Here is a 57,671-nt window from a genome sequence, read left to right on the forward strand (position 1 = left end):
ATTGCAGTTTACGCAAGCATCATGTTGATTTCCCTATTTGGTTACTAATTTTAGTAATGATTGAGCCAGCCCATTTTGAGCTGGCTTTTTTTATGTCTGCTATTTGGCGCATGCAGTATTATTTTATCAATTTTAAATTTATTTTGAACTAAAGTACCTTGGGGGCGTCTACTATTATGCTTGTTGTTGAATTGCAGTCAACGCAGGCATCATGTTGATTCCCTAGTTTTAGTTACTTATTTTAGTAATATTAGGCCAGCTCACCTTGAGCTGGCTTTTTTTATATTTCATTCTTTTTACTTATCCCTTTAATAAACAATTGCTGTAATAGTACGTAATGTTTATTTTGCCTTTTTGTTTCTAAAATACTGTTATCTGGCCGCAATTGTTTACGGATTAATCCATGAATACATTGAATGTTAATTTTTTGTTTTATTTTGGTTTGGTTGTGTCTATTATGGAGAATTGATTGTAATATCAATAGTTAGACACATACCTCATCATTCGATAAAAGGTAGTGATAATGGCTTATTTAATTAATAAACATACAAGCGAATATTGTTTTTTATATGCGCATCATAGTTTTGGGCGCTTTCAATATTCTGTAGATACACTTGTCAACGATCTGAGTGTGTCGAAAATACACACTATTATTGAGTGGTTGAATGGTAAGTGGTATATCCGTGACTTAAGCCTGAATGGTACTTGGTTAAATCATAAGCGTTTGGTGAAGGATGACTCTGAAGAACTAAGTATTGGCGATAAAATTTATTTTGCCGGTAATTCAGAGGTTACTTATGTGGTTAAAGATCTCAGTGCTCCTACAGACCAATTAATCAAATTAGATGACGAGCAAAGTCAAACAGCCGAGACAATTAAGCTTAATCATTACCACCTATTGCCTGAGCAGCAACCTGATAGCGTGGTTGTTTTTGAGCAAAGTAGCGGCCAATGGTTGTTAGAATCATTACACGATGATGAGTTTACGATACGAGAAGTCTTAGAAGATCATAGTATTATTACCTTAGGTGGTGAACAATGGATGTTTCTTTCTAGTCATCTGGAAGTTGCAACCCAGATGAGCTCCGTACCACAATTGTATATTAGTGATTTAGACTTTATTTTTAACCTAAGTTTGGATGAAGAAACATCAGAATTAAAAGTTCAACATCACAATAATAATAAAGATTTTGATTTGCATGTTCGCTGCCATCACTACTTAACCTTAAATTTAGCGCGCTATAGAGCTTTAGATGCTAAAAAAGGAGTATTACCAGCTAACCAAGGTTGGGTAAATACGGAGCAATTAGTGAAAGATTTAGGTGTCGACATGCGCTATTTAAATATACAGATACATCGTGCTCGCAAGCAGTTTTCAGAAGTTTTAGTAAATGTTCATGATGCTGAAAATATCATCGAAAGACAATTGCGAAAAGTACGGTTTGCTGGCGCATCCTTTATGATTTATAAAGGGTGTGAATTAGAGAGTACCTCGGATGTCGTTAGAGCATGAAACAGTATTAAAATTTAATAAAGTCATCACTAACTATAAATTAATTAAACTACTTAACCAAGGAGGTATGGGAAGTGTGTATCTTGCAGAGGATACACGTTTAAAGCGCTATGTTGCGATTAAATTATTAAAGCCTACTGAGCACTCAATAGAACATAGCGACCCCTTGGTTGAAGCGCAGCTGCTTGCTCGTTTAAATCACCCTAATATTGTACAAATACATGATGTAATTTTATATGAGCAGCAAATTTGTATTGTAATGGAGTACTTAAAAGGCAAAACATTACAGCAGTTTCAACATCAGCACGTCACCACACTCTCCGAAAAGCTTAATTTATTAGCACAACTGTGTGCTGGTCTAACCCATGCCCATAGTCAAGATGTTATGCATTGTGATTTAAAGCCTAGCAATATTTTAATTGATAAAAATGAATTAAAAATCACTGATTTTGGTATTGCAACATTACAAAATAAGCCGCTTAGTGAGCAACGTGATGAATCCAGTTGTGGCAGTGCTAGTGCGATGTCGCCTGAGCAGCTTAATAAACAGCCGTTAGATTTTCGCAGTGATTTATTTTCTTTTGGTATGCTGGCCTATATGTTTATTAGTGGCCGTCATCCATTTGGTGAAGGATCTGCGCAAACGATTGCTAATAATATTGCCAACGGTAAAGCGTGTAATGCACATGAGATCATTCCCAAGTTACCTAATGAATTATGTGATTTACTAAATCAATTATTACAACGAAAAAAAGACCGCCGCCCTGTTGATGCTCAAAGTGTAGAGCGTAAGTTACAAGCCGTTATTATAGCTATTAAACAGCAAGAAATTTTGGCGCAAGACACAGTTCCACTAGAGCAACTCGCATTACAAAAAAAATCGCCTAAAAAGGCTGTTTTTTTAGGGACTTTGCTTTGTATTGCCGTGGTTGCAACAGGCTTAATGTATAAGCTGCAAGTGCATAAACCAGCAGAGCACTATGTTGCATTTTTACCTCCGGTGGTAAAATCAGCCGCACTGTTATCCGCAGATACAAATATGCTCAAAGCCACAATTGATGATGCTATTAGGCAAAGTATTATTAATAGTAAGCAGTTAAATCTTATTTCGCAGGATGAGGTTGCGCTCATTTTACAAAGCGGCAATGCTAAACTTACTTTTACAGATAAGTTACATAAATTAAAGCAAGCAACGGGTGCACAAGAAGTGGTGACCGCTGAGCTTAATTGCATGCAACCGCAATGCTATTTAACGTTAGTTCGGCTCGAGGCGCCAAATTGGACGGTAAAAGCGCGTAAGCAATGGCCCATTGTAATTGATAGTTATAATCAGATGTACCATTTAAGCAGTCAGCAATTAACAGCGCTTTTCCCTGATTTTGATAGTAAATATATTGCAATGGCGCAGCTTAGTGACAAAGAACAAATAGAACATATTGAGCTTTATCAAAAAGTGCAGCAAGTTGGTGATTACACTGATCAATTATTTATGCGTATTAAAGAGGCTATAGAACAAACCCCGCAGTTATATGCCAACTATGAGTTATTACGTGAAGTCGCCCTGAGTTTATATCAGCAATCACAGCAAGCAGAGTATTTAAATATTGCCAGTAAATTACTTTTTAACTCACCAACTGCGTATCAAAACACCCCTGCATTTGCTACAAATGCAATGCTAATCGCGGTTGCTAGGCAAGATTGGTTAACTGCGAAGCAGTATTTAGCTAAAGCTGAACAAGTTGGAGCAAGTTCTACCGCTCTTTATGAACTTAAAGGTTTATTATATTTACAACAAGATCAGTTGCCTGAAGCACAGCAGGCGTTTGAACTTGCATTAAAAATACGAGCAAATCCAATAATAAAGCAAAATTTAGCGCAAGTATTATGGTGGCAAGGTCAAATTGAAGAGGCAAAGCAGCTGCTTAATGAAGTTATAAGCTTAAGTTCTCAAAACTATATGGCAAATCAATTACTGGCAGATATAGCCCTAACAGAAGGTGATTTAGCCATTGCTATAAAGCAATATAAACAGGCAATTGAGATTAAACCTGATAGCATAGATTTAAGTAACTTAAGTATTGCTTATTCGTTACAAGGAGAGTTTTCGCAAGCATTAATAGTTGCCCAACAGGCGGTTGATATAAACCCAGAGCATATCAGCTTTCGCCTTAACCTAGCTGATATTGAAAAGGTTTTAGGACTTAGTGAGTCATATCCAGCTAATTATTTAAAGGTAGTTGAGCTGGCGCAAGATCAACACACCCTTGATAGTTATTTAGAAGTCGCACAAGCATACAGCCAACTCGGCGAAGCTAAACTTGCCTTGCAAGCACTCAATAAAGCAATAAGTATTGCGTCAGATCATAATGAATATGTGTTCACTGCAGCGCTTGTATATAGTGTGATTGGTGAATATCAGTCAGCGTTAATGTATATAGAAAAGTCATTAATGATAGGCTATCACCCGATGTGGTTTAATTTACCCTGGTTTAAACCTTGGTGCCAAAAAGAAGAGTTTATTGCGTTAATGCAACAATATGACTCTTCTTTTCGTTGTGCTAGTGCTTTATATTAGTATGTAGCACCAGGCCTACGAACAACAATTTTAGGATCTTGTGACATATAAATTTTGCCAGAAGGCACATGTTTAGCTGTATACCTAAACGAAATAGGTAAATACTCAGTTTCTTTGCCTTCGGTTACTTCAACAACTTTTTCAAGATTGTCTTTATCTACACCGTTAAATTCATAGGTCGGCTCTACTTGAGCAATTCTTAAAACTAAAGTGTCGTCATCAGTGATCTCGGTAGATATATTATATTGGCAATTGCTATCTGCACCACAATATTCAACACCATTCCCATAAAATTCCCAATCGGCAGCCACTGACGGATCTAGGCTGATAATAAGTTCTACGTATTGTCTTTTTTCAGTGCTTATGAGATCGTTTTTTCCTGCATTATTAAACAAAACACTCAGCGACTCAGTCGGATTTGTTTCGTTATTAAAAAATGTTAACCAATTTTCTTGTGTATGAGGTAAAACAGTCAACGTTTTAACGGAAAAGTAGTTATCTGCTTTACATTGCACTTCAATATTTGGGGTTTTGATATCGTTCATTTTTTCAGTCCTTGTATTGTTGTATAAGTAAAACCACTTGTTGGTTTTTATTATTGTTCTGAGTGTAGAATAAAATTGTTTATATAACTAATTAAGATGGGTCTTTTGTAATGCTCTGTAATGATTTTTAGAGTCATAAAAAAGTAAAAAAACCTATCGTGGTATTTTTAGATTGGCTATCATGAAGTGTCTTTTGGTTAATTAAAGTTTATTTATGTATATACAGTTACTTACAAACATTGATTGGGTAAGTGTTGGGATTGGTTTTAGTGTTGGCGCGGTGCTTTTTAGTGTTATTTATGCAAGTCGTGGTAAGCGACTAACAGCAGAGCTAAGTGAGCAGCAGCAACAACTAGCTTTATTGCAAACACAGTCCAATGAAAAACAGCAGCAATATACTGCCTTGATAGATGAACACGATTTACTTAAACAAAGCCACCAAGAACAACGCGACGAAACTCAGCACTATAAAACCCGCTTCACTGAGCAAGAAAAGCAAAGCCAGCAATACAACCATTATTGGCGCAAGGCTGAAGCTGATTTAACAACACTTCGAAGCGAATACAATGCCCGTGATGTTGAGCTCAATAATATGCGCACTATGCTTGAGCAAAAGCAAAGCCATTTTGAGCAGCAGTTACAACATATTAAAGAAAGCAAAGAGCAACTTAAAAAAGAATTTGAAAACCTTGCTAATCAAATACTCGAAGAAAAATCGCAAAAATTTAAAGTCCTTAATCAAGAAAGTATTGAGCAGCTGTTAAAACCTGTCCAAGGTGAGTTAAAAGGCTTCAGGGATAAATTGGAATCAATTCATGTTGAAGATCTAAAACAACGTGAAGCTCTGAAAATAGAGTTATTACATCTACAAGCGAAAAGCCAAGCAATCACTGAGCAAGCAGACAGGCTCAGTAACGCATTACAAGGGCAAAAGAAAACCCAAGGTAATTGGGGCGAACTCATGCTTGAAAACGTGTTAGACAGCGCAGGACTGCGCGCTGGTACTGATTATAAACGCGAGGTATCGTTTAATACCGAAGAAGGCCGCCTGCGCCCTGACGTGGTGGTGTATTTGCCTCAAGGTCGGCATTTAGTGATTGACGCTAAAACTTCGCTAAACGCTTACACTCGCTACGTAAATGCAGATAATGAACTGGAGTCTCAACAAGCAATTAGAGAGCATGTTGAGGCTGTAAAAGCGCGTATTAATGAGCTGGCGAGTAAATCATATGATCGCTTACCAGGGCTTAACTCTCCTGAAGTGGTGGTGATGTTTGTGCCGATAGAATCAGCTTTTGTTGAAGCTCTTAAGTATCAAAGTGATATTTATCAACAAGCGATAGAAAAGAACATTCTGGTTGCCACCCCCACTACCCTCTTAACCAGCTTAAATATTGTGAAACAGTTATGGCGTTTTGAAGAGCAGACTAAATATTCAAAAGAGTTGTCTAATCGCGCGGAGCGTTTTTATAGCAAGCTCAACGGCTTTTTAACCAGCATGGAAGGTGTTGGTAAACAGTTAGATAAAGCCAAAGAAAGCTACGATAAAGCGTTTTCGCAGTTATATCGCGGTAAAGGCAACCTAATAAAACAAGCCTCAGAATTTAAAGAGCTTGGTGTATCAGTACAAAAAGAACTACCCGCCGAAACGTTAGAGCGGGCGCAATTAGAGCTAGACGAATAAGGAAATTGTATGCAGATCATACGTGGTAAAGAATTCACCGCAGCAAAGGCATGGGGAGCTAAAAATATTGCCAATATGAATGGCATCACTACCCGTTTACATTGGACTGATAAACCCTATAAATGGCATATTAATGATGGCGAAGAAGTCTTTGTGGTGCTTGATGGAGTCGTTGAAATGTTTTACAAACAAGATAGCGAGACGCACTCAACTGTACTGCAAAGTGGTGACATTTTTTATGCCTCAATAGGCACTGAGCACGTAGCCCACCCTATGGGTGAAGCGCGTATTTTAGTGATTGAAACGCAAGGTAGTGTTTAAGCTGCTAAAGTTTGATATTTAATTGCTGGGCTTTTTAGACCAGCTTGTATAACCTTTACGGCAGCTAGCCAGCTAGAATCGAATTGGATCAACAAATAATTATGAAAGATTTTATAAATAAAGGAATTGTTAAGCTAAAATCGACATCTAATAAAATGTTTGATGAATTCAATAAAGGCTATGTATTTGCAAAAGAAATGATTGATGGTCTGCCTATTTTTATGTCATTTGAACGATTTGGTACGCAAACCCCCACGTCATTTGATGAAAAGCATTATTTTGTAATTCCTTTTGCACTATCTGAACATCAATTCGCTTTACACACCATGCGTTATTTACCAAACGGCGTACCTGAGATTAATAACTTACCTAAGCGGCGTATTTTTCATTTTCCTAATGAGCATGCTGAGGCCGGACTTCGCCATTACATGCTAAATAGCGCTGATGCAATTATGCGTGATCAAGCTTTGGGGCAAACTAATTCATTACAGTCGCTTGCTAATGATATTGATGCCTTAGATAAAAAACTCACCTACGGAATGCTTTTGGTGGGCGGCTTAGCGGCTATTGCAAATCCATTGTTAGGAGCAAGTATTGCGGCCAAAGCTATGCTGCCAAGCATCACTGGCCTACTGAATAAATACGGTGTGCGTGCCTCTGCTAATAAACTGTCTCAATATCAACTTGAAAAAGAAATCAAAGTAGCTCAAAACAATATAATTGCAGAGTTTGAGGCCGCAAATACGCTACAGTTGATCAACCCTATTTTACAAGAGTTAGAGTTAACTCTTAGAACGACTGAAGCTGAGCACGATCCTATCAGTTCTTTTAATTTAGCTGATGGCTCGCTATCAGAGTTTAATGACGATAAATGGCGTGAGTTAACAGAAGTTGCGATCTGCCATGTTTATAAAGATGTCTATGATGATCCCTCATTACATAAACAAGCAAACTTAGATGCAAAAGACTTAAGGTGGTTAAAGTTAATGTTTGATGCAAATGACGTTAAGGTAAATAGTTTATGAACATTGGTATCTACATTTACGATGATGCAGAAGTGCTTGATTTTTCTGGCCCATTTGAAGTGTTTAGTACTGCAAAACGTTTGGCAAATAATAACTGGCAGGTATTTTTTGTGGCAGAGCATGCCGGGCCGGTAATTGCCCGTGCAGGTTTTAGTGTAAACCCCCATTACAGTTTTGCTGATCACCCTGCTATTGATTTGCTGATTGTTGTAGGTGGTGTGCATACCCATGAGCTTGAAAAACCAGCCGTAATAAACTGGATACGAGAAACCGCTGGTGCTGCTAGCAAAGTTGCCTCGGTGTGCACAGGCGCTTTTTTACTGGCCAAAGCGGGTTTACTTGATGGTTTAACGGTGACAACTCATTGGGAAGATCAGAGCGATCTTGCTGCCATGTTCCCAGCTCTAAATGTGATCGCAAATAAGCGTTGGGTGTCACAAGGTAAATTAACTACTTCTGGCGGTATTTCTGCGGGTATTGATATGAGCTTGCAATTAGTTACTGAGCTGGGGAGCTCTGAGCTTGCAGAGCTTACGGCAAAACAAATGCAGTACCAGTGGCACAAAAACATTTAACTGTTCGGTAACTGTTCACTGATAAAGTTATGCATATAATCTTTAAGACAAACCGCTTTTTTACTAAGTAAACGACCACTTGGCCAAATGGCATAAATTTCTCGCGGCAGGCTTTGCCATAGTGGCAATACTCTAACTAACTCTTTTGTTTGTAGCTCATTTATAATTTCAAAGCGCGGTAACAAACCGATACCTTGATGATCCGCAACTTGATATTTTACAAAGCCAGTATCGTTATAAATGCTTTTAAAGCGGCACATGTGTGTGTAAGTAGCACATGATTGCGTGTTCGTTAATAGCCATTTATTTCTAAGTGTTGTACCAATTAAACGGTGATGTTTTAAATCGTTCGGTTCAACAAGTTTTGCTGCATTTGTTAGGTACTCAGGTGATGCGACTAAGATAGAGTCGGCTTCTGCGAGCTTTTTTTGCTGTAATAACGAATCAGCTTGAGGGCCGATCCTGAGCGCTAAATCAGCTTGGTTTTTAATAATATCGTCAAGTTGATTACTTAAAATCAGCTCCAACTGAATATCAGGGTATTTCTTGCAAAACGACAACCACATCGGCTTTAAAAAACCATGACAGATATTCAGTGGCGCGAGCACTTTTAGCTTACCACTAAGTTGTTCTTTTTGTTGATTAAGTTGATAACGAGTTTGTTCAAATTGCTCAACTAAGTTGGCATAACTTTGATAGTACACCTGTCCTTGTTGTGTGAGTGTGCATTGGCGTGCAGAGCGATGCAGCAGTTTTTGCCCAAGGCAAGATTCAAGGCGCTGTAAACGCCGCGTAACTGTTGCCGCAGGCAGCGATAAATACTCCCCCGCTTGAGACAATCCTCCTTGTTGTACTATGTGCACAAACAGCACTATATCATCTAGCATGATTCCACTTTTGCAATTTAAGTTTGATTAAAGCTTTGTATTTAACGTTTTTGTAAGTCTATATCATAGTGACTTAGTTTTCAGCAAAGGGTGACATTATGTTTTCAGCGATTGATTGGTTAGCAGTGATCGTTATAGGGAGCGGTGCAACCGCGATACTTGATCTGTGGGCGTTGCTACTTAGTAAATTTGGTATTAGCTCTTTAAACTTTTGTATGGTGGGGCGCTGGCTATGCTTTATGCGCTATGGCAAGTGGCAACACCTAGCTATTAATAAAGCCGCTGTGCAACCGAACGAATGCGCAATTGGTTGGTTTAGTCATTACTTTATCGGGGTTATTTTTGCGCTGCTATTTTTATTACTGATGCCAGATAACTGGCTTGCAGCGCCAAGCTTAATGCCTGCGCTGTTGTTTGGGCTGCTTAGCGTTGTTATCCCGTTTTTTATTATGCAGCCTGCGCTTGGGCTTGGCATTGCTGCAGCTAAAACGGCAAAGCCAATGGCTGCAAGGCTCAAAAGTGCACTATCGCATGCAATATTTGGTATTGGCATGTATTTAACTGCGGTTGCGCTGTTACAGTTGAAGGGGGGGTAATGCAGGCTGAATATTGGTTAAAGCGCTGGCAAAGCAATGACATTGGTTTTCATGACGGTAAAGTAATCCCTAGTTTAGATCGTTATTTTACTAACTTAAATTTACCTGCTAGTAGCCGTGTGTTTATCCCTTTGTGTGGCAAAACAGTCGACATTCATTATTTGCTTAATAAAGGCATGTACGTTGTGGGTGTTGAACTCAGTGAGCTTGCTGTTCGGCAGTTATTTATTGAGTTAGCGCTCACGCCAAAAGTAACTAAGCACGGTTTACTTAGCGCGTATCAGGCCCAGGGGATCTGCATTTGGGTGGGGGATGTATTCGCTTTAACTGCAGATCATTTAGGTCATGTTGATGCTATTTATGATCGCGGCGCATTGGTGGCGCTGCCATACGCTATTCGTAATCAATATGCTCAGCACATAATTACCTTGAGTAATGCTGCACCACAGTTATTGATCACTTGTGTGTATGATCAATCTAAGCGCTGTGGCACACCTTATAGTGTTTCAGCGGCTGAGATACAGAGTAGTTATGCAAAGAAGTACAGCCTAAAAATACTCAGCTGCGAGAAGTTAAGCCAAGGTATTAAGGGCGTGACCCCTGCCAGTATCGCGGTTTGGTTGATGGTATCTAAACCTTAATAAATGCACTTTAGCTGTGCATTTTTGTGGCTAGTTAATTTGGATTTGTGCGTGCATTATAATAACCACATTGATTAATTAAGGGGTTATTATGCAACAAACAAATGTTTTCTTTTTATCTCATGGCGGCGGCCCATTACCGCTGCTTGGTGAGCCAAGCCATAAAGAGATGGTGACTTGTTTGCAATCAGTTGCCGCTAAAATTACTAAGCCTAGTGCTATTTTAATGATCAGCGCTCACTATGAAGCAAACCCTATTGCAATCACAGCCTCAGCAACACCTAAATTAATTTATGATTACTACGGCTTTCCCGAGCAGGCGTATCAGTTAGCTTACCCTTGTGCTGGTGAGCCAAAGCTTGCTGAACAACTGCAGCAGGCTTTAAAAAGCAATGGTATTGCTACCAACCTTGATACCCAACGAGGCTTTGATCACGGCATGTTTGTACCATTAAAAATTATGTTTCCTGAGGCAGATATTCCATGTGTACAAATTTCGCTAAATCCAACCCTTGATCCCGCAATGCACCTCAAAATTGGCCAAGTGTTGCAGCAAATAGAGTATGAAAATTTATTGATCATTGGCTCCGGCTTTACCTTTCATAACATGCAGGCTTTTTTTGCTAAACAAACAACGGCTATGCAAAAGCTCAACCAAAGCTTTGAGCAATGGTTAATTGATACTTTAGCAAGTCCTAAGCTTGCAGAGCCTGAGCGCACGCAACGTTTAACGAACTGGAAACTAGCGCCAGGGGCACAATTTTGTCACCCTCGAGAAGAGCATTTACTGCCTCTGCATGTATGTTATGGCGCGGCACAACGCCCGTGTGAAAACGTATACGAGTTAGAAATTTCAGGCAAAAAAGCCAGTATGTACCTGTGGCTGTAACTTTGCTTGCAGGCTTTTGGGTTTAACCTTATGCTTATTGCGACAAACGTTCAGATCTTATAAGTAATTTTTGCTAAAGTGTTGCTAATGCGACTTGTAAATAAATACACGCGCGCTAACCCCTTTTAGGATCACTACATGAAATTACTTAAAACCTCTGGGCTGGTTTTGTCGGTACTGGCTGGGCTGTCGCTATCAGGCTGTTCGGTAACACACAACGTCACGGCTACTACAACAATGACACAAATTAGCAATCCACTGTCGCTTGAACAAATCTATAAAGATAAATATTTCAAGGCACAGCGTAGCACTTACTTTAAATGGCTTGATGATGGCACCGGTTATACAGTACTTGAAGAGCGTGAAAGCGAAAAAGATAAAAAAGACGACGCTGAGAATGCCAAAGCTGATGACGAAAAAGAACACGGCGTAAAAGGTAACGACATTGTATTTTACAATGCCGATGGCACGGGCCGTAAAGTATTAGTTGAGTTTGAAAAGCTACTGCCAGAGGGCGCAGACGAGCCATTTGCAATCGAAAGCTATCAATGGTCAAAAGACGGTAAATGGCTGATGGTATTTACCAATAGTGAGCAAGTTTGGCGCTCTCGTAGTCGCGGGGATTTTTGGTTACTCAATCTTGAGACCAATCAATTACAGCAATTAGGTGGCGCAGATGTTGAACCAACTAAATTAATGTTTGCTAAGTTCTCACCAGATAGCTCAAAAGTGGCTTACGTGCGCGATAACAACATTTATATGCAAGCGGTTGGCAGCAACAAAGTAACAGCGCTTACAACCGATGGTAGCGCTAAAATCGTTAATGGTAACTTTGATTGGGTTTACGAAGAAGAATTCAGCATTGCTGATGGCTTTCGTTGGAGCCCAGATAACAAATCAATCGCCTATTGGCAGCTAGATACCAGCGGCGTTAAGTTTTTCACCATGATCAATAACACCGACGAGCTCTATCCTACCTTAAAAGAGTTTCCTTACCCAAAAGCCGGTGAAACTAACTCGGCAGTACGCGTGGGGGTTGTTAGCCTTGCTGATAAGAAAACCCGCTGGGCCAAACTTGAAGGCGATAATCGCGACCGCTATATTCCTCGTATTAGCTGGGCAGGCACCGGTAAGGAATTAATGATCCAAGACTTAAACCGCCCGCAAAACCACAACAAGGTTTGGCTGTTCGATTGGCAAAAACAGCAATTGACCAAAATTTTAGAAGATAAAGACGATGCTTTTATCGAGTGGTTTTACAAAGCCAACTGGTCAAAAGATGGTAAGTTCTTTATTTGGCACAGCGAGCGCGACGGCTGGCGTCACCTTTATCGTGTATCTCGCGATGGTAAAACCATTATCGATTTAACCCCAGGTGATTACGATATTGTTGATATGCTGGCGCTAAACGAAGATAAAAACGTGATGTATTTTACCGCTTCGCCAGACAATGCAGGTCAACGTTATTTATTTAGTACGTCTTTGGATGGTAGTAGTAAACCTGTACGCGTAACGCCTGCTGAATTTCAAGGTTCAAACAGCTATTACATGTCTAAAGATACCTCATGGGCAATGCACACTTACTCACAATTTGGCACGCCGCCAACTAAAGAGATCATTAAAGTAAGCGATCACAGTAATGTTAAAACCTTAGTTGAAAATAAAGAGCTGAAAGAAAAACTCGCAGAGCAAAGCTTACCAAATCACGAGTTCTTTAAAGTGAATGCGAGCGATGGCACTGAGCTTGATGGCTACATTATGTTCCCTAAAAACATGGATAACAGTAAAAAATACCCAATCGTTTTTTACGTGTATGGCGAACCGTGGGGCTCAACAGTGCAAGACCGCTTTGAAGGCGACAGCTACTTGTATAAATCACTATTAACGCAAAAAGGCTTTATTGTGGCATCGGTTGATAACCGTGGCACGCGAGCACCAAAAGGCCGTGATTGGCGTAAATCGATTTATAAAAAAATCGGCTCAATCACAGTACAAGACCAAGTTGATGCGCTAGATGCCATGGCAAAACGCTGGGATGTAATAGATACCGACCGTGTTGGTGTATGGGGTCACTCAGGCGGCGGCAGCTCAACCCTTAACTTATTGTTCCGCCATGGTGATAAATTTAAAGTCGGTATTGCCTCAGCGCCGGTGCCAGACATTCGCTTGTACGACACTATCTACCAAGAGCGTTATGCAGGTAATCCAAAGACCGATCCTGAGAGTTACGACAACACCTCGCCAATTACCTTTGCCAAAAACCTAACCGGTAAGCTATTGCTTATTCATGGTACAGGGGATGATAACGTTCATTACCAAGGCTCAGAGCGTTTAATTAACGAGCTTGTTAAGTACAACAAACAGTTTGAGTTTTTCTCATATCCAAATCGCTCACATAGCTTACGAGAAGGCAAAGGCACCACCTTGCACTATCACACCATGATGGCCGATTTTTTTGAAAAAAACTTATTGAATCAATAACCAATAAGTTAGCTTAAATACTAAAAAGCCACACACTAACAAATAGTGTGTGGCTTTTTAATCAAAACGTAACGGGGGTTTACAGCTAAGTTAAAATCTTTTGACCCGTAGAGAGTTAATTTGAAGCAGTGTTTGTGAGCCCTTTAACTTTTTAGATTTCATTTTTTAATGATTTTATTTTGCACTGGCTAAGTATTTCATCAACAGTATTTGCTATTTCATTAGTTGGCAAATACTGTTGATTAGAAACGTTTAGTGCATTTAATGAAAGAATGAACATCTCCTCGTCACTTGCTGCTGACCAAAAGCCTATTAATTTATCATGCTCATTAAACGTAGCTTTCCAAATTGATAGCTTTGCAGCACGTTGCTCCCAAATATGGTTTTTAGAATGTAATAAAGTCACCGTATGAAAAAGCTCCTCTTCCCACATTTTTTCATATCTTTTGTGTGAGTCTTCCACAATTTCAATTTTCGATGCTTCTTTCGCTGAGTTTTTAAATAAAATAGAGTCGTGCTCAGGCCTTATAACTCCCACTGTAACGGTTATTATTTTATGTTCATCTATAAGCTGAAAGTCATATTTGAGGTCATTATCATACTTTTTCTTATTAATTGTGACTGCTTGGCCCTCGATAGAGGATATTTCGCAAAACATAGTCGACTGGCTACGCCCATGAGCACTCAATGAAATGAGCAATAAAATTAAACAAAAAAAACTATATTTTGAAATATTGTGTATCACTAAACGATCCTTTTAAATACTTAGTATAAAGAGTTAGAGTTTACATCTGTCTTAATTATTATCTAAAAACTAGACGGAAAGAATAGCATTAGATAAAACCTACGAGCAACGAGGCAAACCATCTGAATTGATGTTTCACTCAGATCAAGGAAGCCAATACGGCGCAAAGAGGTTTCAGCAAAGGTTATGGCGTTACCGGATAAAAAAGCATGAGCCGCCGAGGGAATTGTTGGGACAATGCGCCGATGGAGCGCCTATTTAGAAGTTTAAAAACAGAATCGGTTCCCTCATTGGGTTATAGTAATTATCAAGACGCTGAAAAAGATCTTAGCTTCTTGATGAATTATTATAATTGGCGCAGGCCACATAGTCATAATCACATGGTGTAGCAGAAGAAAAACTTAATTCACGGTTTGGAATTAGTTGACCACAACAAACACTATCTTACCGCGCGTATTTTTAACCAAATCGTAACGGGGTTTACAGTGGGTGCTTAAAGCGCCGGTAGTGTTACTGTACTTTATTACCTGATATGGTGATTAAGCTGAGCGATAAAATCGCGTTTTAGTAACGATCTAAACAGGAGTAATAAATGGCAACCATTCTGGCGTTTGATGTATACGGTACGCTTATAAATACTCATGGTGTTGTTGTGTCGTTACTTTAAAGTATGATTGGCGATAACGCGCAAGCATTTTCGAATACCTGGCGTGAAAAACAACTCGAATACTTATTTAGACGTGGCTTGATGCAAAACTACTTGCCGTTTTCGGTTTGTACTGAGCATGTGCTTAATTATGCTTTTTTGCTGCACAATGCTCCCCAAAAACTTGGCAAGCTCAATTAAGAGTCGATATTGTCACGAGAGCATTATCATGCTGTTAGGAAGCCATAGTCGAATACATAATAGAGATACAGGGTAAATCATAATACCCTGTATCTTTGCGCGTTTATTCCGAAATTTTCAAATAGTACTCGCCCGCATCGTTTTCGTCGGCATATAAATTTTCTTCATATTCAAAGGTTAACGGATCGGCATCGACTACCTTATACTCTTCCCAATAAACATAGTTTGCATCTTTTGAGAAACGATCGGATATTACGGTGAAAGTGTTTGGATCCGCACCTTCAATGGCTATATGATAATAAAAAATCTCACCCCCTATACGAACAAATATTTTTTCATATTCATCAAGAATAACCACATCTTCAGGTTTAACACCGACCAGCTTATTATTTCTGCCATACACTTCGTTATTGTAAGCATAAAAATTATTTGTGATGTTTTTAACATCATCAGTAGGAACCAGAATCACCCGCGTTGGGCTTAAGTGAAGAGACTTCCATTTCCATAATTTCTCAAGCTCGCTAGCATCAGACCGGCTCACTTCTGCCACCGTTCTATTGTCAACAATATAACCGTTGTAATAAACATGCTTATTATCTTTGGCAACAGAATCATTTAATACTTTAAATGTAGATGGATCACTTTCAGGTATGGGTGTATTAAAGTAGTACGCTTGGCTTTTATCTTTTCTGTAGTAAGGCGTAATCACCGTAAAACCATCGGCCACCATATCCTCAACAACATCACCATGTGAATAAACATGCTGTTCATCTACTGCATATTCATCATTAATAATTTTAAAACGACTGGCTTCGTTACTAATTATTTTTCCTTGATAAATTACCTGTTCACCATGGCGAATATAACGTTCATTTGCATTTTTTATCGCTTCTGGCATTGCTTTACGTGAAAATTTCACATCAGTGTAATAATATAAATATTCTTTATCCATGGCATATGAGCCCAGCAAATAAGAGAACGAAGCGGCGTCTGCACCTTCTATCATTTGCCCATAACAAAAAACTTTGCCACCACTAATAAGATAACCAGATTCTTCTTTACTCGCATTAATACCCGATGTTACCAGCTGAATTGAACTAGGATCAGCACCCTCAACTCGTCTTCCGTTGTAATAAACACTATTACTATCTTTAGCGTAAGACTGACTAATTACATTGAACGTATCAGGGTCAGCTCCTTCTATTGGGGAGCCTCCAATTTGGAAAAAATTGCCATCTAAAACATAAACGACTTTACCGTCTCGCAAGTAATATTGATTGCTAATTTTACTATCATAAGCAGTCGCGTTATGCGTGCTTGGATTATTAACATATAAGCCAAAAATAAAAGCGATTAAGGCACCAACAAGTGGGATGACTAAAAATATAATTCCAATCCATATGAGTATTTTCATTTATCTATCCCATAGCTATTAATTATATCAGGGAGCAAAGTAACATATTTATAAGTGTTTGTTTACAGGACGACTGATGATTAACATTCGGTGAACTACGCAGTGTTCTATTTTTAATTTGTGACCATATTCACACTCTTTTATTTTCGGTTACAGCGACTGCAACAGGCTTTGATATTCATCAAGGATATAACTCCATTTTCATCAGGTGCTTGCCGTATTGTTGTAATGTCATAACGAGCTTACCCAAAAAAATAATAGTCCGACTCGATATCTTGCATTGTTCTATTTACTGGATTTTTGAATTTTATCATTATAATGGACATCATTAATCTTCAATAATGTTCATTATTTTATCGTAATCTACACTGACAGATTCAGGGGCTGGAGTGCCAATTACAAGAAAAGATAAGTAATCTGTGAAGAAGGTGTTAAACCTTGAAACTTCTTGCCCGTAAGTCTCAGCTAAAAACAGCCCAACCTTAGCAGAGCGTTCTCACAAAGTCTAAAGACAGTCACTTTATTTTACCTTAACAAATGTTGAGTGGTAGTGTTAAGGCAACTAATAGATAGTTCATAACTAAAAATAAGATTGTTAATATTATCAATAAGTTAAACTTTACTATGATAAGTAGATTAAATAGAAGCAGGTAAAAAGCAAGGCTTCATCCCGTCTTCATCTGGAATACACTTTGACAGTTCTACTTCTAGCCATTTTTGGAATTGCTCTTCTTTGACTCCTTGCTTTTGTGATTGTTGAAGTAGAACGTAATTATGGCCTGATTTGATAAAACCAAAAGGTGCTATGAGTCTTCCATGATTGAGATCATCAGCAACTAAAGGAAATGACCCGATTGCAACCCCCAAACCATCAGCAGCAGCCTGCAAACAAAAGTAAAAATGATCAAAAGATTGGTTATTGTTATTTAGCTGAATATTAAAGTTTGATGCACTTAGCCAGCTTTTCCATGCATGGATACGCGTCTTGCTATGGAGTAGGGTTATATTTGCTAGGTTATTTTTAAACCTTTCCCAATATTGGAAAGACATCACTGGCCCAACCCACTCTTCAACTAATTTATTTTTAACATGGTGAGTAGGAACATCAAAGTCGTCTCGTCGGATTGCCATTGATAGCCCTGACTCGCCTAAAAAAATAGGCCCCCCAGCTGTCGACAATCGTATATCAATATCTGAGATTTTATAGAAATTAGAGATCCGAGGCATTAGCCAGCGCATGGTGAGTGTTGGTTCACAAGAAACTTCGAGGTAATTATCCGCTGCTATCGTTAATTTCTTAACTCCTGTATCTAATGCTTCAAAAGCTTTATTTGTGTATTGCTTAAGTAATTTTCCTTTGGATGTAAGCCGCATATTTCTGCCTTCCTTGTAAAATAGACATTGAGACAGGTGAGTTTCTAATAATTTTACTTGTTTACTCACCGCTCCGTGAGTTATGTGTAACTTATCAGCAGCTTCACTGTAGCTAGAAGACTCTGCTGTAATATGGAAAACGTGAAAGGCTTTAAGGTGTCTCATCTGTGAAATTTACTCACACTAGCTATGTGTTTTTTTCGATTATAACCTGCTTATTATTCATTACAATGGATATCGATTATATGTAAATAGGAACAGGTATGGAAATCGTAAGTTTTGTAGTGTTAGCTTTATTAATCGTTATAAGTCCGGGAGCAGACTTTGTTTTGGTTTTTAAAAATAGTGTTATTGGAGGGCGTAAAGCTGGGGTTGTTACTGGCATAGGTATTGGGGTTGGTGTTTGTATTCACGTGACTTATTCAATAGTTGGAATAAGTTACTTATTTTCACAGAATGAAACTGCTTTCAATATACTAAAATACGCTGGTTCAGCATATTTAATTTATCTTGGTTTCACTGGATTATTTAGCTCTAAATTAATTATGGCTAAAGGTGAAGATAAAAAGCCTTTGGATAACAACTTTGTGAAATGTTTTTTGCAGGGTTTTCTTTGTAATACACTCAATCCTAAAACAGTATTGTTTTTTCTTAGTGTATTTAGTCAATTAATAACACAGGGAAGTGATAACAATTTATTCTTTTTACTGCTTTGTGGGTTGTATATAGTGTTGTTACACATAGCTTGGTTTTACTTAGTATCATTTTTTGTTACTTCGAGTAAAGCCATTGGTTTTTTTGAACGATTTGGCCGAAAAATCAATCAAGTTTGTGCCTTAGGGCTAATAGCATTTGGGTTAACGCTCATTGCATAACCATAACCATAACCATAACCATAACCATAACCATAAAGATACAAGTGAACTATTTTTATTTTTTATGGGATTCAACTTATATTGATATTAGAAATAGCAATAACTCTATTTTAATCGGTTTTATGCTTAATTCACTAAGTGCGTTGTAAATCATATGAGTTGATAGATTTATAGCATTTCAGATTTTATAGTTCAATTTATGTTGATATAACTAATTACTGAGATTTTTCACTAAATATACTCTAAAACATTCTCAAAGTTGAGTATTAAAATTGCTAAAAAGCCGCATACTAATAAATAGTATGTGGCTTTTTTAATCAAAATGTAACGGGGGTTTACAGCTGAGTTGCAAGATAAAAGGTTAAAGGGGAAAGGTTTTAGCTACGATAGGTTGGGTAAAGTGCAGCTAAACCCAATATTTTGTACCTAGTTGGCTTCAAGTTCTCCTGTGAAATTTCATACTACTTTCCATTTACAACTGGCTTTTTTATCTGGCTGGCATGTCGGACAACTTGCCTTTGATTTCTGTACGGCTACACATAATAAATGTGTCGGTCGGCTCATGGCTACGTAAGTTGTTTTTAGGCGCTGCTCTAATTGAGCATAAGATGTTTTTGGTCTTTTATAAGTATTGTTAGGGCAAAATAAATCATTACCTGATTTATGATCCCAAAAGTAAGACGATTCACTGGCACCATAGTTTTCATTTTCAACCAACAATGTCGCCATATGTGTTTCACCTTTTATGGAATGAATTGTGCCGACCTTTATCTCTATTCCGTCTTCAACTATTACATTATTTTTTTGTGTAAAGGCGTCAATTGAATTGATCTGGTTTTCATTTATGAAAGAAGTATTTTGCGGAATTTGATAGTTATATTGGGTTAATAAATTGATGAACTTTGTTTTTACATCAATTGGTAAAATGGTATCTGTTTCAATCTGTTGAATACAGTTAAAAATAAAAAGATTAAAGGCGGTTAAAAACTCAGGGTTGTTTTCTTTTAGTTCTGCCAACAATTTGCTTTTTGTATATTGATTATTCGGCATTAAATTCAGCATTGCCACAAGCGCGTTAACAAAAAGCTCATAATACACTTTTGTGCCAAATTGCTTTGTTTCTTCCGCAGGTCTTTTCTGAAAATATGAAATGAGATTGTCGAAATTGGTTTTTCGCTTAGTTGCTTCTTTAGAATAATTTGGAACGTAGGAATTAATGGTTAATTTGGTATCTTCTGCAGGCGCTTTTCCAACAGAACCTACTAAATTAAAGCGCGCAGAAGTGCTTCTCCAATCATTATCTAAAAGCTTGTGGTTGTGTATTTGTTTAACAAATAAACCAACCGCCTGTTCGGATTGATCAAACAATAAAATTGTTGGTTGAAGTGACTGTTTTTGTGTATTACCTGAAATGCTTGGTAACACTTGTTTGAAAGGATTAATACATGCAGCTATCTCATTACCAAACCTTTTACTGTCAGAAATAGCTAATCTTTCAAATCCCACTATATTGTCCCTCCATGCTGACTTTTCATCTGAAAACCCATTAAAAATGGCTTGGTCTGGATCACCAAAATATTGCTTGGTAACAGCTTCGTTAAATACTGAACTAATAATGTCCATTTGATGTAGTTGAGTGTCTTGCATCTCGTCTGCGAACAACAAACTAAATCGTTTTGATATAATGTTTTTAATTAAAATTGAGTGTTCTGTCAAATACCAATTTGCAAAATTAAAAGCATCGTCAAAGCTAAGAATCCCACGTCTCCAAATATCAAAACAAATAACTCTTATAGCTTGATATTTTTCGTTATTAACATCTTTTAAAAAGGTTTTTCCATTAGGGCGTCGGATTATATTATCTAACAAGGTAAACTCTAGGGAATTTAGCAGTTCAATAGCTTTCTCTGTCTTTTGTTTACCATTTAATTTTTTTGAAGCAGGATCCTGATTAGCTTGACCATACAAATAATTGCATAACGTTTTCTTATCACCCTTTCCAAAACCAATATTATAGAATGCATTTATTTTTAGTTTTTTAATAGTACCGTTATCAAATTTTATGAAAGTGGAATTAGCTGTCTCAGGGTGTAATCTAAAAGCAGGCAATGCTAAAAACTTATCAACAAAACTCTGAATTGTGCCGAAAAAATTAGGGTACTTAAATAAAAGATCTACTTTGTTGCCCAGTCTGTTTTTTATCTCATCAATGGCCACATTTGTATGGGTTAATACACAAATACCACTACCATCTTCAAATGGCATGCGCTGTGATAGCAATAAAAGTTTTACTAGTAGGACTGTGGTTTTACCACTACCCGGACAAGCGATAATATTAGCATCATTCCAACAATCTATTATTTTTCGCCGCTCACTGGTTTTATCTTCAAAAGTGTTTTCAGGTAAGCCAAGTTCTTTGCACGCTGACTGTATTTCTTCATCAGTAAAAGAGAATTTAATCATTTGCTTGTTCTTCCTCGTTAAATTTTCCACACGCATAGTCAATGGCGTCAATAATGTATTTTAAATAACTATCATGTTTTAAGATATCAACTAGGTTGTCTTTTTTTAACTCTAATATTTCAGAAAATATTTGCGCGGTAACGGCTTTTGATGGGCTTGCTGAATCAACAAACGGTTTGAATATGTGATAAGCAATATCTTCAGAGGTTTTAGCTTGAACATCTTCTATATATATCTCGTTGGGTATTTGAAACTTGCCATTTTCATAAAATAACTCATTAAAATAGCTTTCTGATGATTTGATTTTTTTAGCTATTTGAACCGCTAAAGCAAAATTATCTCGCAATTCTTCACTACAGGCTAAATCATATTCTAGCGTCCAGTTTTTATTGGTGAATACTTTAATATTTTGGCTGTCGAATTTACGTTTTAGGGTTTGCGATTTAGCGGCTCTAATGTCTTGGATATTGTTTGCATCGAGTTTTATTTTCCAATTTGCGATTTGAGTATTTAACCCTTTAGGCATAGTGGTTTGACCGATTGCGGATTTTACCGCTGCTTTTAAGTCATCTAAAGTTGTATAAATATTGTTATGAATACTTTCTAAACAATGAGAACTTTCATTAGTATCTGTTAAGACATTTTCTTTAATTTGATAATACTCAGGTTTATCTTTCTGTTCACTATCGAAATATTCAATTGCGGGAATATCTAAATCGGTGATCACTGATACGGGTAAATCTAATTCAGGTAAATTCTGTTCGTGTAAATTTTTTCTTTGAAATATTTTTGAGTAGCGTAAAAATGCGGTACTACCAACATTGACAATTGAAACCCCATATTTATGTAACGGTTTGCCAATTAATTCAGCAATAGTGGGTATTAAGATATTTTCGGCATCGCCTTCTACCATAATGACGCCACGTGCAAAAAACATATTTGCTTTGGTTGAATCTAAAAACCGTTGCAGAAATTTATAATCACCTATATCTAACTCGGTTTGCCCTTGCCACATTGGATATACATTTTGCCCTCGGCATAAAATTAGATTCTCTAGACTAATAGATGCACCAATTGTTGTGCTATGTGTGGTTAAAATAAATTGATTGCTATTTTTTCCGCTAATGTCTTTTAGAGCGCTAATTACTCGCAGCTGAGCTTGTGGATGTAAATGAGCTTCTAATTCTTCTATCAAACAAAGCTGTAAAGTATCAAAAGGGTCTGTTTCAAGGTGCAGTAACTCAGCCGCCATAAAAAGTTTATTGAGTGTACCCAATCCAGAGCTATTTTCTTCAAGTTCTAAGCCTAGAGTTTTTAGTATCTTGTGTAATTCAGGATCTGCAATTTTTACGGATGCTTCTCGTTTATCATCTATTTGGCGAAAATTCTTAATGTAGGAGTTAATACTTTCAATTATGCTTGAGGAATTGGTTGTTGTAGTTTTAACGCTGCTCAGAAACGTAGAAATTTCAGTGTTGGCATTTTCAATAATATTTTCCAATTCATGTTTTTCGTACTGGCCATCAACCCCTGTTACTTTTTTAAAACTATCGTGGCTCTGCAATATCTGTGCAAGACGCGAACGATAACCTGGCGTCATTTCGGCTTCTGCGTCTCGTAAAGGCTTTAAATACGTAACTTGCAACAAAGCTTTTGCATCACCATCCATCTGAGATTCTGCACCTAAAGGACCAGCTTTTATATCCCAAGTAATTCTATCGTTATCTAGTAATTTTGCTTTTAGAAATAACCTTAACTCAAATTCCTTTTCTTCACAGAAATAACCCCACTCAATAAATTTAGCAGCTTCTTGATCTTTAAAATCAGAAAAAATCGCGGTAATGGTAAATATTTCAGCTCTTTTAGGTTGCGGGTCACCATCTGTAACTTTAGTTGGTTTATAAAAATCTCTTGGCTCAAATCGAATGTTTTCAAAACTTTTTGTATTTAATATATAACGAATCGCATCAACTATAGTGGTTTTGCCGGAATCATTTTCACCAACAAGTACATTTAAGCCTTTTTGAAAGTTGACTTTTAAGCTTTCAAATTTTCTGAAATTAGTTAATTGAAGTTCCTTAAGAAACATTCCGATTTCCTTATAAGAATTATAATGACTATAAAAATATAGATGACTTTAAAATAACTTCATGATTTTATTATTGTAAGTATCAATCTAAACTTATTATTAAGGTGCTAGTTAATCTCTTAAAACTGTAGAATGATGTTCGGTGATTTAGTGTTTTTGGTGACTAACTACTGAAATTAACTCGCTTAAAAATATCGGTTAAATTCTAAACCGAAATGATAAAGCAACAACCCCTACTTTTAGCTACCATATTCATTTTATTGTGGCTTTTGAGTGCCAATCAAAAATTCACAGTATTCTGTGAATTAATGTCAAAACAGGCTCAGAATCACCTAAATTCACAATAAACTGTGAATTTATGTCACTACTAACCTAACTAGTATCACTAATTCAACAGCCCTTCCACCCATTCTAAAACTAGGCGTGTATCTCGGGTTTGAAAGCGCTGTTTATTCGGTATGTAGTAGCAAAACTCAGATTCAACCGCGTGAGTATTAAAGTTTTTAAGTAACTCGGTGTTTAAAAGTCGTTGCACAAGAGTGGTTGAGCAAAACACCAGTCCTGAGCCTGCCATAGCTTCTTGAATGCCAAATAGCTCTTGGTCAAAGGTTTTGATAATAAATAACGCAGGATCTAAGTTGTTTTGAGTAAGCCATTGTTTAAGTGGTGGCTCACTCAGGGCGTTGTTTTTCCATTTTGTGGTATACAGCGTAACAGGGCCATTTTGCCATGGGATATCGGCGGCTTTGTATGAGCCAAACAGGTTAAAATGTTCGGTTTTTATAATGTCATCTGCGTTTATATTGCGCTGCTGGCCAAAGCGAATGGGTAATGTGTGTAATTGTTTATCAACGGCTTCACTGGTTGATATATCTACCTCAAGATTAGGCTGGTTTATAGATAATTCCTGCAATGCGGGTATTAAGCGCAGGGCGGCCAGTGACGAGGTGGTGGTTATTTTAACTGTTGCCCCTGTGGCTTGCACAGTTGCCAGTGCTTGGTCGATGCGGTTAAAGCCGTCACTTGTGGCCGCACTTAAATATTCACCAGTGGGAGTGAGAGTGATCTTTCTTACTTGGCGGTAAAATAAATCCACATTTAAACGGCTTTCAAGATTATTTATATGGTGTGAAATCGCGGTTGGCGTGAGTGATAGTTCATCAGCGGCGGCTTTAAAGCTGCCTAAACGCGCCGCAGCTTCAAAGGCTTTAAGCGCTTGTAGTGATACTAGCATAAGTGATATTGGCAAATAATAAAATTGACTATAGATGAGTATAACTTATTTATAGGTGAGGTTAACTCGTTTGTGAAAAGCCTCTGTTAGTTGGATGATGACCGCACAATTACTAACAGGATAAACAGCATGACCACCCTACTACACATTGATGCAAGCATCAGAGCCGTTAAAAATGACAATCCAGATCACGATTCAATCTCTAAAAATATTGCTAAGCGTTTTATAGAGAGCGTTACTCAGCAGCAAAGCATAGATGAGTATATTTATCGTGATGTAGGTGTGAATCCGCCGCCTTTTATTACCCAAGACTGGATAGGTGCGGTATTTACTCCTGATGATAAAAAGACTAATGAGCAAAAGCAGTTACTGGCGTTGTCAGACTTACTCATTGCAGAAATTGCTGGTGCTGACATTATTGTGATTTCCTCGCCTATGTATAACTACGGTATGCCAGCGCAGCTGAAAGCCTGGTTTGATCTAGTTGTTAGGATCAACAAAACTTTTGATTTTGATCTGGCCCGTGGAAACTTTCCGCTGCTGCCTTTACTTGGCGGTAAGACTTTGGTTGTGATCACCTCAAGCGGTGAGTTTGGTTTTGAGCAAGGTGGTATTCGTGAGCATATGAGCCATTTAGTGCCGCACTTACGTACGTTGAGCAAATATTTAGGCGTGAGCACAATTCATGAAATTGCCTGTGAGTATCAAGAGTTTGCCGATACTCGTCATCAACAATCACTAGAAAATGCTTACAGTCGAGCTAAAGAGCTTGCGCTGCATCTCAGTTATGTTGCTGCTTGAAAGCTCTTATTTAACGGCTTCCTGAAACTGCGCTAAGTCTAGCTTTGTTACGGCTATGTCTTCTTTGTTAACTGCGCAGCTTATAAATAAGCTCTTTTGCCAAATATAACTTTTTGGGTAGCTGTAACCAATGCGTTTGTATTTACCTTGATACTGCATGGTCGGTAGAGTTTGTTGGTCACGAAAAGTCATAACCACGTTGTTTGCTTTATTGATAAACCAGCTAGGCTCTAGCTCATCGCTAACATATTTACTAAAAGGCCGGTTGTTAGGCTTTTAAATCCTGTTCAATAACGCCATTTAGTGACGTGCCTGCTTTATTTAATACCGATTTAAACTCACCCCAATTTATGCCACCTTCACTTTGGCTATATAAAACATGTGTATTTGGGCCATCTTCGTCTTTTTTTGAGGATTGCATGAGGTAATTATCGTTATGTATCATTTCGATACTAGCAAGCCATTAACTCAGCGGCTACTGGGTTTGCATAAGCTAGCTTTAAACATTAGTTGCTTGTATTATTTTTACTCAAAACGTAATGGGGGTTTACAAAAGCGATCTTTGTTTACGTGTGGTAAATTCAAAAACTTATATTCTTAATGACAAGCTAACTACCACACGGCGGCCAAATTCTTCTGCTTTCATTAATGAACTCGCATAGTCGGTTTTAGCTGTGCGGGTGAGTGTTTCATTGGTGGCGTTAAACATGTCTAAGCGCAGGCTGGCATTGGCTGAGTAAAACCAGCTGAAGCTTAAGTCAGTGCTGGTGTAAGCCGCAACATAAGTGTCGGCATTATTACTAATATCGCGTTGTTCAAGAAACTCACTGCGGTAATTAATATTAAATGCAGCTTGCCATTTATTATCACTGACCAAAAAGCGCAGGTTACCTGTCCAGTCAGAGACTCCTTCAACTTTAAAGTGATTGCCAGCGAAGGTGCTTACATCAGCTTTGTTTATATGGGTTATGCTTGCTGATAATTGGCTTTGTAGAAACCATGGACTATATATCGGTAACTGCCACTGGCTACTTGCTTGTAAGCCATTTATCTTGGCTTTGCCATCGTTAGTACGTTGCAATGAGTTATATTGCAGGCCTTGATAATTTAAGCTTGCTGCTTGCTCAACAATAAAGTTATTCATGTGGTGGTTAAAGCCCAGCAATTGCGCGTTTAAATCTGCTTGTTGCCAGTTAACAGAGAGCGTACTGGTATTGGCTATAACTGGGTGTAAATTGGGGTTACCCAGCTCTGCATAAGGTAAACCACCTGAGTTTATATGCAGTTTTGGGTTTAAATCAGAGTAATTTGGCCGATTTAAAGAGCGGCTAAAGCCCCCTCGCCATTGCCAAAATTGCGAAGGCTGCCATTTTAAATTAACGGACGGTAACCAAGTGTTATCTTTATTGCTGCTATTGATGGGCGCTAATTCCCCTGTTGTTGCAAGCTGCGAGCCTTTTGTTTCACTTAATGTATTGCTGTATCGCAAGCCTGTGCTTAACGTTACTTGCTCAAATTGCCACTTTGAAGAGATGTATCCTTCCTTTGATACAAAGCTTACTTTGTAACTATTTAATCGGTCACTATCACTCATTTCAGCGAACGATAAATCAATATCATAAAGTTGAAAAAGGTCACTTTTTGGGATTAGCCAAGGCTGTACATCTGCGTTCATAAACTCAGCTGAAAATTTATTAGTGATTGGTTCAAGCCAACGACCATCTAGATTCGGTAGTTGCTCTAAAGCTAAGGGGGATAAACTTATATCTTTGCGGGTGTAGTCATAATGTTGGGTTGAATGTAAAAAGCCGATATCCAGCGCTTGTAAGCCCCAATAATTTTCACGACTCCAATGACTATCAATGCCCCACTCGTCCACTTCATTAAGCACATTAATAGTGCGTTTGCTCATTTGATTAATATGTGAGTAGCTACTTACCAACCCTAGGTTGCCTGCAAAATTAAAGCTATCAACCGATGTATTTTGTAAAACAACGTCTGCCTGCATAGGCGAAATAGCCCCATGAACGCGAGAGATAGGTTCTTTGGTTTTACTGTTTGCTTTACTGCTACTGTAAAATGGCAAAAGCGTTAAGGGTAAATGCGCACTTGGTTGCCAGTTAGCATCAACTTGTATGGTTTGGTTGGCATAATATAAGTTGGATTCTTCACGGCTTGTTTTGGCATTTACATCGTTAAACACAAATTGGTTTAAGCTATTATTTTCATCGTTAACCTGTGCTTGAGCTGACTGACTTTGTGGGTTAATTGAAATACGGTGCTCATCAAACGAAAAGTCAGTATCTGATCTAAACCACAGAGTATTAAGCTTTAAACGCTCAGTAGCTTGCCAGGCTAAAGCGCCATAATATGTTGCGCGAGTGCGATCTTCGTTTTCTATGGTCAGTGCTAAGCCATCTGTAGGCACCAAGATGTTTTTATTAATATCAGGCCATTGGTAAGGCTGCGGTGCGCCGCCATTTTCTCCCCAGTGCCAGGTTTCAAACTGAAACTGACGTTGCAGACGGTTTTCATAGTTCATTTTTACCATCACAGCTAAGTCACCATCTGCTGTTTTGGCATTGCCTGTTAATCCAAAGCTTGGTTGAAGGTTTTGTTCACCTTCAAGCGCAGCGGTGGTGAGCATAACTTGTAGGTTATTGTCTTGATAAGCAAGGGGGTCATCGCTGAGCAAGTTAACGGTAGCGCCTACTGCACCACTAGGAAGGCTTGAATTTGAAGTTTTATAAACCGCGATATTTGAAAATAACCCAGCGCTAAATATATCAAAGCGATGTTGTTGCCCATATTGGTTTGAGTTACGAACGTTTTCGGTATTTGCAAGGCGATGACCATTGAACAGCGTTAATTGATATTCCGCACCCAATCCCATGGCATTAATATTAAGGGCTTCACCGCGATCGCGGGTAATGCTTATACCGGGTACTGCTTGTAGTGCCTCGGCAAGATTTTCAGCTGGCAGTTGATTGAGCATTGCGCCTACAGCTATTTCGCTTTGCCCTACATAGTTACTCTTTATTTGTTGGGCGTAGTTAATTGCTTGTTGGTAATTGTGGTTATAGGCATCACCATTGGATGGTGTGGGTAACGACTCGGTTACTGTTACTTCTTCAAGCACCTGCGTATTGTTAGTTTCGGGTATTGATATTGCCGGTGCTGGTACTGATGTTGCGGTTTGAAAAATAACGATGCCAGAAGCGGTTTTTTGCCAGCTTAATTGCCTAGGAGTCAGCCATAAATCAAGAGTTTGCTCAAGTGTGGTTTGAGTACTGGGCTCAACGGTTAAGCCTGCTAGTAATGAGGTGTTGTATATTATCGCAGTGGAAAACCGTTTAGATAGGTCAGTTAATTGCTCTATTAAACTGGCCGTTGCGGCATCAGCTGCAATAGAAAAAATCGAGAGTGCTACACATAAAAAACTGCTTATACGTAACATCTATGAACGGCCTTGCTACTTCATTAATAAAACGACAGTGTGCAGAATATAAATGAACAATTTATGACAATGCCACCAACTGCAAAAATATGCTCAAACTAGTTTGTTGGCGACAATACAATACTGTCGTCAAAGCGATTAACCTCAAGCTGGTTTAATTGCGCGATTAAAGATGCCGCGCCAACGACATCGGTTGTTTTAAAACGACCGCTGACTCGTAAGTTAGCATCCACATTACTCAGAACTAATGGTTTGTCGGTATAGCGATTAAGTTGAAAAATAGCATCATTAATGGTGACATTTTCTAAATCAAGCCAGCCAAGTTGCCAATCAGGCTGCTGTGCTTTAAATGTACTTACAATAATATGATTATTATGAACGCGAGCTCGCTGCCCTTTTACTAATTCTACTCGCTGTGCGTTATCTGGTGTGGTTACCGCCACCTTGCCATGAAACACATCAATTGTGGTTTCGCGTAGGGTTTTATCGATATTAAAAGCGGTGCCTAATACGCTTATTGTTGCGTTACCGGTATTGATGGTGAACGGGCGATGTTCATCACGTTTTACTGAAAAATAAGCTTCGCCTTTACTCAGGGTTGCTTGTCTGGCTTTATCGTTTTCATTAAATTGCAAATTAGTGTGTGTATTTAATGCAACTTCAGAGCCATCTGACAAAGTAATATCAGTGGCTTCAGTGGCAAAATACTGTTGTGCAGCAACGAGCGAAGAAGCTTCAGGGGTTACCTCTGAGCTTAATTGCATAACGCCAACCACGGCCACAATAATACTGGCTGCAAGCGCACTTCCCCACAACCAAAAAGGCTTTTCTTGGCTAGGTTCTGCCTGTGTTGGCTGATTCACTTGTGTTTGTGAGTCTAATTTTTGTAATGCTGCAATGAGTGCGGCATCTTGCCAAATCGCTTGCTTGAGTGGATCTTTATTTTCATCGTCATGTTTGGATGAGGTGACCATGTTATTTCTCTATCTATCTCTATTATTGATATAACGACTTAACGTTCATTAAGGGGACACTTAGTCGGCAATAAATTCGCTGATTGCGTCTTTGAGCATATCCATCGCGCGGGAAATATGCTTTTTTACCGCTTCTTCTGATAACCCTAAGCTTTGCGCTATTTGTTGGCGGCTTTCGCCATGTAACCGCCTTCGAATAAACACATCACGACGTAGCGTAGGCATTTGTGTGAGTACCTGTTGATATAAACGCAGTCGTTGCTCATGGTCGAGTAAGTTTTCAAGGGAAAGCTCTGTACTTAATGGCTCATGCTCTAGGCACTCGGGATATTTACTTTGCTCTTTGTGATGGTCAATCACTAAATGATGTGCCATCCGATAACCATACGCTAGTGGGTTATCAATATGATCGGTACATTCTATTTTTAATGCTTTGAGCAACAATTTTTGAAATAAATCGTCCGCATCGGCTTGTTCACCAACCGCCCGACGAAAGAAACTTTTTAATGCATCTTGATTCGCAATAAAACATTTAACCAATGGTCGATGAGATTGACTTTGCTTGCTTGCAAGCGATAGAGGCGGTTGTGTTTGCGATATCATTTTATTGTATTTACAGCATTTTCCTTTAATTAGGCGCCATACTAGAGCAAAAAAGTGGATATTGATGTGATCATTTGATGACATTTTTATGAGCGCGCTGTCGCAAAACCGACATAAAAACTTCATCAAATAAATACGTCCCCTATTAAATTTTTGCACCGTCATTAGAAGCGAAATCAATTTAAAGTCGTAATACATACAACAGGACCAACATGATGACTAAGCGAATTTTTACTCTATCACCGTTAGCATTAGCACTTAGCTCGTTATTTGTAGCACCAAGCTATGCACAAGAAACTGAAAAAGAAGATCAAGCGATGGAGCAAATCGTCGTAACCGGTAGTTATATTAAAAGCTTAGAGCAAGCGATTGATTTAAAACGTAGTAATATTGGCTTTTCTGATTCGATAGTCGCTTCAGATATTGCGGATTTTCCTGAGCAAAACTTAGCCGAAGCGCTACAGCGTATGCCAGGGGTGACTATTGAGCGTAATAAGGGCTTAGGTCAAAAGGTGAATGTACGTAGTTTACCGAGTGAATTTACGTTCGTATCAATCAATAATCTTGCTACGGCATCGGGCAGTGGCGGACGTGATGTTGAATTTGATATGTTTGCCTCTGAAATTATTCAAAGTGTTACTGTAAAAAAATCATCAACGGCTGCGGATGAAGAAGGCGGTATTGCAGGTTCAGTCGCAATCACAACAGCAAGACCATTTGATTATGACGGCCGTAAGTTAGTGGCATCGGTCGAAGGGGCTTATAACGAAATATCAGAAAAATCAGATCCTAAACTAACCTTTTTAGCCAGTGATACATTTGGTGATTGGGGGGCACTTGCCTCGTTTGCATTCTCTCAACGGACTAATCGTACTGATAGTAATTCAGGGATCGATTTTCGCCCCCTTTCTCGATTTTTAGAAAAGAAAGGCTCATCGCAATGGCAATCTGACCAAGCTGCGGACGTATTAGAGCGTGATACCGGTATAACAATTAATGATCGCTTTGATAGTGATGAAACAAGCCGCGTGGTGTTTTTAAATAAAGTAGGCGATCGTTCATACTTAACAGAGCAAGAAAAATGGGGTGCAACACTGTCATTACAATATAAACCTAGCAGCGAATTTAGCTTAACCTTTGATGGCTTACTGGGTAATTTTGATGATCATGAAGACGAATATGATGCATCCGCTTATGCCGCATCAAGTGTTAGCTCTTTAGAACGCATTAATCAATATGATAGCTCTACGCTAGGTGATTACGGTATCACTGTTCTAACCGACGTTGACTATGCGGCTACTCAACACGAATTTTTAAGTAAAGAACACAGTAGTGATACTGACTACCAACAATTTAGTATTGCAATGGACTGGGTTGTAGGTGACTGGGATATATACGGTTTAGTGGGTTATAGTGGCGCAGATAAAACAACCGAATCCACTAATTTAAAACATACAGCCTATCGTGCAACACGTTCACGTTATACCAGCACAGGCGCAGAGACTATACCAAGTAATAATCCTGATACATTTGATATGTATAACTCACCTGAGGCTTATTTATTTGACTATAACGAAGTTAATCTTGAAGCAATCTCAGATGATAAATATGCTGCTCAATTGGATTTCTCTCGCCAATTTAGCTTAGATTCCTTCCCTGCGTTAACCAAGTTGCAGTTTGGGGCGCGGTATACCGACAAATCAAAAGAGCGTAATTATGGTACTAACCGAGCAACAGGTCCATCAGTAGGTGATACCTCTTGGGTAGGCACGCGTACGTTAGCTGACAGTGAACTAACTAATATTTCAGATTTGGTTAATGGTGGCGAGTATCTATCTGACGTACCGTCTAAACAAGGTTGGAGTCAAATTTCTAATCGTTATGCTCGTAACCAACTTAGATATGAAGGCTTTGGTGTTGATTTCGAACCAGACCAATATTATCAAGTAGAAGAAAAAACCACGGCTATTTATGCAATGGCTGATTTTGCTTTTGATATTGGCGATATGCCCGCAACCTTGAATACCGGTGTGCGTTATATTGATACTAAAGTTGATTCATCAGGTTATCACCAAGTACAAAATGATGATGGCTCAACATCTTATACGTCAACACCAGTCTCTAAAAGTGGTGGTTACACTGAAGTACTGCCAAGTATTAACTTTACCCTTGAGCTTAATAATGACTTAGTTTTACGTGCTGCGGCATCACAAACGCTTATGCGTCCATCATTAACGGATATCGCTTATAAACGTACAGTGAGCTTAAGTGAGTTTAAATATCGCGATGGTAACCCTGATTTAAAACCAACCTATGCTGATCAATGGGAACTGGGCTTGGAGTGGTATTTAGAAGATGGCGGCTTATTAGCGGTTTCTTACTTTGAAAAAGAAATTGAAGGCGTCGTACGTGAATCACTCACTGGTGTTGTTAATGGCGTAACTAAGTACAATGATAATGGTACTGTTGACGGTGTTTATGATTTTGATGTTTATCAAAAAGTGAATGCCGAAGGCTCGTATGATGTTAGTGGTGTTGAGTTTATTGCACAAATTCCATTTGCTCGTTTTAGTAGCATGTTAGAAGGTTTTGGTGTCAATGCTAACTACACGACATTAAATAACTCCTTAACGGGTGCATCTGACTTAGGTATCCCTACCCCGCCAGAGGGGCTTGCAGATGAAACCTACAACCTGACTTTTTATTATGAAAATGAAAGCTTTGATGCGCGTATTTCATATAACTATAAAGACAAATACGTAGAGTACATTGAGCGTGATATGTATCCAGTTTATCGTGATGCGTATGGTCAAACAGATGTCTCATTTGGTTACAGCATTAATGATTCAGTAAAATTCACATTAGAGGGCATTAATATTACCGATGAAGCGACTAAAGGATATACATTAGATCCAGCTTTCCCATCAATGTATGAGTTCTCTGGAAGACGCTTTGCATTAGGTGTTCGCGCTATATTTTAATATATTATAAAGCTAATAACCGGAAGCATTTTGCTTCCGTTTTTTTGTTTAAAGTGTTCCAGTCACAGGATATTTAAAATGAAGTTTCTCATTTCATTGCTCATTTGTTTGAGCAGTACACCGCTTTTTGCTGCGCCGGCTACAAACACCCAAATAGCCTTTGTGCCCGACATTCACTTTCACGATATTTATGGGGACTTTTCTGATGCGGGGTTTGCGGGCATACCAGTCGATAAAGCAAAGGATGCGGTGAGCATTCGCAGCATGCAGGCGCAAATTCATTCAACTCGCTTATTTAATGAAAACTACTTTGCGTTAATCGCCACCCTTGATGATATTGCCGCTAAAGGCGTAAAACTAGTTGCCCTGCCTGGGGATTTTACTGATGATGGCCAACCTGTGCATCTTAATGGTTTAAAAACGATACTAGACGATTATGCAAAAAAGTACGGTATGCGTTTTTTTGCTATTCCAGGTAATCATGATCCGGTTCGGCCATTTAAAACCGCCGGCGGAAAATCAGACTTTTTGGGTTCTAAAGGTCAGCAAATTGGTATTTATTCAACCGATCATCCTCGTTGTGAACATGTAGCTAAAGATAATCACTCATTAGTATGCAGCGATAAAATCGCGCATGCTGGTTATCAAGAGCTTGTAGAGATAATGGCACCGTTTGGTTTGCAGCCAGATAGCCGCGACTTACTCTGGGAAACGCCATTTGGTGAGCAGGTATCGCTGGTTGAACGTAGTTATTCGCAATGCGCGAAGAATAATAAAGCACGTTGTAAACAAGTCCCCGATACCAGCTACTTAGTAGAGCCTGTCACTGGGCTTTGGCTATTGGCAATTGATGCGAATGTGTATGTTCCTGAGTTTAAAAATGGCACGTTAGTGTTTCAAGGATCTGGCAATGCGGGTTATAACAAAGTATTGACTGAAAAACCTTATTTGATGAAATGGATCACCAATGTTGTTAAACGCGCGAAAGAGCAACATAAAACCTTAGTTGCGTTTAGTCATTTTCCGATGGGGGAGTTTTACGATGGCCAAACGCAGTCGATTAAATCTTTGTTTGGTGAGTCTGCATTTCAGCTAGCTCGAGAGCCTGAACTTAATACCCGTAAGTTGTTAGCAGAAACAGGTTTAAAGCTGCATATTGGTGGCCATATGCACATGAATGACACTGCAATTATTGAAACTGAGCATAATACATTATTTAATATACAAGCCCCTTCGATAGCGGCTTATCGGCCTGCTTACAAATTAGTTACTCTCAATAACCAACTCGCTAAAGTCGATACAATAACGATTGATGATGTGCCTCATTTTGATACGTTATTTAGCGCTTACCAAACAGAGCATGACTATTTACAAAAGAATGCGCCTGCACAAGTATGGGATAAACGTATTTTAACGGCTAAGAACTATCAAAGTTTTAGTAAGCAACACTTACAAGCATTGGCGAGGTGGCGATTTATCCCTCGTGAGTGGCCCGCGGACTTTCGCGATAAAGTACAGAAAATGTCGTTATTAGAGGTTATTTCCTTACTGAGTGATGACAGTGGGCTATCAAAAGTACAACAGCAACAATTGCAGACTAAAACAGTGCTGGATTTTATTGCTGATTTTTATTTAGTGCGTAATGCCGGCTCACTGGCTTTCGCTGATATAAGTGAGTCCACACAACAGACTTACCAAACTATGAGAGAATTATTAAATAGCACGGCTGAATGTAAAAATAAATTGGCTAGAAAAAGTAATAATGACGGGACTCTTTGTCAGCTAAAAATAGCACTTACGCAAGCTTTCTCTATTTATAGTAATCTTAGCAATGCGCTACCTGATCAATGTCTAATCATTGATATGTCAAAAAAGACATCACTGCATGACTGCAAAGATAATTAAGTAATTCTGTTATCAAGGTAAACAAGCATAAACAAGCGCGAGAATATTAACTCTCGCGCTTAAGTTATAAACTGTTTTTTGCTTTAATTACATATCAAAGCGGTCTGCGTTCATTACCTTCACCCATGCATCAGCAAAGTCTTTAACAAAACGCTGTTTGTTATCGTCTTGCGCATAAAACTCAGCAAGTGCTCTTAAAATCGAGTTGGAGCCAAACACTAAATCAACGCGGGTTGCGGTCCATTTAGTATTACCAGAGCTGCGCTCAACAATGTTGTACGTGCTTTTACTTGCCGGTTCCCAGCGATAGTTCATATCGGTTAGGTTAACAAAAAAGTCATTGCTTAATGTACCCACGTTATCGGTGAATACACCATGCTGGCTGCCACTGTGGTTAGTGCCTAGTACACGCATCCCACCAAGTAGTACTGTCATTTCAGGGGCTGTTAACCCCATCAGTTGTGCTCGCTCTAAAAGTAGCTCCTCGGCTGAAACAGCATAATCTTTTTTCTGCCAGTTTCTAAAGCCATCATGAATTGGTTCTAATACATCAAACGACTCTGCATCGGTCATGTCGTCGCTCGCATCGCCGCGACCTGCTGCAAATGGTACGGTGATATCGACACCCGCAGCTTTTGCTGCCTGCTCAACGGCTGCTGTACCGCCAAGTACAATTAAGTCCGCTAAACTCACCGGTTTGCTTAAACTTGCTTGTACTGTTTCAAGGGCCGTTAACACCTTAGCAAGTTTTTCAGGCTCGTTACCTTGCCAATCTTTTTGCGGGTTTAAGCGAATGCGTGCACCGTTGGCACCACCACGGTGATCAGAGCCACGATAAGTACGGGCGCTATCCCATGCAGTGCTGATCAAGTCACTGGCGCTAATGCCTGCATTTAGCAGTTTGTCTTTAAGTTCGCTAATTTCAGCATCAGATAATGTGTAATCTACGCTTGGGATGGGATCTTGCCAGATCAAATCTTCGCTTGGTATATCTGCACCTAAATAGCGAGATTTAGGGCCTAAGTCACGGTGAGTGAGTTTAAACCAAGCCCGTGCAAACACATCAGTGAAATAGTCAAAATCATTATAAAAACGTTCAATAATTTTGCGATAGCTTGGGTCCATCTTCATTGCCATATCGGCATCGGTCATAATCGGGTTTAAGCGAATTGATGGATCTTCAACATCAACAGGTTTATCTTCCTCTTTAATGTTTACCGGTTCCCATTGGTTTGCACCCGCTGGACTTTTGGTAAGCTCCCATTCGTAATTTAACAGTAGATAGCAATAACCGTTATCCCATTTAGTTGGGTGAGTTGTCCACGCACCTTCAATGCCTGATGTCATAGTATCGCGGCCTATCCCGCGCGTTTTATGGTTGTTCCAACCTAGGCCTTGCTCAAATACATCTGCGGCTTCAGGCTCTGGGCTAAGATTCTCTTCGCTGCCATTGCCATGGGTTTTACCCACCGTATGGCCGCCCACCGTGAGCGCTGCTGTTTCTTCGTCATCCATCGCCATGCGAGCAAAAGTTTCGCGTACTTGTGCCGCAGTTTTGAGTGGATCTGGTTGGCCGTTTACGCCTTCAGGGTTTACGTAAATTAACCCCATTTGTACTGCAGCTAACGGGTTTTCCATGGTGTCTGGTTTTGCTACGTTGTCGTAACGTTCATCACTTGGCGCAAGCCATTGCTTCTCCGCGCCCCAATAGACGTCTTTTTCTGGATGCCAAATGTCTTCACGCCCGCCGGCAAAACCAAAGGTTTTTAAACCCATTGATTCATAAGCCATATTGCCGGCTAAAATAATTAAATCGCCCCACGATAACTTATTACCGTATTTTTTCTTGATAGGCCAAAGTAAGCGACGTGCTTTATCAAGGTTAGCGTTATCAGGCCATGAGTTCAAAGGAGCAAAGCGTTGGTTACCTGTACCGCCACCACCACGGCCATCAGCTAAACGGTATGATCCTGCTGAGTGCCACGCCATACGGATCATCAAGCCACCATAATGACCCCAATCGGCAGGCCACCAATCTTGGCTTTGAGTCATTAGGTTTTTTAAATCGGTTTTAACGGCTTCAAGATCTAATTTTTTAAATTCTTCAGCGTAATTAAAGTCATCGCCATAGGGATTAGGTTTAGTATCGTGTTGATGAAGAATGTCTAAATTTAAGGCCTTTGGCCACCAATCAGTATTGGAATTAGACGATTGTGTATTGCTACCATGCATGATTGGGCATTTACCCGCACCTGAATTGCTCATTTTTAGCTCCTTTATCGGAATATAAAACTCGGTCTATAAATCGCTATGTTGAAAAGCTTAGTTCATAACAATTAACTTGCTACTGAATGTAATACTTTGATTGATAAACCTTGTTGAAGTTCATCCCTTGTACCAATATAGAATATTAACGATTAAAAACTAGATCTAGATCAATACTTTAAAACGATTGCAGCCATCTATTAATTAGATGCAGTTGCCTAAAGTAAGTTAGCTACAGCCATGCAAAACCCTTTTTCGTGATGGGCCCTTTTGAAAATTAACATCAGTACTTAAGCTATAAATATAGCGCGCTAATCAACTGTGGCAGTTTGCTTATAAATATTTAAAATTAATCCAATTGTTTAAATTAAAATGTTACTTTCTAAACAGCTATTAAAATAGGGTGGAAAATGCATGATTGACTTTATTGCTGTTTTTATTACTTTTTTTGCTGTTATTGACCCCATAGGCACGGTGCCAGTATTTGTTGCCGTGACCGAAAAGTACGATGCAAAAACGAAACGGCGCATTGCACTAATGGCTACATTGGCTTCGGCCGCAGTGCTGATATTTTTTGTCGTGATTGGCGAAATAATCTTAAAAGCCTTATCTATTCCCTTACCTGCGTTTCAAATTTCAGGGGGAATTGTTTTATTTTTATTTGCATTGAGTATGATATTTGGTGATAGCAAACCCGAAGAAGAACTCAAGCTGCTTGTTAAATCGGATAAAGAAACCGCTATTTATCCGATTGCTGTTCCCTCGATTGCCAGTCCTGGCGCTATTTTAACGGCTGTATTGTTAACAGAAAACGCTATTTTTAGTATTTGGGAACAACTGCAAACAGCGTTAGTTATGCTATCTGTCTTGATTGTGGTTTATATATTAATGCTGCTATCGGGCTATATCAGTAAAGTGGTTGGCAGTAGTGGCGCCAGCGTTATTAGCCGTGTGATGGGGCTAATTTTATCGGCAATTGCTACAACAAATATACTCACAGGGTTTACAGAGTATTATAAATCGGTGGTAGTTTAATGTATGGTTGATATTAAAGTGTAACAAGGACTTATTGTGTACAAACTATTTTATTACCCGCTCAACGCCAGTATGGCGCCGCACTTTATCCTCGAAGAACTGCAAACCGATTTTGAATTAATTTTAGTGGATAGAAAAAACGAGGCTCATAAAGCAGCCAGTTATTTATCCTTGAACCCCGCAGGGCGAATACCTACATTATTGGACGGTCAACAAGTCGTTTTTGAAAGTGCCGCTATCTGTATTCATCTTGCTGAAGCACATCCTGCTAAGATGCTTATTCCGCAAATAGGTGAGCACAATCGAGCTGCGTGCTTGCAATGGATGATGTATCTAACGAATACCTTGCAAGCTGAGCTCATGGTCTACTTTTATCCGCAGCGCCATAGTATCGATAGCAGTCATATCAGTGCCATTGTCGCTGCACAAGAAAAGCGAATTGCCGACATATTTGCTTTACTGGATGCCCAGCTGGAAAATCAAACATTCTTAGTTGGTGAGCAACTTAGCATCTGCGATTTTTACTTGTTTATGCTTGCGATATGGGCGGATGAACTAAAACAACCACCGCTTTCTTTTGAGTACCTCAACAAGTATTTACGTCGCTTAGCTAAGCGAGAGTCGATTATTAACGTGTGTAAAAAAGAAAATCTCAGTTTGGTTGATTATCAATAATAGGAATTACAATGAAAGTTTATGGAAGAACAACCTCGTTTAACGTACAAAAAGTACTCTGGTTTCTGGATGAGCTGGGCATGAGTTATCAGCATATTGAAGTGGGTGGTCGTTTTGGCGGCCTTGATAGTGATGACTTTTTAGCATTGAACCCGTTGCAAAAAGTGCCGGTACTTGTGGATGGCGATAATGTTATTTGGGAGTCGCACAGTGTACTACGCTATTTGGCGGCAAGTTATGGCACTACAGATTGGTATTATGCATCGCCCTATCAGCGTTCGTTATATGAGCGCTGGATGGATTGGTCACAGGTGATTTTTCAACCTGCTTTTATGGCCACATTTTGGGGCTATTACCGTAAAACGCAAAAAAACCGTTGTATGGAGCAAATCACACGGGACATACAAGAGTGCGAGCAATGCTTACAGATAATTGAACAACAGCTAAGTCATGCCCCCTATCTTGCCGGTGGTAAAATGACCCTGGCTGATATTTGTGTGGGAGCCATTTTACATCGCCTAACATCTCAGGGGTTAGCAATAACATTGCCGGAGCGAGTGACTCAGTGGTTTGAATTACTAAAAACCAGAGCTGGCTATCTAAAATGGATTATGAGTGATTTTACTGAGCTCCAAGGGCGTGAAGACTTTTAATTTTGTTTTAACGCTTTTAACTAAACAAGGATTATAGTGAAATATTTATTATTAGCTGCGATGCTACTTATCACTTTTAGTAGCGCGGCCGAACAGGCATTTGAAATACCCAGAAGCTCGGTGGTTAAACTTATCGATCAGCAAAGCAAGGTGAGCTATCCAGTATTTATAAAGCTCCCGCGAAGCTACAGTCGAAATAAGGATAAAACATACCCTGTTGTTTACTTGCTCGATGGCTCGTATGCGTTTCAAGTGGCATCGGGAGCGACACGTTTTCCTATGAACAGCGGTAAAATGGATGAAGCAATACTCGTTGCCATTGGTTATTCGCAAGGATCTAAAGGCTCATCAAGCCGAATACGTGATTTCACCCCAAGTAAAGCCAAAGATTGGCAGTTAGAGACCGGTAAAGCCGCGCAACATATCGATTTTATAGCTGATGTGGTGTTTGAACATATGAAAGCTAACTACCGAATAAAGCCAAAGCAACGTACTTTAGTGGGAAATTCTCTTGGCGGTTTATTTGCCGCTTATGTGCTTTTTACTCAGCCTAATATGTTTGAAAGTTACATTATCGGTAGCCCGTCGGTGTGGTTTGATAATGAGAGCATACTATCTCAGCCGATTACTAAAGCTAAGCAAAACGTTAGGGTTTACTTATCGGTAGGTAGTAAAGAGACACCTGAATTTGGCGAAGGGCAAGATATGGTAACGGGAGCGAACAAGCTTGCTGACAAAATACGGCAAAGTAATGATCAGCAGGTGCAATTGCAGTTTTCTATAATAGATGGCGCAAAACATGCGACGGCATTTCCAACCACGCTGATCCAAGGTTTAGATTGGCTTTATGCAAAATAGCGCAGACATTAAAAAGCCCACTGATAAATTAATATCAGTGGGCTTTTAATACGTTAAAACGTATTAACTAAAACAATCGTTTAGATACAAACGATGTTTTCAGCTTGTGGGCCTTTTTGACCTTGAGTAACAGTAAACTGTACACGTTGGCCTTCAGCTAGAGTTTTGAAGCCGTCACCGCTGATAGCGCTGAAATGAGCGAAAACGTCAGGACCTGACTCTTGCTCGATAAAACCAAAACCTTTAGCTTCGTTGAAAAATTTAACTGTACCAGTTGTAGTAGTAGACATAATAGATATCCTAGATATTAATAAAAGTGTGCCTAAAATCAGGCGGTTTAGCTGAAAAAACAAGTATTTAACTGAGGATAACGCGATGAATTATTACTAATAACAACGTGGTACGTACAAATAAACAGAATTTCTTTCAAACTTATAGTGCATTAACGGGTTATCACTAACCCATTAATTAAAAATTAGATGCAAACGATATTTTCAGCTTGCGGGCCTTTTTGACCTTGAGTAACAGTAAACTGTACACGTTGGCCTTCAGCTAGAGTCTTAAAGCCATCGCTTGAGATTGCGCTGAAATGAGCAAAAACGTCAGGGCCTGACTCTTGTTCAATAAAACCAAAACCTTTAGCTTCGTTAAACCATTTTACTGAACCAGTTGTTGTAGTAGACATAATAGAATCCTAAGAATTTATAAAAGTTCGCCTTAATGTAGGCAATTTAACAGGAAGAAAACAAGCATTTAACTGAGGATAGCGCGAAGGATTATTACTAATAACAACGTGGTACTTACAAATAAACAGGGCTTTCTATCAACCCGATGCAGAGCAGGATAACAGTAACTTAAACCATATAACAAGCTTTATTTACTTTTCTTTTTAAAGCCAAGTTAATTTTGTGAACATATATTGATTAAATAAGAACAGTCGTAGCCATGCTTACCGTCTCTGCATTCGCTTTGTTAAAGTGATCTAGGTATGGAGTGTAGACTTATTTTTAATTGGGGAAGTGCGAAATCCCACACTCCCCCCCACGAAAAAAAGGAACTCAGCGCTCATTTGAACAGCGACAGACTCCTTATTTATTCAGCAATTGCGATCGCTATTTCTACTTCAGTTGCGGTTTTATAATATTCATAGTCGCTGGTATAAGTACGAGTGTAACGACAATCATCTGAGCTAAAGTATTGCCAAATTTCACCCCATAAATCAATTATAGCGTCGGGCATTTCGCCTTCGCCACTAAAGACTAAATAACTCCCTGCGTGCGTTGTAACTGTTACTGAATCACGAAGGTTAATTGATTGCTCATCGCTACAGGCAATGACATCAAAATCACCGGTCACATCGCTCTCGTAGTTAGTGTAAACACCAAAGACTTTACTGTCTTTTGTGAGTTTTGAGGTATATTTTTCGCCAAATTTTTGCCAAAGCTCAGCTATCTTTGCTGTGCCAGTATTCATTTCATTGGCATTGCATGTTCTTACTTTTAAGCCGGTTAAGGTCTTACTTGCTAGCTGTTTTACTTCCATTGAGACTATCCTTTAGCATTAATACTCAGTATTAACTTAACAGAAAAAGCATGAAGTATTTAATAAATACGCTATAAAAAAGGTTTATTTTTTGTTGGTGATTAAACCTTTTGTTGCAACGACTTCACTTTTTTGCAAACAGTTACAGCCCAGCTTTGATCACCTCGATCACTTTACTCATTCGTTTTGCCAAAGGCCGATTACGGTGATAACACACATAAATAGATTCGCTGATCGGGTGCTGTAATGGATGGACGTTAATCAACTGTGGTTTACTAAATGCACTCACAGCATGTGCTGGTAGCACAGTAAAACCTAGACCAAGGCTGACAGGTTCAAGAATTAAATTAATTTGGTTTGAAAAACCAGAGCGCTTTATTTGCTCAAGGTGTTCAAATTCCGCGTAGTTTTCGCTTAATAATAATTGCGCATGATGCTTTGCATCAGGGTGAGCAATGAAGCCAAGTTCGCATAAGTTTTGCCAGCTTGGAGTTTGGTAATCGATTGGTGTAATTAATAATAGTGCATCTTGGCCGATTTTATGGCTGGTAACCTCGCTGAGTGTTGGGGCTTGAGTTAAAAAACCAATATCAGCATTGTGATTAGCAACGGCCTGTTCCACGCTTTCGTTTGGGGCAAAGCGATAATCAATAGTGAGTGCTTTATGTTGCCCTTGTAAATCAAGTAATTGATTATAAAACTTAAGCCCGCAACTGCCTGGTGATTGAATCTTTATATTGCCACTGTAGGGTGAGTCGTCATGCAGTTGTTGCTCTAAAAACTGCCACTCTTTTAGTAACTGACTTCCTTTTTGATATAAGCCTTGCCCTTGTGCGGTAAGGGTAAACTGCTTGCCATGGCGTTCAAGCAATGCGCAATTAACCTGCTGCTCTAACTTTTTAATGTGTTGGCTTACGCCTGACTGGGTCATATAAAGGCGTTCTGCAGTTTGGGTAAAGTGATTTACTTCCACCAAGGTGCAAAAGGTATGTAGCCATGTAGGATTTATCATTATAAAACGTACTCAAAATTATGATTAATGATAATTTTACTTAATACAGGTCGGTTCGTAAACTAACTCCATCAACTAAGCATAGTTAAACAGGAGCATTATTATGAGTCATACCTATCCACGTAGTTTTTCGCACATTGGAATTTCGGTCCCCGATGTTGAAAAAGCCGTTGAGTTTTACACCAAAGTAATGGGTTGGTACACCATTATGGAGCCGACTTTAATTACCGAAGACAAAAGCCCAATAGGCGAAATGTGTACTGAAGTATTTGGTGAACAATGGGAAAAATTTAAAATAGCGCACCTTTCAACGGGTGATCGTATTGGTGTAGAAATTTTTGAGTTTAAAAATCAAGAAAACCCAGCTGACAACTTTGAATACTGGAAAACCGGTATATTCCATTTTTGTGTTCAAGATCCAGATGTAGAAGGCCTTGCTGAGCGTATTGTTGAAGCTGGCGGTAAAAAGCGTATGGAAGCACCCCGTTACTACTACCCAGGTGAAAAACCGTATCGCATGATCTACATGGAAGACCCGTTTGGTAACATTCTCGAGATTTACAGCCACAGTTATGAGCTTATTTACAGCGCAGGTGCATACTAAATTAATTGGCATCAGTGTTAAATTGTAACAGCCGCAGCTTAGTTACTGCGGCCTCTGATACCGAAAATGCACTACTGGGTTAGTAGTGCTAAGCGTTATAACCACACATGTGATTCATTTGTTTTCTTATGCTGGCTCTTCTATGCTATTGCGAGCATTTGTGGTTAAGGCAACAAGCGCTTTTCGCACTGCTTGTGGTGTCTCGCACACGTTTTCAAAGCTAATAAAATAATTACGTTGTTGGCTTTGAATATAAAACCCCTGTGGCAGTATGCCACTCATAACCGGTGCATTATCTGATACGCAATAATGCTGAGCTAATATTAGCGCCATTGCATTTTGATGATCTTCATTCATGTGGGTGATCATGCTTTGTTCTTGATCTTCGTCCCAGCTTTTAGCAGCGCTTTGCCACTCATCTTTTTCAAGCCAAAATATTTTCCCAAAGCCGCCAATAAAGCGAACTCGCACAACATCTAATTGCCATAATTTAAAGTCGTGGGCGTTCCGATAACTGTCAGCTTCTGGGTATAACGCTATGTATTTGTTAAGCAGTATTTCGGCCTGAGGGCCTGCAACTTCACAACCATCGCCCACCAATGTGACTCGGCCATGCTCGTTTTGGTCGCCACGGTCAGCGGCATCAAAAATAGTTAAGCTCATTCGAGAATCGTGCTTTAAGTTTTTAGTGTGTTGGGCTATATCGCTAATAAAAAAGTAGATGCGGCCTTGCTCATCACACATATAAGGGGTTACCGAACCAAACGGATAACCTCTTAAGTTGTAAGAAATAGTCGACATAACACCAGCATGGGTTTTAAAAACCAGCTTTTGTGCATCGCTTAATGCTTGCTCTCTCATGAAAACTCCTGACGTTGAGAAAAAACCATGGGTGCATTGTTATATGGATGAGAATTAACATGCAGTTTCATGGCGTACATTTGTTGTAAATTAGATTCTGTAAGTACTGTGTTTATTGGCCCGCTATCGAGTACTTTTTGATCGTGTAATAAAATAGCGTCGGTTGCGTAAAGGCTGGCCAAATTTAAATCGTGAATGGCTATAATGGCACTGTTGCCCTGCTCTACAAATGCTTTAACACAACTCAATAAAGCATGTTGATGGCGCATATCTAGTGCTGATGTAGGTTCATCAAGCAGCATCAATTTAGGCTTGGTATGAGTAGAAAAAGCATCTAATTGAGCCAAAGTACGCGCCATATGAACGCGCTGTTGCTCACCGCCTGAAAGCTTACTGACACGGCGGGATAAGTACTGGGTTAAGTCCATGAGTGCGGCATACTTGTGGACTTTTTCAGCTTGCATTTTAACAGACTCGGCATAGGGGTAGCGTCCCATTGCAATGAGCTCAAATACACTAAAATCAAAGCCAACAAGATTGCTTTGCATCATTACTGCTCGTTGAGTGGCTAAGTGTGCTTGAGACAATGTACTCAGAGGATAATTATTAAACCGTACTTCGCCTTTAAAGTCATAATGCCCGGCTAAAGCATGCAGCAGTGTTGATTTTCCTGCGCCATTTTCGCCTATCAGTGCTACTAGTTGAGCTTTTGCAATGTGCCCACTTATGTTTTTTAAAACACTGTGATTGCCAAAACCAACAGTTAGGTTATTAAAAGTAATCATCATTACCCTCGCTTAGTTTTAATGATCAGATAAATAAACAAAGGTGCGCCAAGTAGCGCGGTAATAATACCAATGGGTAACTCTGCAGGCATAACAACTAAACGTGCTAACCAGTCAGAAAGCAGCAGCACAACAACGCCTAATAACATGCACAGCGGTAACATTTTACGTAAATGCGGGCCAACCATTAAACGGGCAATGTGTGGCACAACTAAGCCAACAAAACCTATCAAGCCAGTAAGTGCTACAACGGCACCAACACCTAATGCCACGAGTATAATTACATACAGTTTAAGCTTGTCTGTGTTGACACCTAAATACTGTGCTTGAGACTCGCCAATCAATAGTAAGTTCATCGGTTCTTTGAGTCGCCACAGACCAAGAATACTCAGTAGCAATAATGGTGTTGCTTGAGTTATGGCATCCCAATTGGCACCACCTAATGAGCCCATCGTCCAGTAGTTAATTAATCTAAGCGCACTATCGTCAGCGAAATAGCTTAATAAGCCAATAACAGCAAAGGATAAAGAATTGATCGCAACCCCCACTAAAATTAGTGTGGTTATATTGACCTGCCTATGCTGCTTAGCAATTAAATACACTAAAGAGGTCACTAACAATGCCCCTAAAAATGCGGCATAAGGTAAATAGTATTGAGCATTAAAATTAAACTGGGCGCTAAATGCTATAAAGGCGACCGCGACCATGGCTGCGCCTGCGCTAATACCAATAATTGATGGATCAGCCAAAGGATTACGACACAAAGCTTGCGTTGCAGCGCCAGTTTGGGCAAGCACTAAGCCAACCAATACAGCTAGTACAAATCGAGGTAGACGTATTTGCGTGACCACATTGATTTGCAGCGCATCAAATTGATTAAAATACTCTGGGGCAATCCATGCGATGGCTAAACGCCAATCCCAGCCTGCGGGGCCATATCCGATGCTCAGTAGTGCTAGAGCAAAAATACACACAGTAATTAGCAGCATCCACTTTTGGTTTGCAGTTATAGAAACAGGCTTAAAACGGCTCAAAGTTAATGTGTTCATAAGGTCGCTTTATAGTCGCTTAATTCTTTAATACCCGTGGCTATGCGCGGCGACATTCCCAGTGATAGCAGGCTATCCATCACCAATAATCGGCACTGCTTTGCAGCTGTTAATAAGCGCAGTGTTGGTTGATTACAAAAAGCCTCTTTACCGCCAAGGCTATAAACAACATGAGCTGGTGCGATTAAAAAATCGGGCTGTTTTACGGCAAGTACTTCGTTATTTATTACTTTAAAACCTTTGTGCGTAGCGCCTAAATTAGTGACTCCAGCATAATCAAGTAATAAGTCAGCAACCGTGTCAGTGCCCGCAGCAACAAGCCCGCGCTCATTAGCTGAGAGTAAAAATAAAGCGCTGTGTGTTTCGTTGCTCGCTTTTGGAGGCAATGAATTTTTTATTTGGGCTACGAGCACTTGGGCTTTGTCGTTCGCATTTAAGTCTTTACCAAGGCGTTTAACAAGATTTAGTAAGTCATTAATTGAGTTGGGTTTTTTATAGTGGATAAGCTCTACACCAGTGGCTTCTATTTGTGCAAGCGCTTGTGCTCGTCCTGCTCCTTCAAGTGCTAAGAGTTTAGTTGGGCGCACCGAAAGTACACCTTCTGCGGCTAAATCACGGTAATAACCAATTTGATCGAGCTGTGTCGCTTGTTTTGGATATAGGCTCGATTGATCCACCGCGACAAGGGTATTTTGCTTATCTAAGGCAAAAATAATTTCAGTTAATGTACCGCCAGCACTCACTATACGCTCCTGTGCGCTTAGGGGGTGAACAGTCAATAAAATCAATATAAAAAGGTATCTCATAAAAAACTCCAATCATTATTTTCGATTATTATACTTAACTAAATGCAAATGAAAATGATTATCATAAATAATTGATCTTGTTTTTAGTTAGTTGTAACATCCCTCCCCTACTAAATAACAACAATTATCATTTGGAGTTAATGTGAATTTTCCTTCTTTTCAACTTACTGCTTTAGCAACGTTACTACTTGGTTCGGGCTCTGCCATTGCCGAGGAGATAATTGGTGAGCATATTGTTGTCAGCGGTTCTCGGTTTGAACAAAAACTTGAAGACGTAACAGGCTCTGTAACTGTGATTACAGAGCAAGACATAGAACGTAAATTGGCTGTTGATTTACAAACAATGTTTCGTTATGACCCCAGTATATCAAGCACGGGCAGTGGTTCTGCGGCTCAAACGCTTTCAATTAGAGGAGTCGGTGGTAACCGCGTGGTGTTTATTAAAGATGGCCGTCGAACTAACGATGGTTATGCTGGCGGAGACGGCTATTTGGTTGGTCGTAGCTATTTTGATGTCGCTGGGATAAAGCAAGTTGAAGTCGCCAAGGGAGCCGCGTCTTCATTGTATGGTTCAGATGCACTGGGTGGTATTGTGGTTATCACCACTAAAGATCCGAGCGATTATTTATTAAACGAAAATAGTTTTGCTCAAGTGGCGCTTGGATATCAAGGTCAGAGTAATCAAATGTCGGTAGATATTACTGCGGCTAAAGATTTGGGAGATTTAGGTGTTAGTGCCGTTTATAGCCACCGAGATAGCGAAGAAGTACAAAACTTTACTGAAAACCTACCTGGTTATGATGCTAAATCAGATTCGTTATTGGTTAAACTAGAGCAGCAACTTGATGAAAAGCGCACGTTAAAATACACCTTAGATTATTTTAATCAAACTACTGAACAAGTAATCACCAAAGCGAGCCAAGAAACTAAAGACGAAAATACTAATTGGTCGCTAGCGCTGGATTACGACTCAAAAGCGGCCACAGCAGCGTTTGATCAATGGCATTGGCAAGTATCGTTTAGTCGTTATGAGCAGCAAAGTGATCAAATTAGTGCTACAGCAGCGCATACCGATTACAACGACTATGGCTTTGAACAAGATATTTTAGGGTTAAGGGCTGTATTTAATAAAAAAATAGCCTTACAAGATGCGACCCACAACTTTGTTTATGGTGCTGACGTAGATATATACGATACAACACGTCCACGTTATAAAACACGCTTATTGGCTGATGGAACAGTCGATTTTACAGATCAAAAACAAAAAGCTTTTCCTGGCGCTGATACCTCTTTAGTGGGCGTTTTTATGCAAGACAATATTAAATTTGCAAATAGCGCGTGGTCTTTGATTGCAGGTGTACGCTTTGATTATTATTCATTAGCAGCTAAAGATGATGAGCTTTATAGCGATGCTGAGCTTGATGACATTACCGAATCTGCGTTTTCACCAAAACTTGGGATGATTTATCAAGTTAATGATAATTTATCTTGGTATGGGCAATATGTACGTGGTTTTAAAATTCCCCCGCATGATCAAGCTTATCAAAGCCATGGTGTTGAACCATTTTATCAAATATTACCAAACGCAGATTTAGCACCCGAAAGCAGCGACTCATATGAGCTTGGCATGCGCTTTTCTGGTAATGATATCAACGTTACTTTAAGCGCATTTTACGCCGCTTATGATGACTTTATTGATGTTGCAATTGCAGGTGTTGAGCCAACGTTCATACCGAATGTAAATAAAACTTTTTACCAATACCAAAATATTAGTGAAACACAGATCAGCGGTGTTGAAGCGAGCTTGTTGATGCATGTAAGCGATAATGTTTTAGTTGAGGCAAATGTTGCATATGTTGAAGGCGAAAACAAAGAAACAGACGAGCCGTTAACCAGTATCAGTCCATTTAACGGTTCAATACAGTTAACAACAGCACTTGGCGATATTGATTGGACCGCAGCATGGCGCTTTGCTAAATCACAGTCTGATGTAGTGCGAGATGCAAGTGGTGATAAAACAACGCAAGGATATGGTTACGGTATTGTGGATTTATACGCAAGTTATGAATGGCAAACATGGCAGCTAAATGTGGGCGTAATTAACCTGCTAGATAAAAAATATGTACCCTTTGAACTGATTGCAGGGCAATCTCAGGGGGCTGATTTTAGCCAATATACTCAGCCCGGGCGTAACTTTTCTGCCCGCGTAAGTTATCAGTTTTAAAACGTAATCAACGCTGCGCGTAAGTGCAGCGTTTTAAACTTACTACTTTTTTACTTATTCATTGAGTCTTTGCCTAGATGATGTAAAAAGAGTCGTGGTTTTAAAGTTAATAAAGACTGTAAAGGGGGTTAACAGTTGCTAAACAACATGCATCATATTTGGCGCATTAATACTTTGCAGGCTAGCGAAATTAATCCCTATTCTATGATGGCTGACTTTATGTTGCCCCATAACTAAAGTGAGACTGTCTTGGTTTATAAAAGTAGCTTTGAGTTATGTTAGCTCGATTAATTATTACACTGGCGGCTATGTTTACATCACGTTAGTATAGTGCTTCAAATAAGTTACAAAATGATAATTACATGACTTTAAAAACCAATGCTTTAATTTATTTTTTAGCCTTTAGTAGCGGCTTTAGTATTATGGGAATAGAACTACTTGGCGGGCGAATTTTAGCGCCTTTTTTTGGTAGTAGTGTGCATATTTGGGGCAGTATTATTACTGTGTTTATGCTCAGCTTATCGTTTGGCTATTTATTGGGAGGAAAGCTTTCAATTCGCCAGCCTTCGTTAACCAAATACGGTTTAATATTTTTAGTTGCCAGTATTATGGTGCTGCCCATTGCATTATTTGCCCAGCCAATTATGGCGTATATTTTCTCTCACATAGAAGACAGCCGTTATGGCTCGTTATTGGCCTCTACAGCGTTGTTTTTTGTCCCTACTATTATTTTAGGCATGATTTCGCCTTACTCTGTGCGTTTATTAGTGACCGATAGCGAGCACAGCGGCCAAGTCGCTGGCGGCTTGTATTTTGTCAGCACCTTAGGCAGTGCCTTAGGGACTATTATTACCTCGTTTTACATGGTGCTAGCGTTTGATGTGAATACCATTATTTTGGGTTTCGCGACGACATTAGGGCTATTAGGTTTATTGGCAATTGGCGTAAATCAATTAGCTAACAAGGAGAAACACAATGTTTAAGTATTTACTCGTGACCTTACTGTTAATTGGGTTTAGCAGCCAAGCTAAGGTGATCCATCAAGAGCGGTCGCTTTATCGTAATATTTTAGTTGAAGAGACCGGCGATTTACGCTGTTTAAAGTTTGACGAAAAAGCCCGTAAAAGCAGTCAAAGTTGCATATATAAAAGCAACCCACAAAAGCTAGTGTTTAATTATACCAAACTCACTTTTGCCAGTTTACTACTGATAGACAATCCAAAAAATGTACTCATTATCGGGCTTGGCGGCGGCACCTTATCAAATGTGATCAGCGAGCTATATCCTGACGCAATGATTGAAAATGTTGAAATTGATCCCGCAGTTATAAAAGTGGCGCGTGATTATTTTGCTTTTAAAGAGAACGATAAAGTTACTTCGAAAGTACAAGATGGGCGTATTTTTATTAAACGCGCAGCAATCCAACAAGCCAAGTATGACTGGATTATTCTTGATGCATTTAATGGTGATTACATCCCTGAGCATTTACTTACTAAAGAGTTTTTTGCGGAAGTGAAAAGTGTACTGGCTGATGGTGGCGTAGTAGCGGCAAATACCTTTTCATCAAGCAAACTTTATGAGCATGAATCTGCCACTTATGAAGCGGTATTTGGTGACTTTATTAATGTGAGCACTGAGAAAAATAGTAATCGAATTATTTTAGCTGGCTTTAATAAATTTCCAAGTCCTGTGCAGCTAGCACAGCGAATAGAAAAGCTAACCCCGTTATTAGCCCCCTATCACGTTGATATCAAAGCGGTGAGCGAAGGGATGATTTCGACCAAAGATAATAAAGACTGGCCTAGCGATACAAAAGTACTCACTGATCAGTACTCACCCGCAAACTTACTCAATTTCTAAAGTTTACGGCCATTTTTACTACACTTAGGCCAGCTTGCTGGCCATCAAAGCTAACTGCTAATTCCCCCTTTTTAAGTTAATACCCGATTAAATTTCTAATCGAGTCTTCCCTCATAGATTAGTTTAAGGTTTCTGCTGCTGCACTGATAGATAGTGTGCTTTGAGCGAAAGTTATAGTTAGGCTTGTCTTAAGTATTTCTTAAGAATTGCCTGCTATTGTTAAACTAATTATTTTTCTAGGTATTTTTAGGGGCTTAAAAAGTGGTGATTATTTCTCGGTCTGTATCACGGTTTATGCTTGTGACGGCACTTTTTACTGCTATGGCGAGTGCGCCAGTGTTAAGTAAAGAAACCGTTGTGCCAGTTATCTCCAGTCAGCAACAACTAACCGATAAGTTAGCAGAGCTTAAAGGCCAAGTGATATTCTTAGATTTTTGGGCTTCGTGGTGTACACCTTGTCGTAAGTCTTTTCCTTGGCTTAATGAAATGCAAACAAAATACCAATCGCAAGGCTTTACGGTGTTGGCAGTTAACTTAGATGTTGAGCATCAAGATGCGGTTGATTTTTTAGCACACACTCCCGCTGATTTTCCTATTATTTATGATCCTGATGCACTAATAGGCAAACAATTCGATTTACTCGGTATGCCAAGTAGTTATGTGTACGGCCGTGATGGCAAAATAAAATATCGCCATATTGGCTTTAAGAACAGTAAAAAAGCGCAATATGAGCAAGAAATAACTCAGTTATTAGCCGTTCAGCCTTAAGAAGAGGTAACGATGAAAAAATTAATAAAATAGCCTCCTTATAATGTTACTTGGTTCACAATTCCTCCCCCATTGGATTATTCGCTAATTTGCTCAACACAGTGATATTAAATCGTTTTTAAAGCCCTCTTTGCCGTTATTTTTTTAGAGCGTTTCAATATTTACTTAGCATGCTAAGTAATGTTAAACTAGTTAGCATGCTAAGTAACTAGGTACTATTATGATTTCATCACCTCCTTTTCATGAAACTTTAGATTTAAGTTTATGCGGTAGCATGGGGCGCGTTTTCCGACTCTGTCGCGATGCCGTTACTCTCGCTGTTGAGCCTTTAGGGTTAACACAATCTCGTTGGACTGCGATGATCCATATCCATCATTTAAAACAAGGTGTTACACAACAAGAACTGGCTAGCAGTTTGGGGATTGAAATGCCTTCGCTAACGCGAACAATTAAACAGTTAGAGCAACAAGCGATTATTGTTCGTCGCATTGATAGCGATGATAAACGTAGTCGTAAAATCTATTTTACTGAGCAAGGATTACTATTATTAGATGCGCTCAGAGATATTATGGCTGAGGTTAAAACACAACTTTATGCAGAACTTACAACGCAGCAGCTTGATACTATGGCCTATGGTTTAGTGCAAATGGAAGCCAATGCTCGACGTTGTATTAGCCACTTTTCTGGAGAGAAATAATTCATGACACCGGATCAAAAATTTGCCCGCTATGTAAAAATATCATTAGTTGGGTTTATTTTATTGTTCGCTTACTTTGTCGTTGCCGATATGTTTTTACCGGTTACTCCGCAAGCGCGCGTATATCACCCTGTAGTGCAAGTAACGCCACAAGTGAGTGGCCGCGTGAACCAAGTATTGGTGAATAATAATCAAGCGATTAAAACGGGTGAAGCGCTATTTTTAATAGAAGCAGCTCCTTTTAAATTAGCACTAGAGCAAGCACAACTGGCTTATGCTGATGCGCAGTTGCAAAACCAGCGCTTAGACAGCAGTGTTAAAGCGATACAGGCTCAGCTAGCCGCTGGAAATGCCAAGCTGCATGAGCAACAGTTGTTATTTGATCGCAGTGAATCGTTATTGAAAAAACGGTCTATATCGGAGCAAGAGTACGAAACAATTAGCGCTAATTATCAATCAAGTAAAGCGAATGTCGCAGCTATTGAAGCACAGTTAACCGAGGCAAAACTGGCACGTGGGCAATTAGGCGAAGACAACCTAGCATTACGCCATGCGCAAAACCAACTGGCACAAGCGAAACTCAATTTATCATACAGCATAGTGACTGCTGATGCTGATGGTAAAGTCGCAAACTTGCAAGTAAGCACCGGAACATTTGCTAATAAAGGTCAACCGATGTTAGCTGTTGTGGCCAATAAAGCTGATTTAGTGGCTGATTTTCGTGAAAAGTCGTTAGTTAATATTAAAGTGGGCAGCAAAGCAAAAGTAACGTTTGATGCTCTGCCAGGCCAAGTATTTGCTGCTACAGTGAACTCTTTTGAAGCTGGCGTAAGTAATGGGCAGCTCAATGCTAATGGCTTATTAAGCAGTACTGAAAGCAGTAATCGCTGGGTTCGTGATGCGCAGCGCCAACGTATTCACATTGATTTAGAGCAAGCACAGCTATTAAGTAAACTACCTAGTGGTGCACGTGCAACAGTGCAGCTACTGCCTGAGTCAGTAATTGGGCAATGGTTTGGTGTCATGCAAATTCGCTTTATCAGTTTACTGCATTACATTTACTAATAAGGCTTTATTATGTCTGCATCAGTCCCTGTAAAACTAGACCAGAATGACCTTCGGCAAGCATTACGTATCGCTGGCGGCAGCGCGTTAGGATTTAGTTTATGTAAATTGATGAATTGGCCAAATGGTATTTTCTTCACCGTTTATCCTATGTTGTTATTAGGATTAGTGCCGATTTTAAATGCACATATCATTCGTCAGTTTTTTGCCAGCGCGGCATTTAGTGGGTTATTTGTATTAATAGTACAGGGGTTATTTTCTCATTTACCAGTGGCGATGACCTTGCTGTGCTTTTTAGCGTTTGCATTTTTGTTTTATCAAATGAGCTGCGGTGCTAACTTTTTGTTTGGTGCTTTAAGTGTCGTTAGTTTATCTATTCAACTGCACTTTTCTAGTTATGTTGGTAATGGCACAAGTATTTATCCGTTGATCATCAGCAATGGTTTAGCAGTCGTAGTGACCGTGTTAGCGGCGGTATTAATGCACTTTGTATTTCCTGATGTTGCACCACGCCAAGGTCGGGTGATGCCAACAAAAGCAAAAGAGAGTATTCGCCACGAAGTACTGTTGTGCGCTACGGTTGCTACACTGTCGTTTGTGATTTTTCAGGTATTTGATTTACAAGATTCAATTTCAGCACAAGCGGCATCGATCTTAATTTTGTTTCCATTGTGCTGGAAAGCCGCTGGCATGGCTGGCTGGCAACGAGCAATTGGCACATTAATTGGTTGTAATTTAGCGTTAGTATCGCAGCTGTTTTTATATAATCACACCGATATGCTGATTTTTCCGGCGCTGATCTTGTGGGTTTTAACCTTTATATTTAGCCGTTATCATATTTTAGGTGGCGGTATCCCTGGTGTTGGATTTGGGGTTATTACCACATTTGGAATTTTATTTGGTCAGTCTCTCGGACCTGGGCAAGACTTGGTTTACAGTGCGCTTTATCGGTTTTCGTCTGTATCGGTTGCGATAATCGTGAGTTTATGTGCGGTGTATATTATGCATCATATTCTTAACCGGTTTAGTGTCACCCGTCATCATACTTTCGACTAATATAATAACCGCCTTAGTCAGTTCCTTATGCACTAGGGCGGTTATTACTTTGTTATACTAACAGTGTTTAAATAATGATCACTTTAGGCGTGAGTTTATAAACCACTAATTAACACAATCGCTACTCAACGATGCGTTAAGCTGATTTATTGCGAGTGTTATTTTCGCGGGATCAACCATAAAGTCAGCGCGCCTAACAATATCCCCCAAAATGCCGAGCCAATAGAAAATAAAGTAAGATCAGAGGCGGTGACCAAAAAAGTGATCATTGCCGCTTCAGTGTAGTAACTATCAGACAAAGCTTGCTGTAAGCTCGAGGCAATGGTGGTGAATAAAGCAATCCCCGCCAAGGCTAAAATAAGTGCTTGTGGCAAACTTGCCACTAAACCCACTAGAGTCGCTGCTCCAATCGCCATCAGGATATAAAAGCCACCGCCCGCGATACTTGCCCAGTAACGCTTTTTAGGGTCGCTGTCGGCATCTTCACTCATGCAAATTGCCGCAGTAATAGCTGCTAAATTAATGGCATAACCACCAAAGGGGGCAATAAGGATATTACTAAAACCAGTGACATTGAGCGCTGCAGAGATGGGGGCTGGGTAATTATGTGCTTTTAACACTGCAATGCCTGGCAAGTTTTGTGAAGTCATAGTGACGATATAAAGCGGAATACCTACGCTGATCATCGCTTGTAAATTAAATTCAGGAGCGATAAACGCAAACTCGCTCATTTTCCATTGCCAACTGCTGGTATCTATTTGTCCTGTAACGCCTGCCATTACAAACCCGGCAATCAGTACTATAAGCATTGAAAAACGTGGCATTAAACGCTTACAGACTAAATAAACCAGCACCATCGCACCAATTAGCAATGGTTTTTCACCCATAAAGTTAAATACATCTATGCCAAAAGTCACTAAAACACCGCCAAGCATTGCACAGGCAATTTGACTCGGGATACGTTGCATTATTTTTTCAAACCAGCCAGTGATCCCTGAAATAAATACCAGTAAAGCACTGAACATAAATGCGCCTACAGCTTGATTTAAACTATAACCTTGGGCACTGGTAATGAGTAAAGCGGCACCGGTTGTTGACCAGGCAATTAAAATTGGGATTTTATAGTAGTACGATAAGCCAATTGAAGTGACACCCATCGCAAGACCTAACATAAGTACCCAACTTGCAACGAGCTCCGCTGTGCCACCTAGCACAATAACGACTTGGTAAATAAGTGCGATAGAGCTGGTAAAACCGATGATCACCGCAACTAAGCCCGCAGTTAAACGGTTTAATAGTTGATTTGATAGTTGCATGTGGTTCCTAAATCGTTGAATTCAATCGTTCTATTTATACACAAATATTACTTTGATGCTAGGGCGTGTTTATCTTTCAAGGTTACTTATGACTAAGGTCTTACTGGTTGGAGAAAGTATTGATGTTCTGAGGTAGTGATAAAGTGTTAGATTTGTAATGGCGACGGTGTAACAGTTTTCACACGTCACCAATGACAGCTTAGTATACAAAGCAATAGTCGTTATTTACGACTAAAATTTTACTGTACTACAGCGCTTAATTTGGGGCTTGGAGTTGGCTGTTCCATCGCTGCTTTACTGTCTTCATCCAAGGCTAAGCTTAAATTCTCTGGGCGGTCAAAAATACCCAAGCGAATGCGAATAAAATGCAAGATTTCACGAGCCACATTGATCCCCAGTGCAGCTTCTAAGCCTTCAAATCCAGGGCTTGAATTTGCTTCGCAAATTTTAAAGTGATTATCATCAAATAATAAATCAATACCAGCAACGTCTAAATTGAGTACATTAGCTGTTTGTGTAGCTAACCATTCAATCTCTGGAGTAATTGGGTGCGGTTTACCAGTGCCACCTGCACTCACGTTCGCTTTAAAGTTTTTACCGCCAGAGTTTCGCTCCATACATGCGACAGCACGGCCACCAATAGTGAGTACTCGCAAATCACGACCATGGCTAGATTTAACAAACTGTTGCAAGATGATATTAGCTTGCGGGTTGGCGGCTTCAATTAATTGCATTAAATCGTCAAATTCGCTTTTTGACTTTGATAAAAATACGCCACTGCCCTGCGAGCCTGAAAGTGTTTTAATCACCACTGGAAAGCCTATTTGCCTATCTACTAAGTCGATATTTACTGGAAATTTTACCAGCATAGTATTTGGTGTAGGTAAGTTACGCTCAGCTAAAATTTGCTGTGCAAACAGTTTATCTTTTACCGTCTCAATTGATTGTGAGCTATTAACGCAGTACACCCCTAGTCGCTCGAGATGGCGAATAATTGCTAGTGCAAAATAGGTGGTGCTGGCGCCCATGCGAGGAATAACAAAGTC

At 39.4% G+C, this 57,671-nt stretch carries 50 protein-coding genes and 2 pseudogenes (1 of these 52 running past the window's edge); 28 read left to right on the forward strand and 24 right to left on the reverse strand.

Annotated features, from left to right (window positions below):
• Nucleotides 1–523 precede the first annotated feature (523 nt).
• Both H5187_RS06045 and H5187_RS06050 read left to right on the forward strand, forming a co-directional pair.
• Complete coding sequence (locus H5187_RS06045) at nt 524–1,513, forward strand: FHA domain-containing protein (RefSeq protein WP_182717283.1); 990 nt, start codon at nt 524–526, stop codon at nt 1,511–1,513.
• A complete protein-coding gene (locus tag H5187_RS06050) occupies nt 1,497–4,088 on the forward strand; it encodes a serine/threonine-protein kinase (RefSeq protein ID WP_182717284.1) in 2,592 nt (863 codons plus the stop codon). The genes H5187_RS06045 and H5187_RS06050 overlap by 17 nt, the downstream gene beginning before the upstream one ends.
• Here the strand turns inward: H5187_RS06050 and H5187_RS06055 are convergent.
• Nucleotides 4,085–4,633 (reverse strand): hypothetical protein, encoded by a 549-nt coding sequence (locus tag H5187_RS06055; protein WP_182717285.1) that lies wholly within the window; start codon nt 4,631–4,633, stop codon nt 4,085–4,087. The two genes, H5187_RS06050 and H5187_RS06055, sit on opposite strands and share 4 nt — an antisense overlap.
• 214 nt (nt 4,634–4,847) lie before the next feature.
• Between H5187_RS06055 and rmuC the strand changes: the two genes are divergently transcribed.
• The 4 genes from rmuC to H5187_RS06075 all read left to right on the forward strand — a co-directional run bounded on the left by rmuC (nt 4,848) and on the right by H5187_RS06075 (nt 8,238).
• A complete protein-coding gene (gene rmuC / locus H5187_RS06060) occupies nt 4,848–6,317 on the forward strand; it encodes a DNA recombination protein RmuC (RefSeq protein WP_182717286.1) in 1,470 nt (489 codons plus the stop codon).
• 9 nt (nt 6,318–6,326) lie between these two features.
• Nucleotides 6,327–6,638, forward strand: a complete 312-nt coding sequence (locus tag H5187_RS06065; protein ID WP_182717287.1) for a cupin — start codon at nt 6,327–6,329, stop codon at nt 6,636–6,638.
• Between the two features lie 101 nt (nt 6,639–6,739).
• Complete coding sequence (locus H5187_RS06070) at nt 6,740–7,663, forward strand: hypothetical protein (protein ID WP_182717288.1); 924 nt, start codon at nt 6,740–6,742, stop codon at nt 7,661–7,663.
• Complete coding sequence (locus tag H5187_RS06075) at nt 7,660–8,238, forward strand: DJ-1/PfpI family protein (RefSeq protein WP_182717289.1); 579 nt, start codon at nt 7,660–7,662, stop codon at nt 8,236–8,238. Before H5187_RS06070 ends, H5187_RS06075 begins: the two co-directional genes overlap by 4 nt.
• On the opposite strand, the gene H5187_RS06080 is transcribed toward H5187_RS06075, so the two are convergent.
• Nucleotides 8,235–9,125 carry a LysR family transcriptional regulator gene (locus H5187_RS06080; RefSeq protein ID WP_182797644.1) on the reverse strand — a complete coding sequence of 297 codons (891 nt, stop codon included), beginning with the start codon at nt 9,123–9,125 and terminating at the stop codon, nt 8,235–8,237. The two genes, H5187_RS06075 and H5187_RS06080, sit on opposite strands and share 4 nt — an antisense overlap.
• A 98-nt stretch (nt 9,126–9,223) precedes the next feature.
• On the opposite strand from H5187_RS06080, the gene H5187_RS06085 reads away from it, so the two are divergent.
• The 4 genes from H5187_RS06085 (at nt 9,224) to H5187_RS06100 (ending at nt 13,732) form a co-directional block, all read left to right on the forward strand.
• A complete protein-coding gene (locus tag H5187_RS06085) occupies nt 9,224–9,721 on the forward strand; it encodes a DUF2938 domain-containing protein (protein WP_182717291.1) in 498 nt (165 codons plus the stop codon).
• On the forward strand, nt 9,721–10,362 hold the full coding sequence (gene tmpT, locus H5187_RS06090) for a thiopurine S-methyltransferase (protein WP_182717292.1): 642 nt from the start codon (nt 9,721–9,723) through the stop codon (nt 10,360–10,362). The genes H5187_RS06085 and tmpT overlap by 1 nt, the downstream gene beginning before the upstream one ends.
• Before the next feature lie 91 nt (nt 10,363–10,453).
• Entirely contained in the window at nt 10,454–11,251 is a 798-nt protein-coding gene (locus H5187_RS06095) for a class III extradiol ring-cleavage dioxygenase (RefSeq protein ID WP_182717293.1), read from the forward strand.
• Nucleotides 11,252–11,389: 138 nt separating this feature from the next.
• Nucleotides 11,390–13,732 carry a S9 family peptidase gene (locus H5187_RS06100; protein WP_182797645.1) on the forward strand — a complete coding sequence of 781 codons (2,343 nt, stop codon included), beginning with the start codon at nt 11,390–11,392 and terminating at the stop codon, nt 13,730–13,732.
• A 151-nt stretch (nt 13,733–13,883) separates the two neighbouring features.
• Here the strand turns inward: H5187_RS06100 and H5187_RS06105 are convergent, their stop codons facing one another.
• Nucleotides 13,884–14,477 carry a hypothetical protein gene (locus H5187_RS06105; RefSeq protein ID WP_182717295.1) on the reverse strand — a complete coding sequence of 198 codons (594 nt, stop codon included), beginning with the start codon at nt 14,475–14,477 and terminating at the stop codon, nt 13,884–13,886.
• An 85-nt stretch (nt 14,478–14,562) separates the two neighbouring features.
• On the opposite strand from H5187_RS06105, the pseudogene H5187_RS24570 reads away from it, so the two are divergent.
• Both H5187_RS24570 and H5187_RS24575 read left to right on the forward strand, forming a co-directional pair.
• Nucleotides 14,563–14,866, forward strand: a pseudogene (locus H5187_RS24570) (DDE-type integrase/transposase/recombinase); the annotation flags it as partial.
• Nucleotides 14,867–15,069: 203 nt separating this feature from the next.
• Nucleotides 15,070–15,291 (forward strand): annotated as a pseudogene (locus tag H5187_RS24575) (haloacid dehalogenase type II); the annotation flags it as partial.
• A 136-nt stretch (nt 15,292–15,427) separates the two neighbouring features.
• Here H5187_RS24575 and H5187_RS06115 read toward each other — a convergent pair.
• Together H5187_RS06115 and H5187_RS06120 are read right to left on the reverse strand one after the other, a co-directional pair.
• Nucleotides 15,428–16,738, reverse strand: coding sequence for a DKNYY domain-containing protein (locus H5187_RS06115; RefSeq protein WP_182717297.1), 1,311 nt, complete (start codon nt 16,736–16,738; stop codon nt 15,428–15,430).
• Nucleotides 16,739–17,374: 636 nt separating this feature from the next.
• Complete coding sequence (locus H5187_RS06120; protein ID WP_182717298.1) at nt 17,375–18,277, reverse strand: LysR family transcriptional regulator; 903 nt, start codon at nt 18,275–18,277, stop codon at nt 17,375–17,377.
• Nucleotides 18,278–18,375: 98 nt separating this feature from the next.
• Between H5187_RS06120 and H5187_RS06125 the strand changes: the two genes are divergently transcribed.
• Nucleotides 18,376–18,987, forward strand: a complete 612-nt coding sequence (locus H5187_RS06125; protein WP_182717299.1) for a LysE family translocator — start codon at nt 18,376–18,378, stop codon at nt 18,985–18,987.
• A gap of 456 nt (nt 18,988–19,443) precedes the next feature.
• Here H5187_RS06125 and H5187_RS06130 read toward each other — a convergent pair whose 3' ends face one another.
• The 3 genes from H5187_RS06130 to H5187_RS06140 all read right to left on the reverse strand — a co-directional run bounded on the left by H5187_RS06130 (nt 19,444) and on the right by H5187_RS06140 (nt 24,773).
• Nucleotides 19,444–21,450, reverse strand: a complete 2,007-nt coding sequence (locus tag H5187_RS06130) for a UvrD-helicase domain-containing protein (protein ID WP_182717300.1) — start codon at nt 21,448–21,450, stop codon at nt 19,444–19,446.
• On the reverse strand, nt 21,443–23,539 hold the full coding sequence (locus tag H5187_RS06135; RefSeq protein ID WP_182717301.1) for an ATP-dependent endonuclease: 2,097 nt from the start codon (nt 23,537–23,539) through the stop codon (nt 21,443–21,445). Before H5187_RS06135 ends, H5187_RS06130 begins: the two co-directional genes overlap by 8 nt.
• Nucleotides 23,540–23,924: 385 nt before the next feature.
• Nucleotides 23,925–24,773: a LysR family transcriptional regulator gene (locus tag H5187_RS06140; protein WP_182717302.1), complete on the reverse strand. Its 849-nt coding sequence runs from the start codon at nt 24,771–24,773 to the stop codon at nt 23,925–23,927.
• A gap of 129 nt (nt 24,774–24,902) precedes the next feature.
• On the opposite strand from H5187_RS06140, the gene H5187_RS06145 reads away from it, so the two are divergent.
• Nucleotides 24,903–25,574 carry an FMN-dependent NADH-azoreductase gene (locus tag H5187_RS06145; RefSeq protein WP_182717303.1) on the forward strand — a complete coding sequence of 224 codons (672 nt, stop codon included), beginning with the start codon at nt 24,903–24,905 and terminating at the stop codon, nt 25,572–25,574.
• A gap of 6 nt (nt 25,575–25,580) precedes the next feature.
• On the opposite strand, the gene H5187_RS06150 is transcribed toward H5187_RS06145, so the two are convergent.
• From H5187_RS06150 to H5187_RS06170, 5 genes are all read right to left on the reverse strand, one after another.
• On the reverse strand, nt 25,581–25,766 hold the full coding sequence (locus tag H5187_RS06150) for a hypothetical protein (protein ID WP_182717304.1): 186 nt from the start codon (nt 25,764–25,766) through the stop codon (nt 25,581–25,583).
• Between the two features lie 76 nt (nt 25,767–25,842).
• Nucleotides 25,843–25,995: a hypothetical protein gene (locus tag H5187_RS06155; protein WP_182717305.1), complete on the reverse strand. Its 153-nt coding sequence runs from the start codon at nt 25,993–25,995 to the stop codon at nt 25,843–25,845.
• Nucleotides 25,996–26,163: 168 nt separating this feature from the next.
• Complete coding sequence (locus H5187_RS06160) at nt 26,164–29,031, reverse strand: TonB-dependent receptor (protein ID WP_182717306.1); 2,868 nt, start codon at nt 29,029–29,031, stop codon at nt 26,164–26,166.
• A 98-nt stretch (nt 29,032–29,129) separates the two neighbouring features.
• The gene (locus tag H5187_RS06165; protein ID WP_182717307.1) at nt 29,130–30,005 is read right to left on the reverse strand and encodes a FecR family protein; all 876 of its coding nucleotides are present in this window, start codon (nt 30,003–30,005) and stop codon (nt 29,130–29,132) included.
• Between the two features lie 60 nt (nt 30,006–30,065).
• Entirely contained in the window at nt 30,066–30,608 is a 543-nt protein-coding gene (locus H5187_RS06170; protein ID WP_182797646.1) for an RNA polymerase sigma factor, read from the reverse strand.
• 212 nt (nt 30,609–30,820) lie between these two features.
• On the opposite strand from H5187_RS06170, the gene H5187_RS06175 reads away from it, so the two are divergent.
• Together H5187_RS06175 and H5187_RS06180 are read left to right on the forward strand one after the other, a co-directional pair.
• Nucleotides 30,821–33,589, forward strand: coding sequence for a TonB-dependent receptor (locus H5187_RS06175; protein WP_259399403.1), 2,769 nt, complete (start codon nt 30,821–30,823; stop codon nt 33,587–33,589).
• Nucleotides 33,590–33,667: 78 nt separating this feature from the next.
• Nucleotides 33,668–35,494 carry a metallophosphoesterase gene (locus tag H5187_RS06180; RefSeq protein ID WP_182739335.1) on the forward strand — a complete coding sequence of 609 codons (1,827 nt, stop codon included), beginning with the start codon at nt 33,668–33,670 and terminating at the stop codon, nt 35,492–35,494.
• A gap of 87 nt (nt 35,495–35,581) precedes the next feature.
• Here the strand turns inward: H5187_RS06180 and katG are convergent, their stop codons facing one another.
• On the reverse strand, nt 35,582–37,759 hold the full coding sequence (katG, locus tag H5187_RS06185) for a catalase/peroxidase HPI (protein WP_182797647.1): 2,178 nt from the start codon (nt 37,757–37,759) through the stop codon (nt 35,582–35,584).
• A 414-nt stretch (nt 37,760–38,173) separates the two neighbouring features.
• Here katG and H5187_RS06190 point away from each other — a divergent pair, with 414 nt between their 5' ends.
• From H5187_RS06190 to H5187_RS06205, 4 genes are read left to right on the forward strand one after another with little or no spacing between them, the layout of a single operon-like run.
• Complete coding sequence (locus H5187_RS06190; protein WP_182797648.1) at nt 38,174–38,794, forward strand: MarC family protein; 621 nt, start codon at nt 38,174–38,176, stop codon at nt 38,792–38,794.
• Between the two features lie 36 nt (nt 38,795–38,830).
• The gene (locus tag H5187_RS06195; protein WP_149980325.1) at nt 38,831–39,469 is read left to right on the forward strand and encodes a glutathione S-transferase family protein; all 639 of its coding nucleotides are present in this window, start codon (nt 38,831–38,833) and stop codon (nt 39,467–39,469) included.
• Nucleotides 39,470–39,480: 11 nt separating this feature from the next.
• A complete protein-coding gene (locus H5187_RS06200) occupies nt 39,481–40,122 on the forward strand; it encodes a glutathione S-transferase family protein (protein WP_182717312.1) in 642 nt (213 codons plus the stop codon).
• A gap of 36 nt (nt 40,123–40,158) precedes the next feature.
• Nucleotides 40,159–40,980: an alpha/beta hydrolase-fold protein gene (locus H5187_RS06205; RefSeq protein WP_310736215.1), complete on the forward strand. Its 822-nt coding sequence runs from the start codon at nt 40,159–40,161 to the stop codon at nt 40,978–40,980.
• 80 nt (nt 40,981–41,060) lie between these two features.
• On the opposite strand, the gene H5187_RS06210 is transcribed toward H5187_RS06205, so the two are convergent.
• From H5187_RS06210 to H5187_RS06225, 4 genes are all read right to left on the reverse strand, one after another.
• On the reverse strand, nt 41,061–41,270 hold the full coding sequence (locus H5187_RS06210) for a cold-shock protein (RefSeq protein WP_016706518.1): 210 nt from the start codon (nt 41,268–41,270) through the stop codon (nt 41,061–41,063).
• Between the two features lie 185 nt (nt 41,271–41,455).
• Entirely contained in the window at nt 41,456–41,665 is a 210-nt protein-coding gene (locus H5187_RS06215; protein WP_149980327.1) for a cold-shock protein, read from the reverse strand.
• A gap of 407 nt (nt 41,666–42,072) precedes the next feature.
• Nucleotides 42,073–42,522: a GyrI-like domain-containing protein gene (locus tag H5187_RS06220; protein WP_145238947.1), complete on the reverse strand. Its 450-nt coding sequence runs from the start codon at nt 42,520–42,522 to the stop codon at nt 42,073–42,075.
• A gap of 142 nt (nt 42,523–42,664) precedes the next feature.
• Complete coding sequence (locus H5187_RS06225) at nt 42,665–43,534, reverse strand: LysR family transcriptional regulator (protein ID WP_182717314.1); 870 nt, start codon at nt 43,532–43,534, stop codon at nt 42,665–42,667.
• 103 nt (nt 43,535–43,637) lie between these two features.
• Between H5187_RS06225 and H5187_RS06230 the strand changes: the two genes are divergently transcribed.
• Nucleotides 43,638–44,138, forward strand: coding sequence for a lactoylglutathione lyase family protein (locus H5187_RS06230; protein ID WP_149980329.1), 501 nt, complete (start codon nt 43,638–43,640; stop codon nt 44,136–44,138).
• Between the two features lie 126 nt (nt 44,139–44,264).
• On the opposite strand, the gene H5187_RS06235 is transcribed toward H5187_RS06230, so the two are convergent.
• From H5187_RS06235 to H5187_RS06250, 4 genes are read right to left on the reverse strand one after another with little or no spacing between them, the layout of a single operon-like run.
• Complete coding sequence (locus H5187_RS06235) at nt 44,265–44,999, reverse strand: HugZ family protein (protein WP_182717315.1); 735 nt, start codon at nt 44,997–44,999, stop codon at nt 44,265–44,267.
• Complete coding sequence (locus tag H5187_RS06240) at nt 44,996–45,787, reverse strand: heme ABC transporter ATP-binding protein (RefSeq protein WP_259398440.1); 792 nt, start codon at nt 45,785–45,787, stop codon at nt 44,996–44,998. The genes H5187_RS06235 and H5187_RS06240 overlap by 4 nt, the downstream gene beginning before the upstream one ends.
• Complete coding sequence (locus tag H5187_RS06245; RefSeq protein ID WP_145238934.1) at nt 45,787–46,833, reverse strand: iron ABC transporter permease; 1,047 nt, start codon at nt 46,831–46,833, stop codon at nt 45,787–45,789. Before H5187_RS06245 ends, H5187_RS06240 begins: the two co-directional genes overlap by 1 nt.
• Nucleotides 46,830–47,639 (reverse strand): hemin ABC transporter substrate-binding protein, encoded by an 810-nt coding sequence (locus H5187_RS06250; protein ID WP_182717316.1) that lies wholly within the window; start codon nt 47,637–47,639, stop codon nt 46,830–46,832. Before H5187_RS06250 ends, H5187_RS06245 begins: the two co-directional genes overlap by 4 nt.
• Before the next feature lie 142 nt (nt 47,640–47,781).
• On the opposite strand from H5187_RS06250, the gene H5187_RS06255 reads away from it, so the two are divergent.
• The 7 genes from H5187_RS06255 to H5187_RS06285 all read left to right on the forward strand — a co-directional run bounded on the left by H5187_RS06255 (nt 47,782) and on the right by H5187_RS06285 (nt 55,309).
• Nucleotides 47,782–49,863, forward strand: a complete 2,082-nt coding sequence (locus H5187_RS06255) for a TonB-dependent hemoglobin/transferrin/lactoferrin family receptor (RefSeq protein WP_182797649.1) — start codon at nt 47,782–47,784, stop codon at nt 49,861–49,863.
• 362 nt (nt 49,864–50,225) lie between these two features.
• On the forward strand, nt 50,226–50,846 hold the full coding sequence (locus H5187_RS06260; RefSeq protein ID WP_145238924.1) for a fused MFS/spermidine synthase: 621 nt from the start codon (nt 50,226–50,228) through the stop codon (nt 50,844–50,846).
• A complete protein-coding gene (locus H5187_RS06265; RefSeq protein ID WP_182717319.1) occupies nt 50,839–51,723 on the forward strand; it encodes a spermidine synthase in 885 nt (294 codons plus the stop codon). The genes H5187_RS06260 and H5187_RS06265 overlap by 8 nt, the downstream gene beginning before the upstream one ends.
• Nucleotides 51,724–52,017: 294 nt before the next feature.
• On the forward strand, nt 52,018–52,491 hold the full coding sequence (locus H5187_RS06270) for a TlpA disulfide reductase family protein (protein WP_179959137.1): 474 nt from the start codon (nt 52,018–52,020) through the stop codon (nt 52,489–52,491).
• 220 nt (nt 52,492–52,711) lie between these two features.
• On the forward strand, nt 52,712–53,188 hold the full coding sequence (locus H5187_RS06275) for a MarR family winged helix-turn-helix transcriptional regulator (protein WP_182717320.1): 477 nt from the start codon (nt 52,712–52,714) through the stop codon (nt 53,186–53,188).
• A 3-nt stretch (nt 53,189–53,191) separates the two neighbouring features.
• Nucleotides 53,192–54,253 (forward strand): HlyD family secretion protein, encoded by a 1,062-nt coding sequence (locus H5187_RS06280; protein ID WP_149980335.1) that lies wholly within the window; start codon nt 53,192–53,194, stop codon nt 54,251–54,253.
• 12 nt (nt 54,254–54,265) lie between these two features.
• Nucleotides 54,266–55,309, forward strand: coding sequence for a DUF2955 domain-containing protein (locus H5187_RS06285; protein WP_182784043.1), 1,044 nt, complete (start codon nt 54,266–54,268; stop codon nt 55,307–55,309).
• Nucleotides 55,310–55,467: 158 nt separating this feature from the next.
• Here H5187_RS06285 and H5187_RS06290 read toward each other — a convergent pair whose 3' ends face one another.
• On the reverse strand, nt 55,468–56,625 hold the full coding sequence (locus H5187_RS06290) for a benzoate/H(+) symporter BenE family transporter (protein WP_182717321.1): 1,158 nt from the start codon (nt 56,623–56,625) through the stop codon (nt 55,468–55,470).
• Nucleotides 56,626–56,864: 239 nt separating this feature from the next.
• Nucleotides 56,865–57,671: the 3' portion of a RimK family alpha-L-glutamate ligase gene (locus tag H5187_RS06295; RefSeq protein ID WP_149980338.1), read on the reverse strand. 195 nt of this gene lie beyond the right edge of the window; 807 of the gene's 1,002 nt are visible here — the last part of the coding sequence; its start codon lies off the right edge, out of view — the gene reads right to left on this strand; the stop codon is at nt 56,865–56,867.

Source organism: Pseudoalteromonas sp. SG44-1, assembly GCF_014164315.1.
Classification (GTDB): Bacteria; Pseudomonadota; Gammaproteobacteria; order Enterobacterales; family Alteromonadaceae; genus Pseudoalteromonas; species Pseudoalteromonas rhizosphaerae.

Excerpts from the sequence above, each read along its gene's own strand:
- H5187_RS06135 (WP_182717301.1), bottom strand. The coding sequence starts at position 23,539 with ATGTTTCTTAAGGAACTTCAATTAACTAATTTCAGAAAATTTGAAAGC.
- H5187_RS06150 (WP_182717304.1), bottom strand. The coding sequence starts at position 25,766 with ATGACTTTTCGTGACCAACAAACTCTACCGACCATGCAGTATCAAGGT.
- H5187_RS06190 (WP_182797648.1), top strand. The coding sequence starts at position 38,174 with ATGATTGACTTTATTGCTGTTTTTATTACTTTTTTTGCTGTTATTGAC.
- H5187_RS06145 (WP_182717303.1), top strand. The coding sequence starts at position 24,903 with ATGACCACCCTACTACACATTGATGCAAGCATCAGAGCCGTTAAAAAT.
- H5187_RS06045 (WP_182717283.1), top strand. The coding sequence starts at position 524 with ATGGCTTATTTAATTAATAAACATACAAGCGAATATTGTTTTTTATAT.
- H5187_RS06175 (WP_259399403.1), top strand. The coding sequence starts at position 30,821 with ATGATGACTAAGCGAATTTTTACTCTATCACCGTTAGCATTAGCACTT.
- H5187_RS06275 (WP_182717320.1), top strand. The coding sequence starts at position 52,712 with ATGATTTCATCACCTCCTTTTCATGAAACTTTAGATTTAAGTTTATGC.
- H5187_RS06170 (WP_182797646.1), bottom strand. The coding sequence starts at position 30,608 with ATGATATCGCAAACACAACCGCCTCTATCGCTTGCAAGCAAGCAAAGT.
- H5187_RS06070 (WP_182717288.1), top strand. The coding sequence starts at position 6,740 with ATGAAAGATTTTATAAATAAAGGAATTGTTAAGCTAAAATCGACATCT.
- H5187_RS06270 (WP_179959137.1), top strand. The coding sequence starts at position 52,018 with ATGCTTGTGACGGCACTTTTTACTGCTATGGCGAGTGCGCCAGTGTTA.
- H5187_RS06210 (WP_016706518.1), bottom strand. The coding sequence starts at position 41,270 with ATGTCTACTACTACAACTGGTACAGTTAAATTTTTCAACGAAGCTAAA.
- H5187_RS06260 (WP_145238924.1), top strand. The coding sequence starts at position 50,226 with ATGACTTTAAAAACCAATGCTTTAATTTATTTTTTAGCCTTTAGTAGC.
- H5187_RS06240 (WP_259398440.1), bottom strand. The coding sequence starts at position 45,787 with ATGATGATTACTTTTAATAACCTAACTGTTGGTTTTGGCAATCACAGT.
- H5187_RS06230 (WP_149980329.1), top strand. The coding sequence starts at position 43,638 with ATGAGTCATACCTATCCACGTAGTTTTTCGCACATTGGAATTTCGGTC.
- H5187_RS06130 (WP_182717300.1), bottom strand. The coding sequence starts at position 21,450 with ATGATTAAATTCTCTTTTACTGATGAAGAAATACAGTCAGCGTGCAAA.
- H5187_RS06235 (WP_182717315.1), bottom strand. The coding sequence starts at position 44,999 with ATGAGAGAGCAAGCATTAAGCGATGCACAAAAGCTGGTTTTTAAAACC.
- H5187_RS06100 (WP_182797645.1), top strand. The coding sequence starts at position 11,390 with ATGAAATTACTTAAAACCTCTGGGCTGGTTTTGTCGGTACTGGCTGGG.
- H5187_RS06245 (WP_145238934.1), bottom strand. The coding sequence starts at position 46,833 with ATGAACACATTAACTTTGAGCCGTTTTAAGCCTGTTTCTATAACTGCA.
- H5187_RS06120 (WP_182717298.1), bottom strand. The coding sequence starts at position 18,277 with ATGAGACACCTTAAAGCCTTTCACGTTTTCCATATTACAGCAGAGTCT.
- H5187_RS06115 (WP_182717297.1), bottom strand. The coding sequence starts at position 16,738 with ATGAAAATACTCATATGGATTGGAATTATATTTTTAGTCATCCCACTT.
- H5187_RS06200 (WP_182717312.1), top strand. The coding sequence starts at position 39,481 with ATGAAAGTTTATGGAAGAACAACCTCGTTTAACGTACAAAAAGTACTC.
- H5187_RS06095 (WP_182717293.1), top strand. The coding sequence starts at position 10,454 with ATGCAACAAACAAATGTTTTCTTTTTATCTCATGGCGGCGGCCCATTA.
- H5187_RS06065 (WP_182717287.1), top strand. The coding sequence starts at position 6,327 with ATGCAGATCATACGTGGTAAAGAATTCACCGCAGCAAAGGCATGGGGA.
- H5187_RS06075 (WP_182717289.1), top strand. The coding sequence starts at position 7,660 with ATGAACATTGGTATCTACATTTACGATGATGCAGAAGTGCTTGATTTT.
- H5187_RS06080 (WP_182797644.1), bottom strand. The coding sequence starts at position 9,125 with ATGCTAGATGATATAGTGCTGTTTGTGCACATAGTACAACAAGGAGGA.
- H5187_RS06225 (WP_182717314.1), bottom strand. The coding sequence starts at position 43,534 with ATGATAAATCCTACATGGCTACATACCTTTTGCACCTTGGTGGAAGTA.
- H5187_RS06250 (WP_182717316.1), bottom strand. The coding sequence starts at position 47,639 with ATGAGATACCTTTTTATATTGATTTTATTGACTGTTCACCCCCTAAGC.
- H5187_RS06125 (WP_182717299.1), top strand. The coding sequence starts at position 18,376 with ATGGAAATCGTAAGTTTTGTAGTGTTAGCTTTATTAATCGTTATAAGT.
- H5187_RS06050 (WP_182717284.1), top strand. The coding sequence starts at position 1,497 with ATGTCGTTAGAGCATGAAACAGTATTAAAATTTAATAAAGTCATCACT.
- H5187_RS06055 (WP_182717285.1), bottom strand. The coding sequence starts at position 4,633 with ATGAACGATATCAAAACCCCAAATATTGAAGTGCAATGTAAAGCAGAT.
- H5187_RS06180 (WP_182739335.1), top strand. The coding sequence starts at position 33,668 with ATGAAGTTTCTCATTTCATTGCTCATTTGTTTGAGCAGTACACCGCTT.
- H5187_RS06265 (WP_182717319.1), top strand. The coding sequence starts at position 50,839 with ATGTTTAAGTATTTACTCGTGACCTTACTGTTAATTGGGTTTAGCAGC.
- rmuC (WP_182717286.1), top strand. The coding sequence starts at position 4,848 with ATGTATATACAGTTACTTACAAACATTGATTGGGTAAGTGTTGGGATT.
- H5187_RS06215 (WP_149980327.1), bottom strand. The coding sequence starts at position 41,665 with ATGTCTACTACAACAACTGGTTCAGTAAAATGGTTTAACGAAGCTAAA.
- H5187_RS06285 (WP_182784043.1), top strand. The coding sequence starts at position 54,266 with ATGTCTGCATCAGTCCCTGTAAAACTAGACCAGAATGACCTTCGGCAA.
- H5187_RS06085 (WP_182717291.1), top strand. The coding sequence starts at position 9,224 with ATGTTTTCAGCGATTGATTGGTTAGCAGTGATCGTTATAGGGAGCGGT.
- H5187_RS06155 (WP_182717305.1), bottom strand. The coding sequence starts at position 25,995 with ATGCAATCCTCAAAAAAAGACGAAGATGGCCCAAATACACATGTTTTA.
- H5187_RS06280 (WP_149980335.1), top strand. The coding sequence starts at position 53,192 with ATGACACCGGATCAAAAATTTGCCCGCTATGTAAAAATATCATTAGTT.
- tmpT (WP_182717292.1), top strand. The coding sequence starts at position 9,721 with ATGCAGGCTGAATATTGGTTAAAGCGCTGGCAAAGCAATGACATTGGT.
- katG (WP_182797647.1), bottom strand. The coding sequence starts at position 37,759 with ATGAGCAATTCAGGTGCGGGTAAATGCCCAATCATGCATGGTAGCAAT.
- H5187_RS06290 (WP_182717321.1), bottom strand. The coding sequence starts at position 56,625 with ATGCAACTATCAAATCAACTATTAAACCGTTTAACTGCGGGCTTAGTT.
- H5187_RS06160 (WP_182717306.1), bottom strand. The coding sequence starts at position 29,031 with ATGTTACGTATAAGCAGTTTTTTATGTGTAGCACTCTCGATTTTTTCT.
- H5187_RS06165 (WP_182717307.1), bottom strand. The coding sequence starts at position 30,005 with ATGGTCACCTCATCCAAACATGACGATGAAAATAAAGATCCACTCAAG.
- H5187_RS06140 (WP_182717302.1), bottom strand. The coding sequence starts at position 24,773 with ATGCTAGTATCACTACAAGCGCTTAAAGCCTTTGAAGCTGCGGCGCGT.
- H5187_RS06220 (WP_145238947.1), bottom strand. The coding sequence starts at position 42,522 with ATGGAAGTAAAACAGCTAGCAAGTAAGACCTTAACCGGCTTAAAAGTA.